This is a genomic window from Nostoc sp. CALU 546 (assembly GCF_048836525.1).
This window is the reverse complement of sequence record NZ_JAWJTF010000067.1, coordinates 1-50,083: the sequence shown is the minus strand read 5'-3', so window position 1 is coordinate 50,083 and position 50,083 is coordinate 1. Positions and strand designations below refer to the sequence as shown.

Here is a 50,083-nt window from a genome sequence, read left to right as displayed (position 1 = left end):
GGGAACAGGGAATAGGGAATAGGGAACAGGGAATAGGGAATAGGGAACAGGGAATAGATAGTAAAAGAAATAACCGTGCTATTGCGAAAGTTTATCGGGGAAATCAAACAGAATTTCAGACTTTCCCCCTTTCTTTCGCCCAACAACGCCTATGGGTTTTGGCGCAAGTTGAGCCGGACAGCCCTTTTTACAATATGTTTAAAGCTGTCCGTCTGAACGGGCGTTTGGATATAGAAATTTTAGAACGCAGTCTCAACGAGATTATCCGCCGTCACGAAATTCTACGAACTACTTTTAGTGCAGTTGAGGGAACGCCTGTACAAGTAATTGCTCTCCACGCAACTATGAAACTCTCGGTTGTAGACTTGCAACGATTGTCAGGAAAAGAACAGTCAGAACAATTGCAACTCTTAGCAACTCAAGATCAATTGCAACCCTTTGACCTTACCAAAGGATTGTTGCTGCGAGTCACTTTAGTGCAACTCAAGTCAGAGTCTTATGCTTTGTTATTGACCATGCACCACATTATCGGTGATGGCTGGTCAATGGGAGTATTCATCAAAGAATTGTCGAGTTTGTATCGAGGCTTCTTGGTTGGCGAACCTTTTCCCCTCCCAGAATTACCGCTTCAATACGCAGACTTTACGATTTGGCAACGCCAATGGTTGCAAGGAAAAGTACTACAAACCTCAATTAATTACTGGACGCAACAATTAGCAGACGCACCACCTCTCTTGGAACTACCTACGGATAGGCCTCGTCCCTCCGTGCAAACTTTCCGGGGTTGGTGTTTTTCCTTCCAGCTAGATGCAAAACTGACGGCATCGCTGAAAGAACTCAGCCACAAGTCAGGAACTACCCTCTTTATGACCTTGATGGCGGCTTATGCGACTCTACTGTTCCGTTACAGTGGTCAGCAAGATATTCTGCTAGGAACCCCGATCGCTAGCCGCAATTATCAAGATATAGAAGGGTTGATTGGCTTTTTTGTCAATACCTTGGTGATGCGAACTCGCCTAGAAGATAATCCGAGTTTCTCAAAACTACTAACGCAAGTACGTTCTACTTGCATGGATGCCTACGCCAACCAAGACGTACCCTTTGAGCAGATTGTCGAAGCTTTGCAAATAGAGCGCAGTCTCAGCCACAGTCCCCTATTTCAGGTGATGTTTGCATTGCAGAATGCTGCAATAGAGCAATTAGAAACGCCTGAATTAGCTGTTACTCCTCTACATCTAGATAATGTTAATGCCAAGGTTGACCTCACATTACAAATGTGGGAACAAGATAACTGCTTACAAGGGTTTTGGCAATATAACACCGATTTATTTGATGAAGATAGAATCGCTCGGATGACTGGTCATTTCCAGACATTATTAGCGGGAATTGTGGCGAATCCTCAAGCATCAGTGGGTACATTGCCATTGCTAACTGAGCGTGAACGTCATCAATTACTAGTGGAATGGAATGATACTCACATACCATATCCCCATACTAAATCTATCCATCAAGTATTTGAGGAACAGGTAGAACAAACACCAGATGCGATCGCTGTGGTGTATGAACACGAGTCCCTGACATACCGAGAATTGAGCGATCGCGCCAATCAATTAGCGCATTATCTACAAAGCTTGGGAGTCGGAACAGAAGTATTAGTGGGAATTTGCGTCGAGCGTTCGTCGAAGACGTTGCCGAAGGCATCGCTTGAGATGATTATCGCAATGCTGGCAATTCTCAAAGCAGGTGGTGCTTACGTTCCCTTTGATCCAGCTTATCCCCAAGAACGCTTGGCTTATATGCTGAATGATTCTCAGGTATCAATACTGCTGACTCAAGAACAGTTAACAGCGCAGATACCAGAAACCAACGCTAAAGTAGTATTTTTAGATACTTGCTGGCAGAAGGTAATTAGCAAATATAGCCAGAAAAACCCTGAAAGTGAGGCATCAAGCCATAATTTAGCTTATGTAATTTATACCTCTGGTTCCACAGGAAAACCGAAAGGTATAACCGTTACTCATCAAGCTGTGAATCGCTTAGTTTGTAACACTAACTACGTGAAGTTAACAGCTAATCATCGAGTTGCTCAAGCCTCGAATGCAGCTTTTGATGCTGCTACCTTTGAAATTTGGGGAGCTTTGCTTAATGGAGCTAGGCTAGTAGGTATTAGTAAAGAAGTCTTGCTTTCGCCGCCACAACTCGCCACACAACTCCAAGACCAGCAGATTGACTTTTTGTTCGTCACAACAGCTTTATTCAACCAGCTAGTAAGTCAAGTCCCAGGAATCTTTAAAACTCTCCAAACCGTTTTATTTGGTGGAGAGGCGGTTGAGCCAAACTGGGTCAGAACCTTATTACAAAATCAACCTCCAAAGCGACTGTTGCACGTTTATGGGCCAACAGAAAATACTACTTTCTCTTCCTGGTATTTAGTGCAGGAAGTACCAGAAGGCGCAAAAAATTTAGCAATTGGGCAACCAATAGCTAATACACAAATCTACATTCTGGATCGCCATCTCCAACCTGTACCGATTGGTGTTCCTGGTGAATTATGTATTGGTGGTGATGGTTTAGCCAGAGGTTATCTGAACCGTCCAGATTTAACCGAGGACAAGTTTATTCCCAATTCTATTGCTGAAGCAGAATTAACTTCTAGCAAAAAATTGTACAAAACAGGTGACTTAGCGCGTTACCTACCTGACGGAAATATTGAATTTATTGGTCGCATTGATAACCAAGTAAAAATCCGTGGTTTCCGAATTGAACTTGCAGAAATTGAGGTAGTTTTAACTCAACATCCCCAGGTAGGAGATGCCATTGTCATTGCTAGGGAAGATAAGCCAGGGATTAAGAGTTTGGCAGCATACTTGATCCCCGAAGGAGAACAGCCTAGCAGTAGCGAGTTGCGATCGTTCCTCAAGGAAAAGCTACCCGACTATATGATTCCTGCATCCTTCACAGTTCTGGAGGTATTGCCAATTACGCCCAATGGCAAAGTAGACCGCCGTGCCTTACCAGTTCCAGAGTTAGAGTTCAATGACGCAACTGGCTTTGTCTTTCCTCGCACCCATGCCGAAAAAATCTTGGTAAAAATTTGGCAAGATGTCTTACTATTAGAAAAAGTTTGTATTCACGACAACTTTTTTGAATTGGGTGGCGATTCCATTATTGGAATCCAAATTATCGCCAGAGCCAATCAAGCTGGATTAAAACTAACTCCAAAACAGCTATTTCAGCACCAAACCATTGCTGAGTTAGCTGCTGTAGCCGTGAAAACTACCTCCAATGAGGCAGAACAAGGCTTAGTTAAGGGCATTGTTCCCCTAACACCAATTCAGCATTGGTTCTTTGAGCGAAATTTACCCGAACCCCATCACTTTAACCAATCTTTCCTACTAGAAGTTCCGCCAAATATCCAACCGGAATTACTAGAGCAAGCATTACAAAAGTTACTGTACCATCACGATGCTTTGAGGCTGCGGTTTGTGCAGCAAGCAACGCAATGGCAACAGTACAACAGTGATGTCTGGGATGGCATATTATTAGCTAACGCTGATTTTTCTAACCTGACTCAAGCAGAACAATCAAAGGTAATTGAGTTAAAGGTAGAAGAAATACAGCGATCGCTAAATATAGCAGATGGGCCGCTGCTGCGGGTCGTTCTATTTAACTTCGGCAAATCTTCCGCTGGACGTTTGCTCATCGTCATCCATCACTTGGCTGTAGATGGGATTTCCTGGCGGATTTTGCTAGAAGACTTATCTGAGGCATACAAACAATTAGATAGTGGGAACAACATCCAACTTCCTGCAAAAACAACTTCCTTTAAGGATTGGGCAATCCGATTACAGGATTATGCAGACCATCAAAGACTGCATTCAGAGTTAGATTACTGGTTGCACTCAAGGTTGTTTGCAATTACTCCCTTACCGTCGGATTTTCCTGCTGTTGAGTCAGAAAACACTGTTGGTTCAAGTCGCATTGTTTCTGTATTTCTGAGTAGAGAACAGACTCGCGCCTTGTTGCAGGATGTTCCGGGAGCCTACAACACCCAAATTAACGATGTGCTATTGACCGCATTAGTACAAAGTTTTGCTGGCTGGACAGGCTATGATTCCCTACTGATTGAATTAGAAGGTCACGGACGGGAGGACTTGTTTGAGGATGTAGATTTGTCCCGGACAGTAGGCTGGTTTACCAGTATATTCCCCGTTTGTTTAAAACTTGCAGGTCTTCACCATCCTGGAGAGGCTCTCAAGTCGGTTAAGGAGCAACTGCGACGCATCCCCAACCGAGGTATTGGCTATGGCATCCTGCGGTATCTGAGCCACGATGCAACCATACACAAGCAACTTGGGCTACTCCCTCAAGCTCAAGTTAGCTTCAACTACTTGGGTCAATTCGACCAAACGCACCTAGCACCCCTTGGTTGGAAATATGCCCCAGAGTCTAGCGGTTCTATTCACAGTCCCAAAGGACAACGCCGCCATTTGTTGAATGTGAGTGGATTAGTCATTGAAGGCAGATTGCAACTGGATTGGAAATATAGCTCGGCTTTCCATCACCAGACTACTGTAGAAAATTTGGCTAACAAGTATGTGAAAGTTTTAGAAGCTATTATTGACCACTGCTTATCCCCAGAAGCAGGAGGCTATACTCCTTCAGATTTCCCTGAAGTTGGTTTAAGCCAAGAAGCGTTGGACGAACTGCTAGCAGAAATTGAATGAAGTTGTGAACAACTCATCTCTATCAAGAGAAGACGTATCCTCACTTTGTCCATTGTTTTAATTTTTCCACACCAACCATATTCATTATTTATGACAATCTCGAAAGCTACACTCACAACCGCGCGTGATTCAGGAGTTTTAGTTAATAAGCTTGCTTCCAAAATATCCTGCATTTCTTATCAAAGTATGCGTCGGTCTAGCAGAGTATTGAGAGAATTTGTACTTTATTATTTTCCCATTTATAACCTCTCAATGAATGATTTCTTTCGGTTTTATCCCATCTTAGGTTTTATTGAAGCTCTGGTTTATCAAACCGATGATGAAGTTGAAAAACTTCAAGGTGAAGGCTATGGAACACTACAACATTCTCCTTGGCGTTCTAAGCAAGAAATGATCTTGGCTGTTTTAGAAGAGTATAATCTCAAGCATTGCCATGTTGAATTGTATATGCAAAAGTTGGAAGAATATTTTGAATTAGAAACTCAACTATTAGCAGCATCTCATGTAACTCATGGAATGATTAAAAAAGCGGCTGAGTTACGTTCTTCTGATTATCGAATTTTACATTGTACTTTGTTAAAAATGTTAGGTTTAAATTACCCTGAAGATGAATTAAATGAAGAAATAAGGCTGATGTGGCCACTGGAAGTCTTAAATGACATTGAAGATGATTTGATGTTTTATTCCGAGGATGTTGCAGCCAAACATTATAATACCTACAGAATGTTTGTGAAAGTTTATGGAGAAAAAGCCCCTTACTTCTTAAGGAAAGAGTTAGACTTTTATGAAAGTCTCTTTCATAAACAGTTAGGACGATTTTCTGGGATGAAACGAGAATCTTTCATCAAACCCTGGAATGCTTATCGTCTTGACCATCCAGTACCAGTCATTCCTGAACCAATTCTTGAAGATTAAGATTAATGGCTAATAACCAATCGCTAATTGTTGATTTATTGCAGCTATTGGTTATTAGCAGCTTAATGTATAATTTTTGAAAAAGGAAAGATGAAAATTTTACAAAAATACACTTTTCCGAGAACAGCAGTTTAGTAAAAGCATAAGGTAGGATGGTGGAAAAACAGCGTGGTATAACAATATGGCTAACTGGTTTGAGTGGTGCTGGTAAAACTACCATCTGCCAATTTTTGGAAACAGAACTGCAACGCACCGGATATAAAATTGAAGTATTAGACGGCGATGTAGTTCGCCAAAACTTAAGTAAGGGGTTAACTTTTAGCAAGGAGGATCGAGACGAAAATATTCGACGAATTGGTTTTGTAGCTAATCTGCTAACTAGAAATAATGTGATAGTACTGGTTTCTGTTATCTCGCCATATCGAGCAGTTAGAGAAGAAGTGAAAAAACAGATTGGGGATTTTATTGAAGTATATGTCAATGCTCCATTAGAAGTTTGTGAACAGCGAGATGTCAAAGGTTTGTATAAAAAAGCTAGAGATGGTGAAATCAAAAATTTCACCGGAATTGATGATTTATACGAAATACCTTTAGAACCTGATGTGGAATGCAAAACTAATGAAGAAAGTATTGCCCAAAGCGCAAATAAAGTTTTAACTAAATTAGAAGAACTAGGGTATACCAATTCTCCATTGTTGCCACAATTCCAAAACAATTGCTCACGGATATGATAAAAAGTAGGAAGAGGTGAAATGACTTTAGTAAAAGAAAAGGAACTTTGTAAACTTTTTGTGGAAGTTGGAAGACAGCAATATTCCCTTGCTGCTACAGGTAATAATTTTGCTAAGAATGATGAAGTAGCATGGAATAGTTTTGTCACAAATTTATTATCAGCAAATGGTGATCCTGCTGTTGAAAAAAATTATAAATATTTAGTTAATGCAGTTGTTGAATATAACAAACAAAATAATTCAGAAGTTAATATTAAAACTGTTTATGATTACTTTGCCGCTAAAATTATTCGTTCAATCTCTGTTGAACCATCAGAACTAGAGAAAAACTGGTATTTTATTTGTTCCTTGGCAGAAATTCCCAAGCCTGGAGATTTTATAGCTGTTCAGATTTTTCAAGAACCGTTAGTGGCTGTACATCAAGCAGACGGAACGGTTCGCGTTTTTCTCAATGTCTGCGCTCATCGCCAAGCACCAGTTTTTGAAGGTCACGGTTGTGTGGGTATAGATAAATCGGCTCTTTGTCCTTATCATGGATGGGCTTATGGTATAGATGGACATTGCAAGAATGCACCAGGGGCAAATAGAGGAGAGTTTGGTGCTGACTTTGATCTCAAAAATTATAGTTTGCAAGAGTTTGAGGTCAAAATTGATGAAAATCAGGCGGTTTTTGCCAAGCTTTCAGAAAATAATCACCTCACGCCAAAATCACCATCTGAAAACTATCAAAATATCGGAGCAAAAATTACAAATCTGCTTAATTCTGTGAGTCCAGGCTATGCAGATGGAGAAACCGCCACACTTCCAGAACAAATCCGCCTGTGTTTGAGAATTGGTTATTTAGAAGAGAATATAAAACAGCTAATTGCAGAAATTACCCCAGAAGGAACAGGAGACAGTCGCCAATTAATGTTGGATTCATTAATTGGCGAACTCAAACACGCGATCCTAAGCGTCGATAGTGATGGGTTAACGCCAGAACTGGATGAGGTAATTCAACGAGTTTACAGCAATGACGAGCAAAAGCAAATCATTGGAAAGTCTAGTGATTATGCCAAAATTGATGCTGATGACATAGAAGACATCTCCGAATCATCTGAAAGAAGACAAGCATTGCCAATCTGGATTTATGGCGATGCAGCATTGTTTGCTCTCGAAGTTGAGCATTTAATTAAACCAACTTGGCAATTTGTTTGTCATATCAACGAAGTTCCGCAACCGGGTAACTTCACTTGGCTGGATATTGTCGGTGAAAGAGCCTACGTCATTCGCACTGCAAGCGGTGAATTATTCGCTGGTAAACTTCAGGATGTCAGACAACGGGGGAGCTATCCGAAATTTGGTTTACCCAACTACGGTTTAGAACCCATCGATATTGACATTTTTTATGGATTCATTTTTATTCGCTTTACTTGGGAAGGCTCAAGATTAGCCGATAGTTGGTATCTACCCGGCTTATTAGAACCCTACCAACTGGAAAATATGCAACCCATTGGTGGAGTTGGTCGGTATGACGTCAATGTAGAGGTGGATTACAAACTGCTGTGGGAAAACTTCTTAGAAGATTACCACTTTCCCATGATGCACAAAGGTTTAACCCGTCGGTTTGGAGTGTCGAGTGATTGTGAAGGCATTAACGGCATGATTATTCCCATGCGCGACCCGGCTTCACCCAGCTTAACCCCAATCGAGCGACAATATTATGATTGCGCCAAAGCGATCGCTCGACATTCTTGGGAGCGTGAACAGGAACTACAAGATTTTGCTGCTGAAAATGATTCTTTGCCCGAAACGCTGTGTTACTCAGCCTTCTGCTCAATGTCAGCGCAAGAAGAAATCCCCATGCCTTTTTCTTTGAGCGTATTTCCCGAACACGTTCAAACTTTTTCCCTAGTTCCCGCCGGCCCCAGAGAGTGCCGTTTTCATGTTCGCAGTTATGGTCATGTTCTTGACCCAAACGATCCTCACACTAAAACCATTGAAGAGGCACGGCTAGCGAACATCCAACTGCTTTTGGAATCGTTACACGAAGACATTCGCGTTAACTACATCTGTCAAGACAGCGTTTCATCGCGGCTATTCGATAAAACAGGAGTATTTAGTATTGCCGAATTTGATGTTGCTAAGTTTCAGGAGGCTATTTACACCAAGCTACCAATAACCCGTTGTCAACAAAAACCATTATGACTACCACTGTCCCATCAGTCAATGCCGTAACCGAAATTGAGACTCGCAAAGCTGACCATTTACGTGTCTGCTTAGAAGAAGATGTCCAGTTTCAGCACGTAACTAGTGGATTTGAGCGTTATCGCTTTACTCATGATTGTCTTCCTGAAATTAACCGCAGTGACATTAATCTGCAAACAACCTTCCTGGGTAAAAATCTCGGCGCTCCCCTGCTGATTTCTTCCATGACAGGAGGAACCGCATTAGCGCAGTTAGTCAATACTCGTTTAGCAACAGTTGCTCAACGCTACCGATTAGCAATGGGAGTTGGTTCGCAACGAATTGTGATTGAACAACCTCATTTAGCTCCTACCTTTGCCGTCCGTTCCTTTGCTCCTGACATTTTGTTGTTAGCGAACTTGGGAGCTGTGCAACTAAATTATGGATGTGGACTTGATGATTGTTTGCGCCTTGTAGATTCCTTAGAAGCAGATGCGCTGATTTTGCATCTGAATCCCCTGCAAGAGTGTGTGCAATCACGGGGAGATACAAATTTCCGGGGGCTGTTGAGTAAAATTGCCCAACTTTGTCAGCAACTACCTATTCCGGTTGTTGTAAAAGAAGTGGGAAATGGAATTTCTGCACCAATGGCACAAAAGTTAATTGATGCAGGAGTTTCAGCCATTGATGTCGCTGGAGCCGGTGGAACTTCATGGGCAAAAGTAGAAAGCCAACGCGCCAAAGACAACAAGCAGCGTCGTTTGGGACAAACTTTTGCTGATTGGGGTTTACCAACCGCCGAGTGCATCAATTCCATCCGAGCGAACGCGCCGACAATTCCCTTGATTGCTTCTGGCGGGTTAATCAACGGATTGGATGTAGCAAAAGCGATCGCTTTAGGAGCCGATTTAGCAGGTTTAGCCCGACCTTTTTTAGAAGCAGCCGTCAAATCGGAAGCCGCCGTTGATGAGTTGGTCGAAGTTCTGATTGCTGAACTAGAAACAGCTTTATTTTGTACTGGCAATACAAACTTAGCAGAACTAAGAAGTTCTGGAGCATTGCAACGGATCTAAATGGGGAATAAATAACCAATGACAAATGACAAATGACAAATGACAAATGACAAACCCACAACTACAGAAAACGCCCTCCACATTCGGGGCATAATTGCGATCGCGATCGTTAGTCTAATATGGGCGACGACTTTTCCAATAACGAAAGATGCAGTCACTAGCATTTCGCCAGCTGTACTTACCGCCAGCCGTTTTACTGTTGCAGCAGCGATATTTACTCCGTACTTACGCTCTCTAAATGCTCAGATATTACGCGACGGCACAGTTTTAGGACTTCTACTTTTCGCCTGTTTCGCCTTCCAAGCGATCGGGCTGGAAACTGCCAATGCCAACCGGGGAGGATTCATTTTTAGCCTAAATGTGATCCTTGTCCCCCTATTGGCAGCGTTATTCGGTCAGCCCTTGCTGCTGAAAACTGTACTCGCCGCCGGAGTTGCCCTTATAGGCATCGGCATTATGTGCTGGGAAAATGGCTCTCTAGGCATAGGTGACTTGTTTTTGTTTGGCGACACCTTTGTTTTCGGGGTTTATATGTTGGTACTTCAGGGAACAGCACAACGCCACTCAACTTTATCTCTCACTGCCATCCAATTGTGGATTGTAGCAGTGTTGAGCGCCGTCTGGGCAGCGCCAGAGATAGTTGGGCAATTTGAGACTCTGAGAAATAATTACGGTCTTATCCTTTACCTCGGTCTGGTAGGAACTGCTGGTACCACCTGGTTAGAAACAATAGGTCAGCAATGGATTTCAGCTTCCGAGGCAGCGCTATTGTGTACCCTCGATCCGGTACTCACGTCCGTTTTTTCCTTTTGGCTACTCGGTGAGAAGTTTGGAGTCCGTGGTTTGATTGGCACGGCTTTGGTACTCGCTGCATTAATTTTGAGTCAGAATAAGTCTCAATATATAGATAGAAAATTAATATTTGGTACAGAAGATGTTTAACAATTACTAATTTTAAGTTTCTTTTTTCTAATATCAGATTTTGGTTAAAACTATGCTGAAGTTTTCGATTGAATTTAGACCTCCTATTCCTCCTACAAAAACTTTTATTATAGGTACATTGGGGCCTAGTGGTACTAGTAGTGACTATGCTTCTGGCTATATAGTCAAACAATTAGAGTCAGAACAATTGACTGGAGAAATTCAGTTATTTGATAGCTTTCCAAATGTCAAAGAAGCTTTGCTGCAAGACAAGGTTGATCTGGCTCTAGTTCCTCATGCGTACCAAATGATTAATGAGTTTTATATGGAGCCAAGTTTTGATTTAGGCTTCATTTTTATCTATCCGACTCCAATTTATGGATTGGCTAAGAAAAAAAATACAGAGGTAGTTTTCAAAGGATCTAGACTTGTTACTCATCCTGCGCCTTTACCTTTGTTGTCAAGACTTTTACCAGACTCTCAAGACCAATCAGAAATTCAGATTGATTTGTCTCCTTCTACTAGCGATGCAGCAATTCAAGTACAACAGGGTTTAGCTACTCTAGCGATTACTAATAAAAATGCTGTTGACGCTTATGATTTGGAGTTTATTTCTACCTATGGAAAAATCCCTATGAGTTGGTCAATTTTTTATAAAAAAATAGCAGAAAGTCATGTCTAAATTTTTTCCAACTCCCAAAAGTACAAAAATTGGTTCAGATGTAGACTTAATAGCTTATGAATGTCAAGACACACTTGTTCAACTAGTGTATCTTGCCCCAGGAGCTAATTTTCCACTACACGAACATCTAGAAAGTCAGATGGGGATGATAATTTCTGGTCGTTTAGAAATGAACGTCAACGGAACTAAAGAAATTATCGAACCGTTGCAACAAGCTTATATTGCCAATGCTTATGTTCCTCACGGTTCTAGAAATATTTTTCCAGAAACAGCACTAGTATTCGATGTCAAACGGATCGTAACTTCCTTACCATCAGAAACAACTGACGAAGTGTTTCTCAAGGTATCGCCTAAAAAAGATGAAATTACGGGTTTCTCATATCAATCTATTGTTGCTTCTTGGTTTGAGATTGCGATTACTGAAATTCCACCAAAAGGAATTATCCCAATGCATCAATCCCCTGGCGAAAAGATGGGAATAATCCTGAATGGACAGTTGATGATGTCTGTGGAAAACGAACAGCAGCAACTAGAATGTGGTAGTATTTATTATGCTCCAGTTGATGTGTTTTGTGGAGGATATAATTCCTCTAATGAAGCAGCATCTTTGGTTGAAATTTTGATTCCGCCTCGTTCTCATTCATCTTACCAAGAAGCTTCTTTTCGTGAAAGAATTGCGCGATCGCTAACTGCAACCTAGAGGACTATTGACTATGGATTTAGGACTAACAGGGAAGGTAGCTTTAGTGACAGGGGCTAGTGCTGGTATTGGTTATGCTATAGCCGAAAAAATGGCAGCAGAAGGTTGTAATTTAATAATTTGTGGGAGAAATGCCGAACGATTAGAACAAGCTGGTCAAAGTCTGGCACATTTTCCAGTAAAAATTATCAGTTTATCAGCTGATGTTCAAAAAGCAACTGACTCGGAAAAGTTAGTGCAGGAAGCTCTTAATAAATTTGGTAAAATTGACATTTTAGTAAACAATTCCGAGGGAGCGAAATTTTCCAGTATTGCAGTAGAAAACCTTTCTGATGAAGATTGGACAACCGCTTTTGAAGGTAAAACAATGGGCTATATCCGCATGACAAGCCTGGTTTTACCTACCATGAAAAATCAGAAATGGGGACGAATTATCAATATTATTGGCACATCAGGGAAAGAACCTTCCCCTCGTTTAATTAAATCAGGGGTGGCGAATGCAGCATTAATTAATTTTACAAAATCTGTAGCTACGCAAGTTGCAAAATGGAATGTGTTAGTTAACTCTGTGAACCCTGGCATTATTGATACACCAAGACATCGAGAATATTTAGAAATATTTGCCCAAAAGGAAGACCGAAATATTGATGCGATCGCAGCAGGAATAAATAACACCATTCCTATCGGTCGTCGCGGTCATTCTAGTGAAGTTGCCAACTTAGTCGCTTTTCTCAGTTCAGAATGCGCCAGTTATATCACAGGTGTCACTATTCCTATCGATGGCGGATTGTCTACAGCAGCTTTTTAAGTAATTTAATTGTATTTTCGCTTGGCGATTAATTAAAAAAATATATATTCCAAAAATACAGTAATGGTAGTTATACAAAGTCAAAATAAAAATAAAGATATTGAAGCCATCTATCCCCTTTCGCCAATGCAGCAGGGGATGCTATTTCATACTCTCTATCAGCCAGAATCAAGAATATACTTTGAGCAGTTTCGCTTTATTCTTCATGGCGAATTAAACAAGATCGCGTTTGAAGAAGCTTGGCAACAAGTGGTGCAAAGACATTCATCGTTACGGACTCTTTTTGTTTGGAAGAACCGTAAACAGCCAGTCCAAGTAGTGCGTAAACAGGTTAATTTACCTTGGATTAATAGGGATCTACGTTTACTTTCGACCAATGAACAACAATCGCAGATTGATGCTTTCTTAAATACAGATAGAGAGCAAAGTTTTGAGCTTGACAAATCTCCCTTGATGCGATTTGTTTTATTTCGGTTAGCAGATGAAACTTATCATTTTGTCTGGAGTTTTCATCATATATTGCTTGATGGTTGGAGTTGGCCGATTCTCTTCAAGGAAATCTTTGCTTTCTACAAGTCCATCACCAATAATCAACAATTATATTTAGCCCCAACTCGCCCTTACCGAGACTACATTAATTGGTTGCAGCAGCAAGACTTGTCTAGTGCAGAGGGATTTTGGCGGCGAACTCTGGAGGGTTTTACTGCTTCTACTCCTTTGGTTGTGGAGCAAGCTGTAGGGCAGATTGCTCACCAGCAAACAAGTTATATTCGACACCAACATTTATCAGCCGAGACCACTACTACCTTAAAATCTTTTGCCCAACAACATCATCTCACCGTTTCTACCTTGGTACAGGCAGCTTGGGCGCTGTTACTGAGTCGCTACAGTGGTGAGCCTGACGTAGTATTTGGGGCTACGGTGTCTGGTCGTCCTCATAACTTATCTGGCGTAGAGTCGATAGTGGGGTTGTTTATTAATACCCTACCTGTACGAGTAAAAATTCCTGAAACTGCTGATTTATTGCCTTGGTTAGTGCAATTGCAACAAGAGAATATAGAACGGGAGCAGTATTCGTACAGTTCACTGGTAGATATTCAAGGCGCGAGTGAGATTCCTCGGAATCAACCTTTATTTGAAAGCATTGTTGTGTTTGAAAATTATCCTGTAAATGCGACCCTACAAGCACTACCGGGTAATTTAAGAATAAGCGATCGCCAAGCCCTTGGAGAAACAAATTATCCCTTAACGGTGGTGGCAATTCCCGGTGAAGAACTGGTAATTAAAATCAACTACGATCGCACTCGCTTTGACGCAGATACAATTGATCGGATGATCGGTCATTTACTCACCCTATTGCAGGGAATTGTTGAGTTACGCGATCGCAGTATAGGCGAATTACCGCTACTCACACCAGCAGAAAAAGATTTACTGCTAGTACAGTGGAATGCTACCCAAGCAGCCCAACCCATCAATGATTGCATCCATCAATTATTTGAGCAGCACGTTGAAAAAGCACCCGAATCTGTGGCGGTGGTGTATGAAAATCAACAATTGACCTACCGACAGTTAAATCAACGCGCCAATCAACTAGCGCACTATCTGCAAAAGTTGGGTATCAAACCAGATGCACCTGTGGGGATTTGTCTGGAACGCTCTCTAGAAGCAGCAGTTGCCATATTAGGAACCCTGAAAGCTGGCGGTGCTTGTGTTCCACTTGACCCCACCTATCCCCCGGAGCGTTTAGCATTTATGCTGGCGGATACTGGTGCAACCGTTGTCTTAACTCAAGCTAGTTTAAAGCCATTACTGGAGAAAGATTTCCACCACCATCTAATTTTGGTAGATGAGGGATGGGACGCGATCGCCAAAGAATCTGATATCAATCCTCAGATAGATGCAGAAGCGCATAATTTAGCTTACGTAATTTACACTTCTGGGTCTACAGGAACTCCTAAAGGGACTCTTGTTCCCCATCGATCGCTCACCAATTTAATAGAACACCATCAAGCGAAGATGACAACAGGTGTGGGTGTTCTTCAGTTTGCCTCCCTGAGTTTTGATGTCAGCTATCACGAAATGTTTGCGGCGTGGGGTTTAGGCGGCACGCTGTATATGATTGGTGAAAGCGATCGCAAGGATTTAGATAAATTAATTCAGTTACTTGCTCAAGAACCAATCGCCAAAGTTTTCCTTCCTGTCACCTTATGGCAACAATTAGCAGAAATATACGGAGAGGAAGAACATCTATTTGAGAATATTAGAGAAGCGATCGCTTGTGGCGAACAACTCCAGATTACTCAACCAATGATTAAGCTGTTTCAACGTCTGGAGAATTGTAGACTCTATAATTTCTACGGCCCTACGGAAGCAGATTTAGTTACAGCTTATGAATTTAGCGACCAGCCAGAAGAGTGGCCAATTTATCCACCAATTGGTAAACCTGCCGTCAACGTACAAGTTTATCTATTAGACCGCAATTTCCAACCCGTGCCAATTGGTGTTCCTGGCGAATTGTACGTCAGCGGTGATGGTTTAGCTCGTGGCTACCTCAACCGCCCAGATTTGACAGAGCAAAAATTTGTCCCAAATCCGTTTCAGGAGGCAGGAGGCAGAAGACTATACAAAACTGGTGACTTAGCTAAATATTTACCAGATGGCAACATTGAATTTGTAGGACGCATCGACGATTTAGTAAAAGTTCGGGGCTTTCGGGTTGAACTTGGTGAAGTTGAAGCAGTCTTGAGTAAACATCACCAAATTAACCAAGCAGTGGCTAAGGTGTTTGGGCAAAGTGCCAGAGAAAAATATTTAGTCGCTTACTTCGTACCAATTCAAGGACAGACTCTCAGCATCGAACAGTTGCGTAATTTTTTGCAAGACCAGTTGCCAGAGTACATGATTCCATCGGCTTTTGTGCAGATAGAGTCCTTCCCCTTGACCCCCAATGGTAAAGTTAACCGTCGCGCTTTGAGCGAACCGACGACCAACCGACCAGAATTAGCCCAAACTTTTGTTGCACCCCGGACTCCCACCGAAGAAATTTTGGCAGGTATCTGGAGGGATGTTTTAGGGTTAGAACAAGTTGGAATTTACGACAACTTCTTTAATTTAGGAGGACATTCATTACTTGCGACTCAGGTTATCTCTCTGACACGCAAAGCATTTAAGATCGAATTACCCCTACGAAGTTTATTTGAATCTCCTGCGATCGCAACTTTAGCTAGAACAGTTGAGGCAGCTAATCAGCAAGAAATTACACCATTAAAAGTGGAACGTTGGCGTAGTCCGTCGCAGACATCGCAGGATGAAATACTGCCAATCTCCTTAACTCAGTTAGAATTTTGGTTTTTCGAGCAATTCTATCCAGGTAATCCTGTTTACAACCTGCCGCTAGTCTATCGCGTCACGGGTTCGCTGGATGTGAAAGCGTTGGAGCAGACTTTAACGGAAATTGTGCGACGACATGAAACCTTCCGAAGCACCTTTAAGCTTAAGAACGGACAAGTAGTTTATGTAATTTCTCCCGAACCTATATTTGATTTTGCCGTAATAGACGTACAAGACATATCTGAAGCGAAACAACAAGCCGAAAAAGAAATTAAGCAGCCTTTCAATTTAGCGCGGGGGCCATTATTGCGGAGTAAGCTTTGGCGTTTGAGCGAAACCGAGCATTTGCTTGTTGTCACTACCCACCATATTGTTGCTGATGGTTGGTCTTTCAGCGTGTTAACCCAAGAAATGGCAACCCTTTACGAAGCTTTTTCTCAAGGTAAACCCTCACCCCTGGCCGAGTTACCCATTCAATATGCAGACTTTGCCCATTGGCAGAGGCAATGGTTGCAGGGGCAAGTTTTGGAATCACAGATGCAATTCTGGAAACAACATTTAGGTCTTACCCCGCCAGTTTTGAAAATGCCAACTGATCATCCACGCTCAGCCGTGCGAACCTTCACAGGTGCGCGTCAACCATTGGTAATTTCTAAAGACTTAACCAAAGCACTCAAGACATTGAGTCAGCAGGAAGGCGTAACCCTATTTATGACCTTGTTAGCAGCACTCAAAACATTACTTTTCTGCTACACAGGACAACCAGACATCATTGTGAGCAGCACCGTTGCCAATCGTACCCGCCCAGAAACAGAAGGATTGATTGGTTTCTTTGTCCATTTACTGCCATTCTGCACCAACTTAGAAGGCAATCCCAGCTTCCGCGAACTACTGCGGCGAGTGCGGGAAGTGGCTTTAGGAGTGTATACACATCAGGAAATGCCTTTCATCAAACTACTAGAAGAACTGCAACCAGTTAGAGACTCTAGTTACACACTGCTAGCTCAGGTGATGTTTGTTTTTCAAAACACTCCAGAAGATGATTTAAAACTAGCAAACTTGACTTTAAAAGAGGAGTTTATTGCAACTGATACCAAAGACACAGCCGAATTTGATTTAAATTTGACACTCCAAGAAACATCAGAAGGAATTGAAGGCGCTCTAGTCTACAAAACCGATTTGTTTGAAGCTGCTACTATTTCCAAAATGGTAACAATCTTTCAAAGTTTGCTTGAATATATTGTGACTAATCCTGAGCAACGTCTTAACGAACTTCCCTTTTTATCTGAAGGAGAAAACTTACCAATTCAAAATTTCAGATTGCCAGTAAATACAAAAAAATCTGACAATGATTTTATTGAACCTGCCACCCCTACAGAAGAAGTCATTCTAGCTACTTGGAAAGAAGTTTTAGGATTAGAACATATTAGTACTCAAGATAACTTCTTTGATCTGGGAGGAAATTCTGCTCTTGTTCTGCAACTAATATACAAACTACAGCAAGCTTTGCAAGTGGAGTTACCTTTAATTGACCTATTTGAAAAAACTACTATAGTTCAGCAAGCAGAAGCTATCTACGATTTACAAAACAATTTATAGGACTCCTATTTAATTGTTGAACAAGACTCAGTACTGATCTATGCTTTCTTTCCTATTCCCTACCCACACAAGTAAATTCAGGAATCAAACCGGATTCCTATATATAGCAGTCCTTAACTTGGCGCTCTTGGTTCGGATGAATCTTGAATTTTAAAATCACTCTGACTCAAACTAGAAAAAAATTGTGGACTCCTACCTTTTCGACCTAAAAAATAAAGTTGCCATTATCACCGGATCTGCACGAGGAATCGGCAGAGCGATCGCTCAAGGATTAGCATCTGTAGGCACAAAGGTTGTAGTTGCTGATATTAAAGCAACCGAAGCAGAAAAAACCGCACAAATAATTCAGGAGGCTGGAGGTGAAGCGATCGCAATTCCCACCGATGTCAGAAATCGCCAAGACTGTTTACGCCTGATTTCGCAAACCGTGGCGCACTATCACAGGCTTGACATCATGGTGTGTAATGCCGGAATTGACATCATCAAATCGGCGGCTGACTTAGAAGAGTTGGAGTGGGATAACATCATCAACGTCAATTTGAAAGGATACTTCCATTGCGCTCAACTAGCCGCAAAACAAATGATTGAACAAGGGACAGGTGGCTCAATTATCATGAACTCTTCAATCGGGGGTGTAGTGGGAATCAATGGCTCGGCGGCTTATACAGCAGCCAAAGGAGGGGTAAATTTACTAGTGCGATCGCTAGCACTGGAATGGGCAGATCATCAGATTCGCGTCAATGCTTTTGCTCCTGGTTACATCGACAACATTATGGAAGGTACTGAGACATTTAGGCGATCGCCCCAAGAGGATCAGCAACATCTAAGTGCGGTGATTCCCATGAAACGACGCGGTAAACCAGAGGAACTCGTAGGCCCAGTGATATTTCTCGCATCTGAAGCCGCTTCTTATGTGACGGGCGCAATTTTGATGGTGGATGGGGGATACAGCGCCATGTAGGGCAGGTAAATGAAGTTTCTGGGGACACAAATATGGAAAGATTGATAAAATTTACTGCTATCCGCCGACGGCAATTGCCAATTTTACTAGGATTTATCCTGGGAATGTTCGCAATTGTTGTAGTTAGTTGTTTCCAAACTCATTTGCTTGCCAAACCAGTAAAAAACTCTCAAATCATCGTTAGTAGTTCTGTCGAACCCAACACCTTTAATCCTCAGCTAATGCAGCAGGGAGTAGGAATTTTAACTTACCTGTACGAAGGGCTAATTCGTGAAAATGGTCAAGGAAAAATTCAACCAGCATTAGCGCGATCGTGGCAAATTTCTGAAGATAAAAAGCGAGTTGTTTTTACACTAAGAAAAGGATTAAAATGGTCAGATGGTGAACCACTAACTGCCGATGATGTGGTGTTTACTTATAAAGATATTTATACAAATGCCGCCATTCCTTCTTATGCCAAAGATTTTTTGCAAATAGGCAAAAATCGCAGTTTTCCTACAGTGAAAAAGCTGGATAATTGGCGCGTTGAGTTTACCCTTCCAGAACCTTTTGCTCCCTTTATTCGCACAACAAAACTAGAAATTTTACCCGAACACATTCTGCGATCGTCTATAACCACAAAAGACTCAGCAGGTAGACCGCTATTCCTTTCAATCTGGAGTACAGATACTCCACCCAACCAAATTATTAGCAACGGTGCTTATAAATTAGAATCTTATATTCCAGGTGAGCGGATAACCTTTCGCAAAAATCCCTATTACTGGCGTAAAGATTTTGAAAGTCATACTCAGCCATATATTGATCGGATTGTTCAAAGTACAGTCAGTAACAATGATACGGCGTTAATTCAATTTCGTTCTGGAGGTCTTGATTTTATTGACGTGAATCCTAATTATTTTTCATTATTGAAACGAGAAGAAAAACAGGGAAAATTCACAATTTATAATGGCGGTTCTCAAATAGGAACCACCGCGATGATGTTTAATTTGAACACAGGACGTAGAAATGGTCAACCTTTAATCGATCCGATTAAATCTCGCTGGTTCAATATGGTGGAATTCCGCCAAGCAGTTGCTTATAGCATTAATCGTCCGCGTATGCTCAACAATCTCTTTGAGGGTGTAGGGGCGCTACAAAATTCACCCATCGCAGTGCAAAGTCCTTACTATCTCTCTCAGCAAGCAGGTTTATCAGTCTACAACTATAATCTTCAGAAGGCAAAAGGCTTACTTCTCAAGGCAGGTTTTCGATACAACAATCAAGGTGAATTATTCGATGTCGATGGTAATCGAGTCCGGTTTACGCTCACTGCCAATGTCGGTAATAAAGTGTTGCAAAACATGGCTCCTTTAATTAAAGACGATTTGAGCCAGATAGGAATTCAGGTAGATTTGAATTTAATTGCAGTGGGATTGGTTGTGGACAAATTAGCAAATCGTCTGGATTGGGATTGCCAAATTATTGATGGTTTTCCGATGACGATAGAACCCAACGAAGCAATAAATATTTGGTCTACTAAAGGAAACTGGCATTTTTTTAATCGCCAACCTCAAGCTGGACAAACGCCGATAACTGGGCAGCAGGTAGCAGATTGGGAGCAAAAAATTGCCGATCTCTACATTCAAGGTGCAGCAGCAAATGAAGCACAGCGACAAAAGATTTATGCAGAAACTCAAAAGTTGAGTCAAGAATATTTGCCGTTTATTTATCTAGTTAATTCGTTATCAATGATATCTGTACGAAATCACATTCAGGGGGTAAAACACTCTGCTTTACAAGGAACATTTTGGAATATTTATGAACTGAAAAGTAATCCTATCAATAATTAACAAATTTGAAGCAAATTCTTCAAACCTTTGCGTTTACTTTGCGACCCTCTGCGTTTCAAAACATTACGATTTTACGCAAAGCTGCACTTAGAAAAACAAAATTAAATCTAACTTTCAAAATTACGAATTACAAAGAGGAATTTTTAAACAATGAACCCAATCAAAGAACGTGAACCCCAAGTAATTGTTTCTACGCCGATTCCTGTGATTGATTTCCATCCATTTATGGTTGGTGATGTTGCGGCTAAAGAAACAGTAGCCAATCAAATCTCGTGTGCTATTCAAGAAACTGGATGTTTTTACCTCGAAAATTGTGTACCTCAGACCTTAGTTGAGCAAGTGTTTGCTCAAGCCCAGAGTTTTTTCGCACTACCACAGGAGGAGAAAAACCAAGCAAAACTAATTCCTGGTACGAGTCGAGGCTATGTTGTTCGTGGTAAAGAGAGGGTATTGCTGGAAGCGTTCAATTTTGGTTTAGACGTTGCGCCAGCAGAAGCGGGTGTAACTCCTCAGCAGTTTGGTGAACCGAATCAATGGCCTGAAAACCAAAAAGAGTTTCGCCAAGTGCTATTGGAATTTTTTACAAATTGTCGTGATGCGTCTTTTAGAATTTTACAAGCGATCGCGATCGCCTTAAAACTACCAGATTCCTACTTCACCGATTTCCATCTAGAACGCAACTTCAACACCTCCATAAATCACTATCCACCTCTACAACAACCCCCCTCTCCCGGCGAGACGCGCTTCGCCGAACATACAGATTACGGCAGTATCACCTTAATATTTCAAGATGAGACGGCTGGATTAGAAGTTTGCAACGATGCTGGGGAATGGATTGCAGCCCCCTTCCTCCCTGGAAAAGTGCTGGTTATCCTTGCAGATTTAATGCAGCGCTGGACAAACGATAAGTTTCCCGCCACCAAACATCGAGTTCCCCTCCCTTCCAAATTCCCTAGTAATCCCAGGTACTCGATTATCTATTTTGAGTCTCCTGATTACGATGCCGAAATTACTTGCTTAGAGTCAAACGCAACTCCCAACTATCCACCAATTCGCACGCATGAATATATCAATCAAATCGCTACAGGAGGTTATACCTCTGAGAAAAAATAGCATGAGCTTGTAAACGCAAAGGTACGCAAAGTTTTTTATGATGACACCAATTAACGAACTGACAAAAAAATCTATCATTTCCACACCTATTCCTGTTATTGATTTCCATCTATTTTTAGTGGGTGACACGGTTGCTCAAGAATTAATTGCCAATCAAATCGCCAGTGCTTTACAGGAAATGGGATGTTTCTACCTAAAAAATCACGATATTTCCCCAACTTTGGTTGCTCAAGCATTTGCTCAAGCCAAGCATTTTTTTGCACTGCCGTTAGAAGATAAAAAACAGATAGCTTTAACAGAAAATTGTCACCGAGGATATATTCCGATGGGGATGTCAAGCATACTCAGCGAACAATTTTACTTTGGGAGAGAAATGAACCCAGAGGAATTGAATAAAGTAGATCATCCTTTTCACCAAGCGAACCAATGGCTACAAAATCAACCGGAATTTAAAGAAGCGATGTTGCAATTCTTCGCAGCTTGCCACACAAGTACGCTGAAAGTTCTTGAAGCTTTAGCTATTGCTTTGAAACTGCCAAAGTCTTATTTTACTGAATTGCATTCTGAGCAAAATCATGCTGTGGGATTGCATCATTATCCAGGTGCATCTCAACTTTCGCCAGCCCAAAATATTCGCCTGGGAGAACATACAGATGGCAATACTATCACCTATGTATTTCAGCATGAAGTAGAAGGTTTAGAAATTTCTACCAAAACTGGAGAACGAGTTCCAGTTCCTATTATTCCTGATACAGTTGTTGTCATGGCAGGAGAAATTTTGCAACGATGGACTAACGATAAAGTCTATGCTACAAAGCATCAAGTTGCAATACCATTTACATCCCAAGGCATCCAGCCAAGATATTCCTTTGCATTTTTTGCATCTCCTAATAATGATGCCGAAATTGCCTGTCCTGAGAGTTGTTTAGAGGGAAATAAAGCTGCAAAGTATGCACCCATTCTAACCAGCGAGTTTTACACCCAAAGGAATAATCAAAACAAATCGCTTTTAATTTCCTCTGAGAATTGAACGGCTCAGAAATTTTAGCCGTACACCATTCGCATACACGTTTGTTTATAAACAATAAACAAACTGCGATATGAGTACAAATATCAATAAAGCAGTAAATCTTACAACATAAAAGTTTATTTTAAAGGCAAACTGACAATGAATGTAGATATTTGGAAAACAATAGTACCAAGACCAGTAGTTATCTTTATTTATAGCTTAATTTTTATACTTGCTTTGATTTCGACTACTGGATTCATCAATACGGTTTTGCCGTCTTCTATGACTCCTAAAAATCTTGGCGAGGTCAGTATTAAGTTTCAATACTTCACTGAACACAAAGATGATTATGATGTGATTTTTTTAGGGCCAAGTAGCACATACTATGGTGTTATCCCGAAAGTGTTTGACGAATTCATGGTAAAAGAGGGTAAGAGTATAAAGTCTTTTAATTTTGGTATTCCCGGTGCAAATGTCTCAGAGATTGATTTTTACTTAAAAAAGATTCTGGCTTTAAAACCAGCAAACTTAAAGTGGATATTTGTAGATCCTTTAGTTAATTTTTTTCAATTTTCCCCTACTTCCGCTAAAGAAATCTATTGGCATACTCCTCGTAAAACAATAGAAAATGTGCAATTAATTCTGGCATCAAATCTTAACTGGAAAAGAAAGATTCGATATGTTTATTTCAACTTCAAAAGCTTTATTTACCAATCATTAGGAATTGGTCAGCTTTCTAGTGTCTGGCAAGAAAAAATATTAGCATCAAACTTATTAAAATCAAATTCATTAGAAGAAATATCTGAGGAAAGGTTAATTCAAGAAGCTGGATATTACGCAATGGATTGGAGAAAAGATATTGAAGACTGGAAGAAAGATTTTTCATTAAGATTTTTAGATGATTATAAACAAGATTTAAAAAAAGCCAGCCCACAAAATTTTAATCAAGAGATAACACCTAGTAATACATACAGCCTTTATGGAATTAAAATGATTAAAGAAATTGCTTACAAGATTAATAACCAGAAGGAAATTAGCAAAAACAAAATTGAGCCGATCTTTTTTATTCCTCCAAATCTAGAGTTTGAAAATAACAATGCTATTATCAAAGCTTACGATTTAGGGTATATTCCAGTCTTATTCGCTTTTAATAATCCTCAAAGGTTTGCTAATTTATATAAACTCGATCACAGAATCGATCGTGTACATCTAAATTACCAAGGCGCTCAAGAATTAACTCTTGCTATGGCAGAAAAATTTTCTCAGCATCTTAAGTTATCTCAAGCTATATCGATAAGTCAGAATTGATCTGCTAGAAGGCTACTTATGAACTGACAAAACTTGAATTAAATTCACACATTAGCATAAATATGGTTTTTACAGAATTTCGTTTTCTCTTTTTCTTTATTCTTATTTTCTGCGTCTACTGGGCTTTACAGAAACACAATCATCGTAAATCCTGGTTGTTAATCTGTAGTTATATCTTCTATGGTGCTTGGGATTGGCGCTTTCTTTCCCTGCTTTTACTCTCGACAGTAGTTGATTATTTTGTCGGTTTGATGCTATCTAGACCACAGTCCGATAGTTCAAAAGCAGGAAAAGAAATTCAAGTTAGCAATGCAGTACAAAATGGAGAAACTCAAAATAGATGGATATTCTCTTGGGATACACTGCTGAATAAACCAACGAATAAACAACAGCGCCAAGCATGGTTAGCACTCAGTTTAGTTGTAAATTTAGGATTATTAGGATTTTTTAAGTACTATAACTTTTTTACTGATTCTGCCTCACACTTATTAAATTTTTTGGGGCTACCTATTAGTATTAAAACCCTTGCAATCATTCTTCCAGCAGGCATTAGCTTTTACACATTTCAAACTCTGAGCTATTCTATTGATGCGTATCTGGGTAAACTAAAACCTATTAGAAGTTTTTGGGATTTTTCTCTATTTGTAGCTTTTTTCCCTCAATTAGTTGCAGGCCCCATTGTCCGCGCATCTACTTTTTTGCCTCAACTATTAACTCCGAAAACTTTAAGCGAGGTTGATTTTCGGGGGTGTTTAACGCTTTTTATGGTGGGATATTTCAAGAAAGCTTGTATTTCGGATAATCTTTCTCCCTTGGTAGACCAGTATTTCACGAATCCAGAAATTTATACCGCCTTGAGTTGCTGGATTGCTGTGATTTCTTTTGTTATACAAATATACTGCGACTTTTCTGGCTATTCTGATATGGCGATCGCTTGTGCCGGCTTACTTGGATATAAGCTACCTCTCAACTTTAATTTTCCCTACTTTTCGAGAAATATCACTGAGTTGTGGCAACGTTGGCACATTACCCTTTACAGCTGGCTGCGAGACTATATTTATATCCCTTTAATGAGAATGCGACCAAAAGCTCAACGCACAGAACTGTTTGGGTATAGAAATATTCTCATTTTGATGCTTACCTCTGGATTCTGGCATGGTGCTGCTTGGCATTTTGTCGTTTGGGGAGGATTGAATGGAATCGCTGTAGTTGTTCATAAGCAATGGTCATCTTGGATTTCTCCCTACAAGCAATTTTTGACACTGAGAAATATGTTAGGAATGCCTCTAACATTTTATTGGTTTTGTGCTTCTGCAATCTTCTTTCGGAGTAATGATTTCAGCAGTGCGATGGAAGTAGAGAAAAGTTTTCTATTCTTTAATTCTCCTGGATTTCAAAATCTAAATATCCAAATTGGATGGTTTTTTATCCCTTTAATTATCATGCATTGGGCAGCCTATAAGGGTTGGTTCGCGGAGGTGTGGCGTAAAATTCCCAATTGGAGTTTTGCTGTTTTCTATGGGATGTTAGTTTCAGTGATACTTCGGTTTGCAGCAATCAGTCCTCAAGCTTTTGTTTACTTTCAGTTTTAATGAGCGTTAGTAAAAAACCTTTTTTTAATATGAGCAATAATCCCATTTTGCAATCCATACAATCTTTGATTCACTACTTGCCATTTAATAAACAAAAGAGTTTGACTCTATGGAAATTGAGCGATATCGAGTTATGAATTAAGCCGTTATTATATCTATAAGAAAAATGTATATTCTGGGAATTTCAGCTTATTACCACGATAGTGCCGCCGCCTTAATTGTTGACGGTGACATTGTTGCCGCAGCTCAAGAGGAGCGTTTTTCTCGTAAAAAACATGATGCGAGATTTCCTAAAGATGCGATCGCCTATTGTCTCAAACAAGCAGGTATTGGATTGCAACAAGTAGACCAAATCGTTTTCTACGATAAGCCATTGGTCAAATTTGAGCGGCTACTAGAAACCTATCTCGCCTACGCGCCCAAGGGATTGCGTTCTTTTATTGCCGCGATGCCAGTTTGGTTAAAAGAAAAGCTTTATCTAAAATCCCTGTTAAAAAGAGAACTAGCAACCCTCGGAGATTGCAAAAAAACGCAATTGCCCCAACTTTTATTTACTGAACATCACCAAGCGCACGCTGCTTCTGCCTTTTTCCCCAGTCCCTTTGATCGGGCGGCGGTGCTGTGCCTCGATGGAGTTGGAGAGTGGGCAACCACCTCGGTTTGGTTGGGAGAAGACCATCAACTAACTCCCCAATGGGAAATTGATTTTCCCCATTCTTTAGGGCTACTTTATTCTGCCTTCACCTACTACACGGGTTTCAAGGTCAACTCTGGGGAATACAAACTCATGGGTTTAGCGCCTTACGGTGAACCCAAATATGTAGACCATATCCTCAACCATCTTTTGGATCTCAAAGAAGATGGCACGTTTCGGTTGAATATGGACTACTTCAACTACGCCACGGGGTTGACCATGACTACCCCGAAATTTCATGAACTGTTTGGTGGTTCGCCACGCCAAAGCGAGGGTAAACTTACTCAGCGAGAAATGGATATAGCTTGTTCTATCCAATACGTTACCGAAGAAGTGGTTTTGCGTTTGGCAAGAACGGTTAAGAAAGAACTGAATACAGACTATCTCTGTTTAGCTGGTGGAGTTGCCTTGAATTGCGTCGCCAATGGACGCATTTTGCGAGAAACGAATTTTCGAGATATTTGGATTCAACCCGCCGCCGGGGATGCAGGGGGAGCAGTTGGGGCAGCATTAGCTATTTGGCATCAATATCATGAAAAGCCGCGCATTCCTCACGATGGAGATGCTATGCGCGGCGGCTATCTAGGCCCTTGCTTTGGGAAAACAGAGATTCAAGACTATCTCCAGTCTGTGAATGCGCCCTATCAATATTTAGAAGATGACAAACTCATGCCTCATCTTGCCGAAATTCTAGAGCAAGGGAACGTTGTAGGTTGGTTCTCTGGACGGATGGAGTTTGGCCCACGGGCGTTAGGTGGTCGCTCGATTATCGGTGATCCTCGCAGTTCTAAGATGCAGTCGGTGATGAACCTGAAAATAAAATACCGCGAATCCTTCCGTCCCTTTGCCCCTTCCGTCTTAGCAGAACAGGTTTCCAACTACTTTGAGATTGACCGTCCCAGCCCTTATATGCTTTTGGTTGCACCCATCAAAGCCGAGTTGCGAATTCCCATGACAACAGAACAAGAGGAATTGTTTGGTATTGAAAAGTTAAACGTGAAGCGATCGCAAATTCCCGCCGTCACCCACGTAGATTACTCGGCTCGGATTCAAACCGTTCATCAACAAACTAATCCTCGATACTATGAGTTGCTACGTCATTTTCAGGCAAAAACTGGCTGTGCAGTTTTGGTAAACACATCATTTAATGTCCGGGGTGAACCGATTGTGTGTACCCCAGAAGATGCCTATCGCTGTTTTATGAGAACAGAGATGGATTATTTAGTGTTGGAGAACTTTATCCTGGCCAAATCTGATCAACCCCAGATCCAGAAAGATGAATCTTGGAAAACAGAATTTGAATTAGATTAACGCTGATGAACGAAATACAACAACTTGATCGGAAAGGACTACGGGATTTTGGACTGCTTGGCGGTGCGATCGCGGCTGGCTTATTCGGTAGTCTACTACCCCTGATCCACCATGAATCTTTACCCATTTTACCTTGGGTAATTGCTAGCATTCTTTGGGTTTGTGCGATCGTTGCACCCTCTACCCTCAATGGTATCTACCAAATTTGGATGAGGATTGGCCTAGTTTTAGGCTGGATTAATACGCGCATCATTCTAAGCATTGTTTTCTATGCTTTATTGATGCCAATGGGTTTAGTAATGCGGGGTGTATTTCATCAAGACACCATGAAAAGAAAGTTAGATGCTGATTTAACAACTTATCGCGTTATCAGTCAAGTAAAACCTAGAGAAAAAATGGAGAAACCTTTCTAATGTTTGAAACAACACAAGACTTCCTCAAAGATTTATGGGGCTTTCTCAAAGAACGTCAAAAATTCTTCTTGCTTCCACTTATCGGCACACTATTGCTTTTAGGTCTTCTGATTGTGTTCGCACAGTCATCCGTTCTAGCACCATTTATTTACACGTTGTTTTAAGGAATATAACGTGACAACATCATCACAATTTAAGCCTTGGCTACAAAATTTATTGCTCATGCTGGCTGGAATTATAGTTGGGCTGTTGATTGTTGAAACTTTTGCCATTAGTACGGGAGTTGCTGCTCCGCAAAAGTCTAAGGCACAAATTTTTTATCAATTTATTCAACCGGATGCTCAATTAGGCTATAAGCCCAAATCTAATCTCAGAGACTTTAAGACTGTTTGGAAGGAAGCAAAAGTTGCAGAGGTCGCTAATACAGATGGTTATGGATTTCGCAATCTTGGTAAAGATTACACACAATCTAACTTGTATTTTATTGGAGATTCATTTACATGGGGTCAATGGGTCAGTGAGGAAAAAACATTTCCCAGGATTGTTGAATCAGAACTGAAGCAACCAGTAATTAACTTAGGTGTTCCGGGTTATTCTTTTGCACAATATGAAACATTGTCTAATGAATGGATATCTAAATATAAACCCAATACGGTAATCTTATCTATAGTTGCTAATGATTTGACCAATTATTCATCTGATATTGGTCAAAAGATATACGATACGCTTAAAGAGAGAAGTTTTTCGCCTTGGTATGAAAAAACTTTTTTGTACCAGTTCGTTTTGAAAAATAACAAAAAAAGCTTACAAGCATCAATCACAAATCCTATTTCTAAAGAAGCAAAAAATGGTTTAACTCTATTTAATTTATCGCTGGCACAACCTGAATCAGGTGTTGGTGTAGATAGCGATTATTTGAAATCTGGTGCTGCTGTAAAAGTAGAAGCGGCATTATCACGCATCATTAACTTGACCAAAGAAAATCAAGTGAAGCTGTTTGTTTTTCTTGTACCTTCAAAAGAATCAGCATATATCAACGATTACATCAAGTTGTTTCCTGAGAATGTAGCTTTGCTCAAAAATGAAGAGATTGGGTATCAGCGTTTATGTGAGATCGCGAAATCACAAGATGTAACTTGTGTCAATCTAACTGATGATTTTAGGAAAAATAGTGAGCAAGAAAAGCTTTACTTTGATATCGATGGTCATTGGAATTCTGCGGGACATAAACTAGCCGCTAAGGTGATTTTAGATACTCTAGATAATTCGTAATTCGTAATTCGTAATTCGTAATGACGCTCCTGCGTCGCTAACGCTGCGCTAACGTAATTCGTAATTAATTGTTTTGAAAAAATCAAAGAGCAAATGACAATAAGCCAAACAACTGTAGAGGAAATATCTAACGAAATGCCAACTGGCGAAATGGAACCTCAAGATGCGTCTCGACGTATGCCCTATCCTCCACCAACCCCATACCCGATGATGGGTGCTGCTTCAACGGAAGATATGCCAACTTTTGCGATGGATGGCGAAAATCTTGGGGGTTACTCCCAGTACGGTGTTGCTGCTAGTTCGAGGGCAGAAAATCAGTTAGATATCTTTACCATTGGTAAGGATAGCGCTATGTACTACAAAAAGTGCGATCGCTCAGTCTGGAGTGATTGGGAAAGGCTAGGGGGCTTCTGTATTTCTGCGCCAGTGGCGGTTTCTAGACGAGAGAACCGGATTGATACTTTTGTGATTGGGGGCGATCGCTCCGTCTACTACAAGTACTGGAATGGCTCAACCTGGAGTGATTGGTTAAATCTTGGGGGTTACTCTCAGTTTGGTGTCGCGGCTGCTGCTTGGGGAGAACATCGGCTGGATCTTTTTATTGTCAACTGGGATGGAGCCATATACCAAAAGTTTTGGGATGGCTCAATCTGGAGTGATTGGGAAAGGCTTGGTGGCTACTGTATTTCAACACCAGCTGCCATTTCTTGGGGATTAAACCGGATTGACATCTTTGCCTTGGGTAGCGATCGCGCCGTCTACCAAAACTACTGGAATGGCTCAAATTGGGTTGGTTGGGAAAAACTTGGTGGCTACTCTCAGTATGGTGTTGCGGCTGCTTCTGGAATTGAAAATCGCCTAGATATCTACATTATTGCTCGTAATGGTGCTGTGTACCAGAAGTACTGGGATGGCTCAAACTGGATCGGTTGGAATAATCTCGGTGGCTACTCTATTGCTGCACCGGCTGCGGTTGCCTCAGCGCCAAACCGCGTTGACACTTTTGTGTTGGGTAGCGATCGCGCCGTTTACCACAAGTGGTACAGCGTAGCTGGCACAGTTTAATTAATTGGATCACAGAACAAGCGGATTTATTCGTGAGAGCAATCTAAAATCTAAAATTTAAAATCTAAAATCGGATGACAACAAGCTATCCAACTACACCAGCAATTTCTCAGACTCAACCCACTGGGGGTATGCCATTTCCGGCGATGAGTCCCGCCTCAAAAGAAGGTATGCCAACATTTTCCAGCGATTGGGAAAATTTAGACGGATACTGCCAGTATGGTGTAACAGCCGCTTCTTGGTCAGAAAATCGCCTGGATATCTTACTCACCGCGAGTATTGGCCCTCTGTGGCATAAGTGGTGGGATGGCTCAACTTGGAGCGATTGGGAAAGACTCGGTGGTTATTGTATTTCCTCGCCAGCTGCGGTTTCTTGGGGGGCGAACCGCATTGACACTTTCGTTTTGGGTAGCGATCGCGCCACTTACCGGACATGGTGGGATGGTTCAAAATGGAGTCGTTGGGAAAACCTTGGCGGCTACTCCCACTATGGTGTCGCCGCCGCTTCTGATGGTGAAAATCGGCTAGATATTTTTACTGTTGGCATTGATGGCGGGATGTACCACAAGCGTTGGAATGGTTCAACCTGGAGTGATGGGGATAATCTCGGTGGATACTGTCTTTCTGCACCAGCTGCGGTTTCTTGGGGGAAAAACCGCATTGATACCTTTGTCTTAGGTGGGGATGGCGCGATCTACCGCAAGGGTTGGAATGGCTCAACTTGGAGTGCTTGGGAAAACCTTGGAGGGTATTGTCAGTACGGTGTTACCGCCACTTCTACTACTGAAAATCAACTAGATATCTTTACTGTTGGCTGTGATGGTGCAATGTACCGCAAGAGTTGGGATGGTTCAGCCTGGAGTGATTGGGATAATCTCGGTGGATATTGTACTTCTGCACCAGCTGCGGTTTCTCGGAGTCCTAACTGCATTGACACCTTTGTTGCAGGTGGCGATCGCGCCGTCTACCACAAATCTTACTAAACTCATGCACTCCACGCACAAATGAATGATTGTATTGAATAGTTGTTGATATTTTACGGGTTCAAAATTATGTATATTTATCAAGTTGAAATCTCCAATTTTTGTAATCTAACCTGTTCTTACTGTCCTCACCCATCTCAAGGTAGATCGAAAGGAAATATGTCTTTTTCTACATTTGTAGATGTTGTTGAATTAGCACTTGAATGTGGACAAAAAGATTTGTTTCTTAACAATTTTGGAGAACCCCTACTTCACCCAGAATTATTAGACTTTATCGCCTATGCTAAAACCAAAGGAATTGAGTGCAATTTTATCACCAACGGTATACTCCTTGATGAGGCAATGGCATGGCGCTTGTCTGAATTAGGAATACACGATATTTATCTCTCGGAACATCTGATTGGGCAGAAAGAGCGCATTCAACAAATGTTTCAGGAAAAATCTATTCCTTTGTCTATCGTCTATACCTATAATCCTCATCAGCAGGAAAAGCATGATTGGGCTGGACAAGTTACTTCTAAAACTACATCACGCCGAAGTTTAACTAGTACAATAGAAAAGCAAAAGCCGTGCATTTTTGAAACTAAAAAACGAGTTGTGGTTTTGTGGGATGGAAGTATCAACACCTGTTGTATAGATGTAAATGGAACAGGTATTGTGGGTTCTGTTAAAGATTATCTTGGTAGAACACATGAATATGAATTTAATTCAATCCCACTATGCAGCACTTGTGATTTAATGCGTGAAGAATAATTATTCAATCAGGCAGGGGCAGAAGATTCAATTCTATTTTTAGATAAATACTATCAATTACCAAGAAAAAATCATCAGTTTTTTAGGAATGTTTGAACTATGACCTCAATCAATGAACTAGCAAAGCAAACAACTATTGCATCACAGATACCCATTATTGACTTTCACCCTTTTATTGTGGGTGACAGCAATACCAAAGCAGCAGTTGCTAACCAAATTTCTTGTGCTATTGAAGAAATGGGCTGCTTCTATTTAAAAAATGGAGTTTCCCAAACTTTAATCGACCAAGCCTTTACCCAAGCCGAGAGATTTTTTACACTGCCATTAGCAGAAAAAGAAAAAGTAGCCTCAGCAGTAACCGGGCGTAGTCGGGGTTACATACCTTTTGAGAAAATGTTTATTGGCGATCAACCAGGACAATTACATGAGTCCTTTAGTTTTGCTAATGAATTTGACCCAAACAAATCCGGGGCTGACGATTATACAGAGTCCTTGGATGTCCCGAATCAATGGCCGCAAAATCCGCCAGAATTTCGTCAAGTTTTGCAGCAATTTTTCCAAGCTTCCCAAGAATGTGCTTTGAGTGTGTTGGAAGCATTTGCGATCGCCCTGCAACTACCAAATTCCTACTTTACCGATTTACATTCTCAGCAAAACCACGCCGGAGTTTTCAATTACTATCCCAATATCTCCCAGGCTCCCAAAATAGGACAAACTCGCTTTTTTGAACACACTGATTTAGGCAGTATCACCTTGCTATTTCAGGATCAAGGAGGAGGACTAGAAGTATACACACCTCAAGGAGAGTGGATTACTACTTCTTCTGTTACTAATACCGTTTTGGTGATGCCGGCAGATATGATGTCACGATGGACAAATGATAAGTTTTGCGCCGCACCTCATCGAGTTTCAGTACCGAATGATTTCCAAAAAGTAAAAGAAAGGTACTCATTTAGCTTTTTTGTAATTCCTAATTACGAAGTAGAAGTTACTTGCCTAGAAAGTTTCTTAAAAAACGATGAATCTCCTAAATATCCCCCAACATTTGTAGGCGATCATCTCCTAAAAAGAACCAAAGACCGAGCCACAAAATATGGACGTAGTTAAGTCTGGTAATTCATCGCATTAATGATTTTCTGAGGTTCGTAGTGAGCGATTTATCGCTGAAATCTAAGAGATTGTTTTAAAAGTCATGATTGATGTATCAAATATTTTTTTACCCCACCCTAACCCTCCCCTTAGAAAGGGGAGGGAACTAGATTTTCCGGTTTCCCCCCTTTATAAGGGGGGATTAAGGGGGGTAATAATTCGATTAAAACATTCTCTAAGGACTAAAGTCCTTACTACAAACTTAATCAATTTACTCTAAGTAAGTGGGTATTAAAAACCCAAGTATATTACGAAACGTAAATAGGCTTAAAACCCTTACTAATGACAAATGACAGCCTTACCCTTTAATTTATGAATTTCATTAAAGAACTCGAACAACAAACTGCAATTTCAACACAAATTCCCATCCTTGATTTCCATAAATTTACTGCTTCTCAAGTCTTACAGGCAATTCAAGAAGTTGGCTGCTTTTACTTAAAAAACTGTGTTCCCCAAGATGCAATTGATCAAGCCTTTACCAATGCCAATGGCTTCTTTGGGCTACCAGAATCAGAAAAAAGACAACTAGCTTGGAAGGATGGCGCGGCTCTCGGATATTTTTACACTAAGTATAATGGTGACTTTCGGGAAGCCTTCGTCTTCGGTGAAGCTGTTTTAACAGGACAGGTTGATACAGATTCTACTGTGGCGCAACAGGTTCATCAACACCTCGCAGACCATCCCGCCTTTCGTGATGCTGTGCAGCAATTATTCACAGCTTGTCATGATGCTGGTAATCGTATTCTCAAAGCGATCGCCATTGCTCTAAATTTACCAGAATCTTACTTTAGCGATCGCCATCCTCAACAAGCCGACTATGGACTGTTGCATCGCTACTATGAAGTATCCGAACCTCCCCAACCCGGAGAAGCCCGCTTCGAGGAACATACAGACTGGGGCAGTCTTTCCTTACTCTTTCAGGATGAGAATGGCGGACTAGAGGTATGCACCAATGCCGGAGAATGGATTGCTGCGCCCCCACTTCCTAACACACCGATAGTCTTTATTGCAGATGTCATGCAACGATGGACAAACGATAAACTCCCTGCTACCAAACATCGGGTACTAATGCCAGCCGATGCCCGTAGTCTTCCAGAAAGATACTCTTTAGCTTTCTTTCTCTCTCCTGGTGATGATACAGAAATTGCGTGTATTGAAAATTGCTTAGATGCTGGCAAATCTCCTAAATACACCCCAATTCTCACAAAGGAATATTACAAACAAAAAACTGAAGATTTGGCAAAAAGATTTAATGGTTCTAAATGAAAGGGAATGGGGAATGGGGAATGGGGAATGGGGAATAGGAATTACCAATTTTCAAGCAGGGCAATAGATTCAGATGGTGGGGGAAAAGCAACGTCTAAAGCACTCAATTCTTCTTTTGTTAACTGCAAATCGAGGGCAGCACGATTCTGTTCAACGTGGGTGATACTGCTGGCTTTGGGAAAGACTATCACCTCTTGATGCAACAACCAAGCGATCGCCACTTGTGCAACTGTTACGCCGCGCTGTTGGGCAATTGATTGCAATTTGGGATGTTTGAGTAGTTCACCTTGTAACAAAGGTGAATGCGCCATGATCGGGATTCCTCTTTGCCGACACCAGGATAACAACTTCCACTCACTATTACGATGCTGCAAATTGTAGGGGATTTGATTTGTCGCAATAGCTTCACCTCCGGGTAAAGCACTGGCTTCTTCCATATCCTCAACATCAAAATTGCCAACACCATAATCTCGAATTTTGCCAGATTGTTTCAGCGTCTCAAATGCTGCCAACGTTTCTGATAACGTTACAGGCCCCCGCCAATGCAGCAAATAAAGGTCGAGATAATCTGTCTGCAAGCGCCGTAAACTATTCTCACAAGCTGCGATCGCGCCTTGCCCAGTTGCATTGCGAGGCGCAACCTTACTCACAAGAAAGACTGATGAACGATAATTAGCGATCGCTTCGCCAATTAACATTTCCGCCCTACCCTCACCGTAAATTTCTGCCGTATCAATCAACGTCATCCCCAAATCAAGCCCGCGACGCAAAGCAGCAATTTCATTCTCACGCTGGGCGATCGCTTCACCCAATCCCGCAGTCCCCATTCCCAAAACTGGCATCAATCGACCGGATGGTAAACAAATAGTTTTCATTAGCAACTTCTTAACTTAAAACTTACAAACTTGCTTTACTTATCTTCAAGTATTTTTGCACAGTAAAACACAAATGTTTAACTTTTCTATTAAAAAAAATTGCTATTTTCTTTACGGCTTTTAGTGATAAAAATCTTAATTTTAAATACCAAAATCACAACTTAACTTATTTAACTTTTACCTAAAGTCAACATCTAATTAATTATGAAAATTGCCTTCTTCGATTATCCTGTCACCTTAGCAGAACCACCTAAAACTGGAGGAATTCGCTTAGTATCTTACGCGTTAGCACGACGTTTAGCTCGTGCTGGTCATGAAGTTTTATTCTATGGCTCAAAAGGTCACTATCAAGAATTAGAATATCACGAAGATGGCATTACCTATCGCCGTATTCCCGAATCATGGCTTGATAAAATATTAGAACCATTAAACTTTCTTGATATCTGGAACATATCTCATCCTCAACGACCTTTCTATGCATCTAAATTATTTTATTGTGAATTTTACCGACAAGTCGCCAAGGATATCCAAGCACAGCAATGTGATGTAATTCATATAAACATTGTTTTTCAATTTGTTCCCCTCATGCGTGCCTATAACCCCCAAGCAAAAATTGTTTTACATATACATAGTGATTTTCTCCCATTGTTCGATCCAATAATCGTAGAAAAGCACCTTAAATCAGTCGATTTAGTAATTGGATGCAGCGACTATCTAAAAAATCAGGTTCGGAAATACTTGCCTCACGTTAACAGCCAAACTTTATATAACGGTGCAGATACTCGTCACTTCGCCGTCTCTAATCATCACAATAGAGAAGCCAAAAAAAAAGATATTAAACAAATCCTTTTTGTGGGTAGAATTTCACCAGAGAAGGGTATACACGTTTTAATTGATGCCTTTAATAAAGTAGTATCTCGTTATCCCCAAGTACAGCTAAAACTTGTCGGTTCAGAAACCGCATTAGTACCGTGGTACACACTTGATAGAAAAGACCCGCAAATTCAGAATCTTCATCCTTATTACCAAGGTAGCTATCGGGAGCAATTGCAAAAACGAATTGCTTCTAACGCAGCCAGTTCAGTTTTTTTTCTGGGCAAAGTTCCCCATTTCGAGCTATTTGAGTATTATCAGCAAGCAGATATATTTATTTTTCCATCTGTTTGGAATGAGGCATTTGGGATGCCGATTATCGAAGCAATGTCAATGAGATTACCTGTTATTGCTACCCGTGGGGGTGCTTTCCCTGAACTGATAGAGGATGGGAAAACAGGGTTATTGGTCGAACGCGGGGATGTGGATGCTTTAGCCAACGCAATACTGCGGCTGCTTTTAGATGACAATCTCAGAACTGCAATGGGAGAACTTGGACAGCAACAAGCAGTTGAAAAGTTTGATTGGGATCATCAGGCGCAAAAGCTATTGCACCAATATCAAGAAATAGACCTCTTGCAAAAATCGTTGAATCACCCCTCCCCAACCCTCCCCTTGTGAAGGGGAGGGGGCAATATTTCAAGTTTCCCCCCTTTATAAGAGGGGATTAAGGGGGGTCTATTCGACTTATGCAAGAGGTCTAATGATGAAAAGTTTGAATATGCATACACTTAGGAGTTGATCGTGTTAGCAAGTATAGAAAAAACGCCACTGACTATTTTCCGTGAGATGAAACTGTTTATCATTGTTTGGGTGGGACAGCTAATTGCATCTATTGGTAGCAGCATCACCGCATTTGCTTTGGATGTTTGGGTTTACGAACATACTGGTTCTGTTACCCAATTTGCTCTTATTACCCTTTCCAATACTTTACCTCTGATCTTACTTGCACCTGTAGCTGGGTTATTAGTAGATCGGTGGGATCGTAGATGGACAATGATTCTCAGCGATTTATTTGCAACTTTAGCAACAGTAGCGATCGGTGCTTTGTTTATCATCGGTCGATTGGAAGTGTGGCATATTTACTTAGCTAATACCTTCAGTGCTATCTTCGTGGCTTTTCAGATACCCGCTTTCATCGCTTCCATCAGCCTACTAGTACCAAAACAGCACCTTGGTCGTGCTAATGGAATGTTGAGTTTCATGAACGGTACTGCACGGCTCGTAGCCCCACCTTTAGGAGGTGTCTTGTTAGGTATAATTTCTCTCCAGGGGATTATCGTGCTTCACTTAATCACCATATTTTTCGGTGTTAGTCTCCTGTTGTTGCTTCGGTTCCCTAAAGCTACTACTTCTGTTGTTGCAATCAGGGAGAGTTCTTTTCTAAAAGAAACAACTTATGGATTGACCTATTTAATGGCTCGACCAGGACTGCTAGGAGTGTTAATAATTTCAGCTTCTAGCATTTTCCTTGTAGGAGGTGTTCAAGTCATTACTATACCCTTAGTATTATCTTTCGCTCCTGTAACAGTTTTGGGGACTATTCTTTCGCTCTTTGGCGTTGCTGTTTTGGTAGGGAGTTTGCTGATTGGTATTTGGGGAGGTCTAGAGCGTAACATAAATATAATATACGGCTGTATGCTCCTTACCGGTGTGTCTCTTTTCGTTGCCGGTTTGCAACCTACTCTCGTTGTCTTCATTGTTGGCGTCTTCTTATTCTTCTTGATACGACCAATAATTGCTAGTTCAACGCAAGCTATTTTTCAGTCTAAAGTAGAACCTGATGTGCAGGGTAGAGTCTTTTCAATCAAAGGAGCGATGGAAGCCGCAGGTCTACCTCTAGGCTATATTACGATAGGGCCTTTGGCAGAAAAGGTTTTTGAACCCTTAATGGCTACTGATGGTTCCTTGGCAGGCAGTATTGGACAAATTATCGGTGTTGGTACAGGTCGTGGGATGGGACTTCTATTGATGATCGTGGGAATATTGACTATTTCAGCAACTTGTATTGCCTACTTCTTTCCCCGCTTAAGGTTTGTGGAAGATGAACTACCCGATGTTGTTGATGGAGTTGCGTTAGCTACGCCCGCCGCAGGCATCGTTGCTATGTCCCCCTCAGCTATCCCGGAGACTTAAATAAACGATCCAGAAAAAATCAAGACAGCTTTTAATAAATAATGATAATCATTGAGTAAAGAAGGTATGCAATCTAAAGTTTCTCGTGATCAACCCATAACGAATGCTCGTTTGACTTTTAATCAATTTTGGGAGAATGTCAGAGCGATCGCAGGGCCTTACTGGTATCCAACAGAGCCAGGGAGCAGAGCATTTTCAGAGGTGATTCGCACATGGTCAATGCTCGTTCTTCTGGTCTTATTAATAATCGCGCTCGTGGGTGTAACTGCCTTCAATACCTTCATTAGTAATTATTTGGTCAATGTCATCATTGAAGAGAAAGATGCTACTAAGTTTATTCAAACATTATCGATTTATGGCGTTAGCCTAATCTGCGTAACGTTCTTGGTAGGATTTTCTAAATTTCTCAGAAAAAGAATCGCTCTTGATTGGTATGAATGGCTAAATAATCGCATCTTATCAAAATATTTGAGCAATCGTGCTTATTATAGAATAAATTTTAAATCCGATCTCGATAACCCAGATCAACGCCTATCCCAAGAAATTGAACCTATTACCAGTAATGCTCTGAGTTTTTCAGCTACTTTACTAGAAAAAGTACTAGAAATGACGACCTTTATAATAATTCTTTGGTCAATTTCCCAACTTATTGCAGTTGTTCTGCTGACTTATACGATCGTAGGAAATTTGATTGCTATTTACATAACCCAAGAATTGAATAAGATTAATCAAGAGGAACTTGAACTTAAAGCTGAATATAATTATTCTCTAACTCATGTTCGTAATCACGCTGAATCGATAGCTTTTTTTCAAGGAGAAAACCAAGAATTAAATATAATTCAGCGCCGATTTAGTAATCTCCTTAAAAATGCTGAACGCAAGATTAATTGGGAGAGAGGTAAGGAAATTTTTAACAGAGGATATCAGGCTCTTATCCAAATATTTCCGTTTTTAGTACTTGGCCCATTATATATTAACGATGAAATTGATTTCGGACAAGTTGGGCAAGCTAGTATAGCTGCCGGTCTATTTGCTAATGCTATGGCAGAATTAATCAATGAATTTGGGACTTCTGGAAGATTTTCCAGTTACGCTGAACGTTTAGCCGAATTTTCAAATGCCTTAGAAGCTGTTACCAAACAACCAGAGAATGTCAGTACTATTAGAATCCTAGAAGAAAACCATCTTGCTTTTGAAAATGTCACCTTACAAACGCCCAACTATGAACAGGTGATTGTTGAAGATTTATCGTTGTCTGTTCAACCGGGAGAAGGTTTATTGATTGTCGGCCCTAGTGGTCGAGGTAAAAGTTCTCTGTTGAGAGCGATCGCAGGTTTGTGGAATGCGGGGACTGGTCGTTTGGTGCGACCTCCCCTAGAAGAAGTCTTATTCTTACCCCAACGTCCTTACATAATTTTGGGAACTTTGCGCGAACAATTGCTCTATCCTAATACCAGTCGTCAAATGACTGATGCAGAACTCAAAGAAGTTTTGCAACAGGTCAATCTACAAAACTTACTGAGTCGAGTCGATGGCTTTGATACAGAAGTTCCTTGGGAAAATATATTATCGATAGGAGAACAACAACGCTTGGCTTTTGCACGACTGTTAGTGACTCATCCTAGCTTTACTATATTAGATGAAGCAACGAGTGCTTTAGATTTGCAAAATGAGGGAAGGTTATATCAACAGTTACAAGACACGAAAACAACATTTATCAGTGTTGGGCATCGGGAAAGCTTGTTTGATTATCATCAATGGGTTTTGGAACTTGCACAAGATTCCAGTTGGCAACTTGTGACTGTGCAGGATTATAGAAATCAAAAAATAATTACCCATAACTCTACTGAAAATACTCGCATTACTATAGACAGGTTGCCTAATAATGAATCCCAAGATCAATCAGAAATATTGACTCAAAAAGCTAAAAGTGTAGGACTTTCTCATAAAGAAATGACTGAATTAACCTTCTATTCCATTAAGACGATTAGAAGTAAGGCAAGTAAAGGTGAGTCTATCACTGATAGGGACGGCTTGACCCGCCACTATGACAAAGACTTAAAGGTGTGGAAATAGGTTAGTTCCCGGTGCAAAATTGCTGAACAAATCAGATTTGACATCCTCCCCACCCTACTTCGTAGAGGGTGGGGATTCCAAAGATCGCTCTTTAGGTTTCCTCTTTCCACGAGTTGATTTGCTTGAAGGAGTTTCCTCACCCAAGTATTGATCAGTCTCTCCAGAGGCGTTAATTCCGACATGACCTGTCGTACTCAATCCATGAGCTAATATGTTCCGCGCCGCGTTCCAATCCCTATCTTGGGTATGCCCACAATGAGGACAAGAATGAGTTCTAGTACTAAGAGCCTTTTTGACAACCTCGCCACAGTTAGAGCAATTCTGCGAAGTATAGTGAGGTGGAACTGCAACAGTTACTACGCCAAACACCTTGCCAAAATACTCAACCCATTCACGAAACAGCGACCAGGAAGCATCATTAATCGATTTAGCCAAGCGGTGATTCTTGACCATATTCCGCACCATCAAATCTTCATACGCCACGAGGTCGTTAGACTTCACTACGCACCTTGCTGTCTTAACAGCAAAGTCTTTACGCTGGCGACTTACTTTGAGGTGAAGACGAGCAAGTTTATTTCTAAACTTAATTCTGTTCTGAGAACCTTTTTTAGTCTTAGACATCCGGCGTTGCAACCGCTTCAAAGACTTCTCGCTCTTGCGAAGATGTCTAGGATTAGCGACTGTATCCCCGTTACTATCGGTGTAGAAGTGGTTCAAACCAACATCAATACCAATAGTTTTACCCGTTGGCTCTCGCCTTTCTATTCGCTCTTGGTCAATGCAAAATTGGCAATAATAGCCATCTGCACGACGTACAACCCGCACTCTTTTAAAGTGTTTAAGTTGGTAGAAATGCAAGTCACGAGTTCCCCAGAGTTTGAAAGTTCCCGCTTTAAATCCATCGCTAAAAGTGATGTGTCTGCGGTCATCAGAAAGTCGCCACCCACAGGTTTTGTACTCAACAGAACCGTGGGTTTGTTCCTTCTTGAACTTTGGAAATCCCTTTTTTCCAGGTTTACCTTTTTTGCAGTTATCAAAAAACCGAGCAATCGCAGACCACGCTCTTTCAGCACTGGACTGTCTTGCCATTGAGTTCAGCTTCGATACCCAAGGAAACTCAATACTGGCTGCAAGTACAGCGCAAAATTTATTTAGGTCATAGCGTCCAATGCCCTTATTGTCCATCCAGTATCTAAGGCAACTATTACGCACAAAACGAGCAGTTCTGATTGCTTCATCAAGCGCTCGATACTGCGAGTCTTGTCCATCAAGTTTTGCCTCGAATACGAGCATTTATGTCTAACTTTGGCATATAAAAAATATATCATGATTGTTAAAAACTTAGCTACTATGCAGATTCTATTTCGCTAACGCTCAATATCAATCCGCATAGTAGCTAAGTTTTTAACCGCTTTACATCCCCCGCCTACGAGACGTTGAGGCGGGGGTCTTACAGCGATTCGATAAATGGAAAGGTAGTTTTAAATCTGAAACCCTTATCCTGCCGTCAATACGTTAAAAAACCCTTGTGGGAAACCTAGAAGGAATTTTTAGGACTGATTTTTTTGCCAAGCCGAGCGAGAAATGGGAGTTAATGGTTAAAGCATCATCATCTCATCCTCGTAAATTGGCGAAGGTATTGTTACTCATTACTTATTACTTATTACTCCTTACTCCAGAATCACCGCGCCTTTAGGTCGGTGAGGATGTCACCTTCATTCCCCCACTCCCTTAATCCGAATGGCACTAAGAAAAGATACAGCCCTTGTTCTGACTGGAACAAGCCTGGAGGCTGGGAATCCATTCTGGGAGGCTCCGCCTCCAGTAGCTTGAATTGAGGCAGAGCCTCTTTTAAATACATTCCCAGCCTCCAGGCTGGGAACGAGACGACACAAGCTTTTGGGTTTTTCTTAGTGCCATTCCCCTTAATCCTAAAGATGCAACTTGAATCCTGATAGCTTATTCTTTTGTTATCCAAATACTAAGGATGCTTTAGATGGTTGCCCAAATCCAAGAACTTGAAGCGCAGCACTGGGTTAAAACTCGTTCTTCCCTCGACCCTAGCGAATCGACTTTCCTGATTTGGAAAGGTAAAATTTATGCCTTTATCCCCGGCGAAAAAAGACAACTTCTGTTTAAGATGCAGGGATTGAGTGTTAGCCGATGTATTCCCACAGCAGAGGGTAGTTGGGATTTTACTTCTAGGGAACTAACTTACTACCTCAACCCAAAAACAGATGAGGTTTTATCCAAATGGGAGAATCCTTGGACAGGCCAGACAGTTCCGGTGATTCACGTTGCCAATAATCCAGTACAGGGAAAGTTTGAGGGAAATTTCCCTGCACAAGTAGATGGTGATAGCACAACCTTTGTTTTTGATATATTTCCCTATTACCCCAATCCCCTAGCAGACGATCGCAAATTTGCCGAATACAGCCCTAATCCAATTTATCAGGCAGCGGAATTATTTAAATTAACAGTGCCAACCGCAGATTTATTCAACCCAGCACTCTCCTCAGTTTCTCAACTCAAACTGAGTTGGGATCGGATTGGTCAATGGCTTCCCTGGATGAAAATGGGCGATCGCCCCGGTCAACTGATCTACAGTGCTGTAGGTAGCAAAGTCAATGGTTTAACAGAACTACCTCCATTGCTGCAAGACGAAATTAATAACCGTATTCCTCTATATAAACAAGCCCCAAAAGCATTGATAGATGGAGAAGATATGACTTCCTGGTTATACTTCCAAAAGCACTTTGAGGCTTACTTGGCTGGTGAAGTCTTCCCACTTCCCCAAGCAGAAGAATTGTAAACTCTTGGCGATCGCTGAATTGGGGATTGGAGACAAGCAGATAAGGCAACTAGAGAAATAACCTAATCCCCAATCCCCAATCCCCAATCCCCAATCCCCAATCCCCAATTCACTCTTCACCTGAACAATCAAATAGATGTAAACCTAACCGTTGGGAAAGTTCTTCACACACTTTTACCCCCCGGACACTGTTACCACGCACATCTAGCAACGGCGAAAAAACTCCAATGCCCATCTTATTGGGTACAACTGCCATAATCCCGCCAGTAACACCGCTTTTCGCCGGAAACCCTATTTTGTAAGCCCACTCACCTGCAAAGTTATACATCCCACAGGTATACATAACACTTAGAATATCTTTGATGTAACGCTTATCTACCGCCCGTTCTTTGGTGATGGGATTAATACCTCTGTTAGCAAGGGTGGCCGCCATCACTGCTAAGTCTTGGCAATTCACCATCACGGCACACTGCTGGAAATAAAGATCCAGCGCTTCTTCAATATTTCGGTCAATCATGCCAAAGTTAAGCATCAGATGCGCCATTGCGCGGTTCCGATGCCCTGTACTCCGTTCTGAGGTAAAAACTGAAATATCAACGAATACGTCCCGGCCAATATATCGCCGGAACATATCTAGCATTCGGTTGAGGCGTTCGGTGGGGCCGGAACCTTTAATTAAGCTCGTGGTTGCGATCGCTCCAGCATTTACCATTGGATTATAAGGTCGCTTCGATTGCTCATCCAAAATAATCGCGTTGAATGCATCCCCCGTTGGTTCTACGCCAACTCTAGTCAAAACATAATCCCGTCCATGATCTTCTAAGGCCAGTCCATAAGCAAACACCTTGGAAATTGACTGAATTGTAAAAAGTTGCTCGTAGTCCCCAACGTTGTAAACCTGACCATCTACTGTCACAATGCAAATGCTGAACGAGTCTGGGTTTGCCTTTGCCAGTTCGGGAATGTATTTCGCTACTTCACCCTCCCGCAACGACTTGTACTGGGAATGCAAATCGTTGAGAACAGCTAATAATGGCGATGGTTCTATTTCTAAATCTCCTTGATTTGTCATTAGGCTGATAGCATTTCCAAAATACTCACTATATATAGTAGGGGTGCAGCTGTACATCCCTAGAGTTACAAAGATTTTGTCAAAAACAGCTTGCTCTAAAAAATCATATTTGAGCAATTACTGAAGGCAGAAAATATAGATTGTGCTTTTTGATACACACAAAATCCTTTGTCCAAGCGATCGCGAAGTTTTCTTAACTTTTGAGTTATTAATCCTGAAAAATATTAAGTTGAGTATCCTCCTTTTTTTTATACTCAGCAATACTATACGTAGAAGTAATGTTTATTACTAAGCTAAGTCTAGTTATGGAGAACAAAAGTGATGATTAATGTAAGTAGAAAAAACTTAGAAACAAGATATTAAACTCAAACTAATTTACATAGTTATTTCAGATGTAACTCATATCACGACTTATTCATAGGTAAATCTAAATATTTGATTAAATAAGTGATTTTAAGTATTTATGCCGATGCTATTTAATTAAAGTTATATTATGTTCTTATAGAAAATCTTCACAAAAGATGTGATATAGAATACACGGAAAGTTACGAGCCTTTAGAACCGATGTGAATGGGGTATCGTTACTTTAGCGTGAAATAAACGTAAAGTTTTTTAAGAAATTTTTGACTTGCCGAAAAAAACGTTACATAGCCGAAGTCCGCATTTGAGAAAGGTTTCACCCTTAAAATTGGAATTGGAATTTGAGAAAGGGGCCGATAGTTACGCTAAAACCCTGATCCCCAAGCTAAAAGGTTCGTGTTAGTCTGTTGCAGTTAAGAATAACAAAGTGAAAACGGAACGAGTTCGAGTTTTTCAAAAGGGAAATCACTTTCATTAGTGAAAAATCCCGCAAGTTATAAAACTTTTAAGTTCTACAGTCGCTTTCAAAAACGGACGCATGAATCAAAGACATTTGTGGACTATTGTTACCCTGTTTCTGACTGTTTTGGGAATCCCATCAGTCGGTTGCACTCAAACCACCAAGGGAAATGCGCTAGCATCGCAAAAATCACCCGCCCCTGATGTGGTTAAGGTGGGAGAGTACCAATCCAGAGCAGGGAAACAAACCTTGGATGCTGTGATTACAGAAATTCATCCTCACGACATTAAAGGACGTAAGGCGGCAACCCTTTTTATCAGAAATATACCTGTTTTAACCTTTTTGAGTTCTGTATCAAATACGAATCTTGAAACGAAAAAAGTTGGTGAAATTGGAAATACTAGGGGCGTACAAGGGTACGCCCTTATTGCTAGCAATTCATCAAATGCACTGAATTCTGGCAACGTCACAGATGTGAGTAACCAGATTAGTTCCGCCGACAATGACCCGGTTCAGATAGCTGGTGTAATAGCAGCTAAGATCAACCAGTTGAATCGGGAAAATGTGGACGGGAGTAAGATTACCGTAAGCTGGAAAGCAGGGGAAAAATCTACTGGCAATCAAGCGCAAAACAAAAGCGCTCCCCTCCAGCAAAATAGCGATCGCTATGTAATTAAAATTAATGGCGAAGAATTGGTCGAAATCAATGAAGGTACGCGACTAGCAGATAGCACCAACAATCTGGCGCAAGATGCATTGCAAGCAACCAATCGTCTGCGGAGACTATTAGGTAATGCATCTCCCCTAAAAGAGATTGCGAATATGCCAGTGCGTCAACCAATATCAATGCCAAAGCAGCCTCAACAGATTGCCACCGGCTCGGTGCGAGCCACCTTGAGAGGTATAGCTTCTTTTTATGGCTATGATTTTGCTGGTAATCGCACTGCTAGCGGTCAGAGATTTAACCCTGAAGGAATGACTGCCGCTCATCGCAGCTTACCCTTTGGTACAAAAGTCCGTGTAACCAACACCCGCAATGGTCGTTCTGTAGTGCTGCGGATTAATGACCGAGGCCCATTCATTCGGGGTCGAATCATTGACGTGTCTACTGGCGCGGCTAGAGTTTTGGGAATGATGGGCAGTGGCATAGCACCAGTACAAGTTGAAGTATTGGGAAAATAATCGAGTAGGTTACAGGTTATAGGTTACAGGTTACAGGCAAAAGATTATTCCCTATCACCTGTCACCTATAACCTTTCCCCTAAACCCAATCCCAGTTCCGTATCACTTAATTCCCCTAGTTAAATCATCTCTTCCCTCGATTTCAGATATAAACTAACGGGGGAGGGATCGATAAGAACTAGGGGTATTTTTGTGCGCCTGCTGACAACAGTCGCAGCTTTACGCTGCTATTTAACTAAACGCTACTCAGAAAACAAGCTGATTGCGGTTGCTGAGGATCTGAGACTAGATGAGATGACTGGCTGGTATCGGACGGCAGTCGGTCTAGTGCCAACGATGGGGAATTTACATCAAGGTCATTTAAGCTTAATCCAACGGGCGCGGCAAGAAAATTCTACGGTGATTGTGAGTATTTTTGTCAATCCTCTGCAATTTGCTCCCAATGAGGATTTTCAACGCTACCCCCGTACTTTAGAGCAAGACCAGCAACTTTGCGAACAAGCTGGGGTAGATGCTATTTTCGCACCGACTCCGGAAGATATGGCAGTTCCCCAGAAGAGTATACAAGAATCAAAAGTTACACAAGTTATCCCCCCATCTGCTATGATAACAGGCTTGTGTGGTCGTTCTCGGCTAGGTCACTTTCAAGGTGTCGCTACGATTGTGACCAAACTTTTCAACTTGGTACAGCCTGACCGTGCCTACTTTGGTCAAAAGGATGGTCAGCAATTGGCAATTATTAAACGCTTAGTAGCTGATTTAAATTTGCCAGTAGAAATTGTTGCTTGTCCAACAGTACGGGAAGGGTCGGGTCTTGCCTTCAGTTCTCGTAATCAATATTTGACTGCAACGGCAAAAGAGGAAGCAGCGGTATTATATCGCGGCTTACGACGAGCGGAAACCGCGTTTCGGGCAGGCGATCGCGATCGCAACAAGTTGATAGCAGTGGTACAGCAAGAAGTGGCAATGGTCAGCACGGTCTCAGTGGAATATATTGAATTGGTTGAACCGACTACGTTGATGTCTTTAGAAAAAGTTGAGGAGGAAGGAATGTTGGCGATCGCAGCTCGTCTTGGGTCTACACGTTTGATTGACAATATCATATTGCGCGATCGTCAACCCATTATCGCCATTGATGGCCCAGCCGGTGCTGGAAAGTCCACGGTGGCGCGGCAAGTGGCAGCAAACCTGGGTTTAGTGTATTTAGATACAGGAGCAATGTACCGTGCTGTCACTTGGTTAGTATTGCAAAAGGGAATTGCGATTGATGATGAGTGTGCGATCGCTGAATTAACTAGCCAGTGTAAAATCGAACTTACTCCTAACCAGGATTTACAATCTTCCGTGCGGGTTTGGATTGACGGTACTGATGTTACCCAGGCAATTCGCACCATTGAAGTCACTTCTCTTGTATCTGCGATCGCGGCACAAAGCGCTGTCCGTCAAGCACTGGTTAAACAGCAGCAAAACTGGGGTAAAAGAGGTGGTTTAGTAGCTGAAGGTCGAGATATCGGTACTCACGTTTTCCCCGACGCCGAAGTGAAAATTTTCCTAACCGCTTCTGTCAGTGAACGCGCCCGTCGCCGCCAGCAAGACTTTCACAAACAAGGTCAGCCCGAAGTGAGTTTAGAGCAGTTAGAACACGACATTGCCGAACGTGACTGGAAAGATAGTACACGCAAAGTTTCTCCTTTGCAAAAAGCAGCCGATGCGATCGAAGTTGTAACCGACGGTTTGAACACCTTTGAAGTCACAGCACAAATCGTTAATTATTACCAGCAGCATTTATCTCAGTAGTAATCACCGCTATTTGCTGTTAGTTTTTTAGTTTCAAAGGGTGGTGGGTGAGTGATTATTCACTTACCATCCTCAAAACTGCATTTTAAAACAAAATCGATAATTTGATGATTTGGCTATGTTTATTGCAAATCAAGATTTGTACTACAGATTTTATATTTATTTAAATAACTAACTCATCTCGCTTGCGACTGATTTCTCACATCGCAATTAATCCTACTAAAGGTGGAAGTATGAAAGCTTGAATTGCTAAATGCTAATTTATTATTGGCTTTTTTCTATGAACATATTAGCCCTTTTTATTTATAGTCATGAATCCCTAGCGATTTGACTTATCACCGAAGTACTTTGTTTTCGTATTCACTTTGGTAGTAGAATAACGATGTTAAGTTTTATGTTCCATCATTAAAGACATAAAACCACCAAAAATAAAAGCTGTTAATTTCCCAAGCTTCTGCAATAGCTTTTAACTGGAAACCGGTAAAGAGAGGATTTGACACAATGGCATTTGTACAGCCCCCACTACCCTTCGACATTAATGCTTTAGAGCCTTATGGCATGAAAGCTGAAACTTTCGAGTATCACTATGGCAAGCATCACAAAGCTTACGTAGACAACCTCAACAAGCTCACTGAAGGTACAGAACTTGCTGATAAGTCTCTGGAAGAGGTGATCAAAACTTCCTTCCAAGACTCCTCTAAAGCGGGAATCTTCAACAATGCTGCCCAAGTTTGGAACCACACCTTCTTCTGGAATTCCTTGAAACCAAAAGGTGGTGGCGCACCTACAGGTGATCTCGCAGCCAAAATCGATAAAGATTTTGGTAGCTTTGACAAATTCAAAGAAGAATTCTCTAACGCGGCTGCAACTCAATTTGGCAGTGGATGGTCTTGGCTCATCGATGATGGTGGTACGCTGAAGGTGATCAAAACACCCAATGCAGAAAACCCTCTAGCTCATGGTAAGAAGGCACTCCTAACCTTAGATGTTTGGGAACACGCCTACTACATTGATTATAGAAATGCCCGTCCTGCGTTCATCAAAAATTTCCTAGAAAATTTGGTCAACTGGGACTTTGCTGCTGAAAACTTGGCTAAGGCTTAATTAATTGCCAGTTTTGATCTGGCTACGATGCGGCTACGTGGCTTGTGCCAGATATGTAAAGTAGAAATAATCAGTTAACACCCCTGTCAGCAGTCACGACAGTAGTCTGTCAAGTTTAAATTGATGGGTAAGCAAGTTCGTAGTAAGGACTTTAGTCCTTATTTTCTAAGCACTAAAGTGCTTACTACAAACCCTGAAAACTAGCTTGACAAAGTACTAATATCGTGGCTGTTTTTGGTTGGGCGTTGAGAGGATAGGGGAGATGGGGGAGCAGAAAATTTATCCCTTATACTCCTTTATCTTAAAAAGTAGGGATTATGAACTGTGTACATCAAAACACATGAAAATCTTTCTTACTTAATCCCCAATCCTCGTTGTGACATGAAAATAAAACAGGAGTCACTATGGATAGAGTTTTAAGGCGAGAATATTCTAATTTTTTTCGACCCGCTCGTACAGAATTCATACCTGTTTTCTGACTCCTGAGTTCTGAATTCTTCTTATATAAATATATGGATAATATGGATAGCAAAGAACTAGCGCAATACATCGAAGCAACGAATAGCATCTCTAAACCTTGGGTATTGGTACAACTGCGCCTCAAGAAATTGCAAGAGCGTCGAGCCACCCTTACAAACGATGTTTACACCAAAGAATTAGAAGATATTTACCAAGACTTGATGAATTTGGGGGAATGGTGGCGCGGTATTGAAGATGAGGTATTTTGAGGTATTTTAAAGTGAGGAGTTATGAGTTATGAGTTGTGAGTTTTCCTAACTCCTAACTCCTCACTTTTAACTCCTAATACCAATTTTGTATGAAGCTGCATAGAATTAGATCCCCCCTAGCCCCCCTTAAAAAGGGGGGAACTGGAAAAACATCTATCAAAGTCCCCCTTTTTAAGGGGGATTTAGGGGGATCGAGATATGTGCAACTTTACATTAAATTGGTATAACTTATAACTCC

The 50,083-nt window shown here is 41.2% G+C and carries 37 protein-coding genes; 33 read left to right on the top strand and 4 right to left on the bottom strand.

Annotated elements, in window-relative coordinates:
- From RRG12_RS27315 to RRG12_RS27195, 25 genes are all read left to right on the top strand, one after another.
- On the top strand, window positions 1–4,727 hold a 4,727-nt coding region (locus RRG12_RS27315), incomplete at its 5' end, for an amino acid adenylation domain-containing protein (RefSeq protein ID WP_420761328.1).
- Window positions 4,728–4,817: 90 nt separating this feature from the next.
- A complete protein-coding gene (locus RRG12_RS27310) occupies window positions 4,818–5,642 on the top strand; it encodes a hypothetical protein (RefSeq protein ID WP_069074352.1) in 825 nt (274 codons plus the stop codon).
- Window positions 5,643–5,794: 152 nt separating this feature from the next.
- Window positions 5,795–6,373, top strand: a complete 579-nt coding sequence (gene cysC, locus RRG12_RS27305) for an adenylyl-sulfate kinase (protein ID WP_420761327.1) — start codon at window positions 5,795–5,797, stop codon at window positions 6,371–6,373.
- Between the two features lie 21 nt (window positions 6,374–6,394).
- Window positions 6,395–8,560 carry a Rieske 2Fe-2S domain-containing protein gene (locus RRG12_RS27300; RefSeq protein ID WP_420761326.1) on the top strand — a complete coding sequence of 722 codons (2,166 nt, stop codon included), beginning with the start codon at window positions 6,395–6,397 and terminating at the stop codon, window positions 8,558–8,560.
- Entirely contained in the window at window positions 8,557–9,612 is a 1,056-nt protein-coding gene (gene fni / locus RRG12_RS27295; RefSeq protein ID WP_420761325.1) for a type 2 isopentenyl-diphosphate Delta-isomerase, read from the top strand. The genes RRG12_RS27300 and fni overlap by 4 nt, the downstream gene beginning before the upstream one ends.
- A gap of 39 nt (window positions 9,613–9,651) precedes the next feature.
- Window positions 9,652–10,554, top strand: coding sequence for a DMT family transporter (locus tag RRG12_RS27290; RefSeq protein WP_420761324.1), 903 nt, complete (start codon window positions 9,652–9,654; stop codon window positions 10,552–10,554).
- Window positions 10,555–10,606: 52 nt separating this feature from the next.
- Window positions 10,607–11,215, top strand: a complete 609-nt coding sequence (locus RRG12_RS27285) for a LysR family transcriptional regulator (protein ID WP_141699893.1) — start codon at window positions 10,607–10,609, stop codon at window positions 11,213–11,215.
- The gene (locus tag RRG12_RS27280; RefSeq protein ID WP_420761323.1) at window positions 11,208–11,915 is read left to right on the top strand and encodes a cupin domain-containing protein; all 708 of its coding nucleotides are present in this window, start codon (window positions 11,208–11,210) and stop codon (window positions 11,913–11,915) included. The genes RRG12_RS27285 and RRG12_RS27280 overlap by 8 nt, the downstream gene beginning before the upstream one ends.
- A 13-nt stretch (window positions 11,916–11,928) precedes the next feature.
- Window positions 11,929–12,723, top strand: a complete 795-nt coding sequence (locus tag RRG12_RS27275) for an SDR family oxidoreductase (RefSeq protein ID WP_069074358.1) — start codon at window positions 11,929–11,931, stop codon at window positions 12,721–12,723.
- A 63-nt stretch (window positions 12,724–12,786) separates the two neighbouring features.
- Window positions 12,787–17,652 carry an amino acid adenylation domain-containing protein gene (locus RRG12_RS27270; protein ID WP_420761322.1) on the top strand — a complete coding sequence of 1,622 codons (4,866 nt, stop codon included), beginning with the start codon at window positions 12,787–12,789 and terminating at the stop codon, window positions 17,650–17,652.
- A gap of 184 nt (window positions 17,653–17,836) precedes the next feature.
- Complete coding sequence (locus RRG12_RS27265; protein ID WP_420761321.1) at window positions 17,837–18,613, top strand: SDR family NAD(P)-dependent oxidoreductase; 777 nt, start codon at window positions 17,837–17,839, stop codon at window positions 18,611–18,613.
- Window positions 18,614–18,645: 32 nt separating this feature from the next.
- Window positions 18,646–20,442 carry an ABC transporter substrate-binding protein gene (locus tag RRG12_RS27260; RefSeq protein WP_420761320.1) on the top strand — a complete coding sequence of 599 codons (1,797 nt, stop codon included), beginning with the start codon at window positions 18,646–18,648 and terminating at the stop codon, window positions 20,440–20,442.
- Window positions 20,443–20,592: 150 nt separating this feature from the next.
- Window positions 20,593–21,555: an isopenicillin N synthase family dioxygenase gene (locus RRG12_RS27255; protein WP_420761319.1), complete on the top strand. Its 963-nt coding sequence runs from the start codon at window positions 20,593–20,595 to the stop codon at window positions 21,553–21,555.
- A gap of 37 nt (window positions 21,556–21,592) precedes the next feature.
- Window positions 21,593–22,585 carry an isopenicillin N synthase family dioxygenase gene (locus tag RRG12_RS27250; RefSeq protein ID WP_420761318.1) on the top strand — a complete coding sequence of 331 codons (993 nt, stop codon included), beginning with the start codon at window positions 21,593–21,595 and terminating at the stop codon, window positions 22,583–22,585.
- A gap of 138 nt (window positions 22,586–22,723) precedes the next feature.
- Entirely contained in the window at window positions 22,724–23,872 is a 1,149-nt protein-coding gene (locus tag RRG12_RS27245) for a hypothetical protein (protein ID WP_420761317.1), read from the top strand.
- Between the two features lie 62 nt (window positions 23,873–23,934).
- Entirely contained in the window at window positions 23,935–25,464 is a 1,530-nt protein-coding gene (locus RRG12_RS27240) for an MBOAT family O-acyltransferase (protein ID WP_420761316.1), read from the top strand.
- A 166-nt stretch (window positions 25,465–25,630) separates the two neighbouring features.
- Window positions 25,631–27,469 (top strand): carbamoyltransferase, encoded by a 1,839-nt coding sequence (locus RRG12_RS27235; RefSeq protein ID WP_420761315.1) that lies wholly within the window; start codon window positions 25,631–25,633, stop codon window positions 27,467–27,469.
- 5 nt (window positions 27,470–27,474) lie between these two features.
- Window positions 27,475–27,882, top strand: coding sequence for an SxtJ family membrane protein (locus tag RRG12_RS27230; RefSeq protein WP_420761314.1), 408 nt, complete (start codon window positions 27,475–27,477; stop codon window positions 27,880–27,882).
- Window positions 27,882–28,046 carry a DUF5989 family protein gene (locus RRG12_RS27225; protein ID WP_334835613.1) on the top strand — a complete coding sequence of 55 codons (165 nt, stop codon included), beginning with the start codon at window positions 27,882–27,884 and terminating at the stop codon, window positions 28,044–28,046. The genes RRG12_RS27230 and RRG12_RS27225 overlap by 1 nt, the downstream gene beginning before the upstream one ends.
- Window positions 28,047–28,056: 10 nt before the next feature.
- On the top strand, window positions 28,057–29,154 hold the full coding sequence (locus tag RRG12_RS27220) for an SGNH/GDSL hydrolase family protein (protein ID WP_420761313.1): 1,098 nt from the start codon (window positions 28,057–28,059) through the stop codon (window positions 29,152–29,154).
- Between the two features lie 93 nt (window positions 29,155–29,247).
- Window positions 29,248–30,219 (top strand): hypothetical protein, encoded by a 972-nt coding sequence (locus RRG12_RS27215; protein ID WP_420761312.1) that lies wholly within the window; start codon window positions 29,248–29,250, stop codon window positions 30,217–30,219.
- Window positions 30,220–30,293: 74 nt separating this feature from the next.
- A complete protein-coding gene (locus tag RRG12_RS27210) occupies window positions 30,294–31,202 on the top strand; it encodes a hypothetical protein (protein ID WP_420761311.1) in 909 nt (302 codons plus the stop codon).
- Between the two features lie 69 nt (window positions 31,203–31,271).
- The gene (locus tag RRG12_RS27205) at window positions 31,272–31,955 is read left to right on the top strand and encodes a radical SAM protein (RefSeq protein ID WP_420761310.1); all 684 of its coding nucleotides are present in this window, start codon (window positions 31,272–31,274) and stop codon (window positions 31,953–31,955) included.
- A gap of 99 nt (window positions 31,956–32,054) precedes the next feature.
- Complete coding sequence (locus RRG12_RS27200; protein ID WP_420761309.1) at window positions 32,055–33,062, top strand: isopenicillin N synthase family dioxygenase; 1,008 nt, start codon at window positions 32,055–32,057, stop codon at window positions 33,060–33,062.
- 354 nt (window positions 33,063–33,416) lie between these two features.
- Entirely contained in the window at window positions 33,417–34,370 is a 954-nt protein-coding gene (locus RRG12_RS27195) for an isopenicillin N synthase family dioxygenase (protein WP_420761308.1), read from the top strand.
- 41 nt (window positions 34,371–34,411) lie between these two features.
- On the opposite strand, the gene RRG12_RS27190 is transcribed toward RRG12_RS27195, so the two are convergent.
- Window positions 34,412–35,245: an aldo/keto reductase gene (locus RRG12_RS27190; protein WP_420761307.1), complete on the bottom strand. Its 834-nt coding sequence runs from the start codon at window positions 35,243–35,245 to the stop codon at window positions 34,412–34,414.
- Between the two features lie 204 nt (window positions 35,246–35,449).
- Here RRG12_RS27190 and RRG12_RS27185 point away from each other — a divergent pair, with 204 nt between their 5' ends.
- From RRG12_RS27185 to RRG12_RS27175, 3 genes are all read left to right on the top strand, one after another.
- Window positions 35,450–36,739, top strand: coding sequence for a glycosyltransferase family 4 protein (locus tag RRG12_RS27185; protein WP_420761306.1), 1,290 nt, complete (start codon window positions 35,450–35,452; stop codon window positions 36,737–36,739).
- Between the two features lie 123 nt (window positions 36,740–36,862).
- A complete protein-coding gene (locus tag RRG12_RS27180; protein WP_420761305.1) occupies window positions 36,863–38,254 on the top strand; it encodes an MFS transporter in 1,392 nt (463 codons plus the stop codon).
- Window positions 38,255–38,320: 66 nt separating this feature from the next.
- On the top strand, window positions 38,321–40,330 hold the full coding sequence (locus RRG12_RS27175; protein ID WP_420761304.1) for an ABC transporter ATP-binding protein/permease: 2,010 nt from the start codon (window positions 38,321–38,323) through the stop codon (window positions 40,328–40,330).
- Between the two features lie 54 nt (window positions 40,331–40,384).
- On the opposite strand, the gene RRG12_RS27170 is transcribed toward RRG12_RS27175, so the two are convergent.
- Together RRG12_RS27170 and RRG12_RS27165 are read right to left on the bottom strand one after the other, a co-directional pair.
- Window positions 40,385–41,623: an RNA-guided endonuclease InsQ/TnpB family protein gene (locus RRG12_RS27170; RefSeq protein ID WP_420761303.1), complete on the bottom strand. Its 1,239-nt coding sequence runs from the start codon at window positions 41,621–41,623 to the stop codon at window positions 40,385–40,387.
- A gap of 388 nt (window positions 41,624–42,011) precedes the next feature.
- The gene (locus tag RRG12_RS27165; protein WP_420761302.1) at window positions 42,012–42,134 is read right to left on the bottom strand and encodes a hypothetical protein; all 123 of its coding nucleotides are present in this window, start codon (window positions 42,132–42,134) and stop codon (window positions 42,012–42,014) included.
- Between the two features lie 192 nt (window positions 42,135–42,326).
- On the opposite strand from RRG12_RS27165, the gene RRG12_RS27160 reads away from it, so the two are divergent.
- Entirely contained in the window at window positions 42,327–43,142 is an 816-nt protein-coding gene (locus tag RRG12_RS27160) for a DUF1838 domain-containing protein (RefSeq protein ID WP_420761301.1), read from the top strand.
- A gap of 109 nt (window positions 43,143–43,251) precedes the next feature.
- Here RRG12_RS27160 and glsA read toward each other — a convergent pair whose 3' ends face one another.
- Window positions 43,252–44,214 carry a glutaminase A gene (gene glsA, locus RRG12_RS27155; RefSeq protein WP_420761300.1) on the bottom strand — a complete coding sequence of 321 codons (963 nt, stop codon included), beginning with the start codon at window positions 44,212–44,214 and terminating at the stop codon, window positions 43,252–43,254.
- 898 nt (window positions 44,215–45,112) lie between these two features.
- On the opposite strand from glsA, the gene RRG12_RS27150 reads away from it, so the two are divergent.
- The 4 genes from RRG12_RS27150 to RRG12_RS27135 all read left to right on the top strand — a co-directional run bounded on the left by RRG12_RS27150 (window position 45,113) and on the right by RRG12_RS27135 (window position 49,845).
- Window positions 45,113–46,216, top strand: a complete 1,104-nt coding sequence (locus RRG12_RS27150; RefSeq protein WP_420761299.1) for a septal ring lytic transglycosylase RlpA family protein — start codon at window positions 45,113–45,115, stop codon at window positions 46,214–46,216.
- Between the two features lie 192 nt (window positions 46,217–46,408).
- Complete coding sequence (locus tag RRG12_RS27145; protein ID WP_420761298.1) at window positions 46,409–48,013, top strand: bifunctional pantoate--beta-alanine ligase/(d)CMP kinase; 1,605 nt, start codon at window positions 46,409–46,411, stop codon at window positions 48,011–48,013.
- Between the two features lie 501 nt (window positions 48,014–48,514).
- The gene (locus tag RRG12_RS27140; protein ID WP_420761297.1) at window positions 48,515–49,117 is read left to right on the top strand and encodes a superoxide dismutase; all 603 of its coding nucleotides are present in this window, start codon (window positions 48,515–48,517) and stop codon (window positions 49,115–49,117) included.
- A 521-nt stretch (window positions 49,118–49,638) separates the two neighbouring features.
- Window positions 49,639–49,845, top strand: coding sequence for a hypothetical protein (locus RRG12_RS27135; RefSeq protein ID WP_069070599.1), 207 nt, complete (start codon window positions 49,639–49,641; stop codon window positions 49,843–49,845).
- Window positions 49,846–50,083: the final 238 nt, after the last annotated feature.

Coding starts and splice junctions, on each gene's coding strand:
- RRG12_RS27170 (WP_420761303.1), bottom strand. CDS start 41,623: ATGCTCGTATTCGAGGCAAAACTTGATGGACAAGACTCGCAGTATCGA.
- RRG12_RS27225 (WP_334835613.1), top strand. CDS start 27,882: ATGTTTGAAACAACACAAGACTTCCTCAAAGATTTATGGGGCTTTCTC.
- RRG12_RS27270 (WP_420761322.1), top strand. CDS start 12,787: ATGGTAGTTATACAAAGTCAAAATAAAAATAAAGATATTGAAGCCATC.
- RRG12_RS27200 (WP_420761309.1), top strand. CDS start 32,055: ATGACCTCAATCAATGAACTAGCAAAGCAAACAACTATTGCATCACAG.
- RRG12_RS27245 (WP_420761317.1), top strand. CDS start 22,724: ATGAATGTAGATATTTGGAAAACAATAGTACCAAGACCAGTAGTTATC.
- RRG12_RS27235 (WP_420761315.1), top strand. CDS start 25,631: ATGTATATTCTGGGAATTTCAGCTTATTACCACGATAGTGCCGCCGCC.
- RRG12_RS27195 (WP_420761308.1), top strand. CDS start 33,417: ATGAATTTCATTAAAGAACTCGAACAACAAACTGCAATTTCAACACAA.
- RRG12_RS27160 (WP_420761301.1), top strand. CDS start 42,327: ATGGTTGCCCAAATCCAAGAACTTGAAGCGCAGCACTGGGTTAAAACT.
- RRG12_RS27300 (WP_420761326.1), top strand. CDS start 6,395: ATGACTTTAGTAAAAGAAAAGGAACTTTGTAAACTTTTTGTGGAAGTT.
- RRG12_RS27205 (WP_420761310.1), top strand. CDS start 31,272: ATGTATATTTATCAAGTTGAAATCTCCAATTTTTGTAATCTAACCTGT.
- RRG12_RS27175 (WP_420761304.1), top strand. CDS start 38,321: ATGCAATCTAAAGTTTCTCGTGATCAACCCATAACGAATGCTCGTTTG.
- RRG12_RS27275 (WP_069074358.1), top strand. CDS start 11,929: ATGGATTTAGGACTAACAGGGAAGGTAGCTTTAGTGACAGGGGCTAGT.
- RRG12_RS27185 (WP_420761306.1), top strand. CDS start 35,450: ATGAAAATTGCCTTCTTCGATTATCCTGTCACCTTAGCAGAACCACCT.
- cysC (WP_420761327.1), top strand. CDS start 5,795: ATGGTGGAAAAACAGCGTGGTATAACAATATGGCTAACTGGTTTGAGT.
- RRG12_RS27230 (WP_420761314.1), top strand. CDS start 27,475: ATGAACGAAATACAACAACTTGATCGGAAAGGACTACGGGATTTTGGA.
- RRG12_RS27215 (WP_420761312.1), top strand. CDS start 29,248: ATGACAATAAGCCAAACAACTGTAGAGGAAATATCTAACGAAATGCCA.
- RRG12_RS27260 (WP_420761320.1), top strand. CDS start 18,646: ATGGAAAGATTGATAAAATTTACTGCTATCCGCCGACGGCAATTGCCA.
- RRG12_RS27190 (WP_420761307.1), bottom strand. CDS start 35,245: ATGAAAACTATTTGTTTACCATCCGGTCGATTGATGCCAGTTTTGGGA.
- RRG12_RS27290 (WP_420761324.1), top strand. CDS start 9,652: ATGACAAATGACAAACCCACAACTACAGAAAACGCCCTCCACATTCGG.
- glsA (WP_420761300.1), bottom strand. CDS start 44,214: ATGACAAATCAAGGAGATTTAGAAATAGAACCATCGCCATTATTAGCT.
- RRG12_RS27250 (WP_420761318.1), top strand. CDS start 21,593: ATGATGACACCAATTAACGAACTGACAAAAAAATCTATCATTTCCACA.
- fni (WP_420761325.1), top strand. CDS start 8,557: ATGACTACCACTGTCCCATCAGTCAATGCCGTAACCGAAATTGAGACT.
- RRG12_RS27210 (WP_420761311.1), top strand. CDS start 30,294: ATGACAACAAGCTATCCAACTACACCAGCAATTTCTCAGACTCAACCC.
- RRG12_RS27135 (WP_069070599.1), top strand. CDS start 49,639: ATGGATAGCAAAGAACTAGCGCAATACATCGAAGCAACGAATAGCATC.
- RRG12_RS27240 (WP_420761316.1), top strand. CDS start 23,935: ATGGTTTTTACAGAATTTCGTTTTCTCTTTTTCTTTATTCTTATTTTC.
- RRG12_RS27150 (WP_420761299.1), top strand. CDS start 45,113: ATGAATCAAAGACATTTGTGGACTATTGTTACCCTGTTTCTGACTGTT.
- RRG12_RS27310 (WP_069074352.1), top strand. CDS start 4,818: ATGACAATCTCGAAAGCTACACTCACAACCGCGCGTGATTCAGGAGTT.
- RRG12_RS27280 (WP_420761323.1), top strand. CDS start 11,208: ATGTCTAAATTTTTTCCAACTCCCAAAAGTACAAAAATTGGTTCAGAT.
- RRG12_RS27140 (WP_420761297.1), top strand. CDS start 48,515: ATGGCATTTGTACAGCCCCCACTACCCTTCGACATTAATGCTTTAGAG.
- RRG12_RS27285 (WP_141699893.1), top strand. CDS start 10,607: ATGCTGAAGTTTTCGATTGAATTTAGACCTCCTATTCCTCCTACAAAA.
- RRG12_RS27165 (WP_420761302.1), bottom strand. CDS start 42,134: ATGGATTCCCAGCCTCCAGGCTTGTTCCAGTCAGAACAAGGGCTGTAT.
- RRG12_RS27255 (WP_420761319.1), top strand. CDS start 20,593: ATGAACCCAATCAAAGAACGTGAACCCCAAGTAATTGTTTCTACGCCG.